General features: G+C 72.5%; 40 protein-coding genes and 1 other RNA gene (2 of these 41 only partly in view). 22 read left to right on the top strand and 19 right to left on the bottom strand.

Annotated elements, in window-relative coordinates; all coding sequences use genetic code 11:
• On the top strand, positions 1 to 1,828 hold the 3' portion of the coding sequence (gene secA, locus BKA18_RS14080; protein ID WP_366043447.1) for a preprotein translocase subunit SecA. It extends 998 nt beyond the left edge of the window; 1,828 of the gene's 2,826 nt are visible here — the last part of the coding sequence; the start codon falls outside the window, past its left edge; the stop codon is at positions 1,826 to 1,828.
• Between the two features lie 104 nt (positions 1,829 to 1,932).
• Here the strand turns inward: secA and BKA18_RS14075 are convergent, their stop codons facing one another.
• On the bottom strand, positions 1,933 to 2,655 hold the full coding sequence (locus BKA18_RS14075; RefSeq protein WP_366043446.1) for an Rv3235 family protein: 723 nt from the start codon (positions 2,653 to 2,655) through the stop codon (positions 1,933 to 1,935).
• Positions 2,656 to 2,951: 296 nt separating this feature from the next.
• On the opposite strand from BKA18_RS14075, the gene BKA18_RS14070 reads away from it, so the two are divergent.
• From BKA18_RS14070 to BKA18_RS14060, 3 genes are all read left to right on the top strand, one after another.
• Positions 2,952 to 3,458, top strand: a complete 507-nt coding sequence (locus BKA18_RS14070) for a DUF6912 family protein (RefSeq protein ID WP_096213751.1) — start codon at positions 2,952 to 2,954, stop codon at positions 3,456 to 3,458.
• A gap of 94 nt (positions 3,459 to 3,552) precedes the next feature.
• Positions 3,553 to 4,215 carry an HAD family hydrolase gene (locus tag BKA18_RS14065; RefSeq protein ID WP_366043445.1) on the top strand — a complete coding sequence of 221 codons (663 nt, stop codon included), beginning with the start codon at positions 3,553 to 3,555 and terminating at the stop codon, positions 4,213 to 4,215.
• Positions 4,216 to 4,696: 481 nt separating this feature from the next.
• Positions 4,697 to 9,658, top strand: coding sequence for an NAD-glutamate dehydrogenase (locus tag BKA18_RS14060; protein WP_366043443.1), 4,962 nt, complete (start codon positions 4,697 to 4,699; stop codon positions 9,656 to 9,658).
• Positions 9,659 to 9,750: 92 nt separating this feature from the next.
• On the opposite strand, the gene BKA18_RS14055 is transcribed toward BKA18_RS14060, so the two are convergent.
• Positions 9,751 to 10,548, bottom strand: coding sequence for an ABC transporter ATP-binding protein (locus BKA18_RS14055; protein WP_366043489.1), 798 nt, complete (start codon positions 10,546 to 10,548; stop codon positions 9,751 to 9,753).
• A 19-nt stretch (positions 10,549 to 10,567) separates the two neighbouring features.
• On the bottom strand, positions 10,568 to 11,503 hold the full coding sequence (locus tag BKA18_RS14050; protein ID WP_366043442.1) for an ABC transporter permease: 936 nt from the start codon (positions 11,501 to 11,503) through the stop codon (positions 10,568 to 10,570).
• A 137-nt stretch (positions 11,504 to 11,640) separates the two neighbouring features.
• Between BKA18_RS14050 and BKA18_RS14045 the strand changes: the two genes are divergently transcribed.
• Positions 11,641 to 12,264: a TetR/AcrR family transcriptional regulator gene (locus BKA18_RS14045; protein WP_093483496.1), complete on the top strand. Its 624-nt coding sequence runs from the start codon at positions 11,641 to 11,643 to the stop codon at positions 12,262 to 12,264.
• Between the two features lie 81 nt (positions 12,265 to 12,345).
• Here BKA18_RS14045 and BKA18_RS14040 read toward each other — a convergent pair whose 3' ends face one another.
• Entirely contained in the window at positions 12,346 to 14,745 is a 2,400-nt protein-coding gene (locus tag BKA18_RS14040) for a bifunctional glycosyltransferase/CDP-glycerol:glycerophosphate glycerophosphotransferase (RefSeq protein ID WP_366043441.1), read from the bottom strand.
• A gap of 213 nt (positions 14,746 to 14,958) precedes the next feature.
• Here BKA18_RS14040 and BKA18_RS14035 point away from each other — a divergent pair, with 213 nt between their 5' ends.
• Entirely contained in the window at positions 14,959 to 17,154 is a 2,196-nt protein-coding gene (locus tag BKA18_RS14035) for a PIG-L family deacetylase (protein WP_366043440.1), read from the top strand.
• Here BKA18_RS14035 and BKA18_RS14030 read toward each other — a convergent pair.
• From BKA18_RS14030 to BKA18_RS14020, 3 genes are read right to left on the bottom strand one after another with little or no spacing between them, the layout of a single operon-like run.
• Positions 17,112 to 17,540 (bottom strand): GtrA family protein, encoded by a 429-nt coding sequence (locus tag BKA18_RS14030; protein ID WP_366043438.1) that lies wholly within the window; start codon positions 17,538 to 17,540, stop codon positions 17,112 to 17,114. The genes BKA18_RS14035 and BKA18_RS14030 overlap by 43 nt on opposite strands.
• On the bottom strand, positions 17,540 to 18,514 hold the full coding sequence (locus BKA18_RS14025) for a glycosyltransferase family 2 protein (RefSeq protein ID WP_366043437.1): 975 nt from the start codon (positions 18,512 to 18,514) through the stop codon (positions 17,540 to 17,542). The genes BKA18_RS14030 and BKA18_RS14025 overlap by 1 nt, the downstream gene beginning before the upstream one ends.
• A 45-nt stretch (positions 18,515 to 18,559) precedes the next feature.
• Positions 18,560 to 21,208, bottom strand: a complete 2,649-nt coding sequence (locus BKA18_RS14020; protein WP_366043436.1) for a YfhO family protein — start codon at positions 21,206 to 21,208, stop codon at positions 18,560 to 18,562.
• 117 nt (positions 21,209 to 21,325) lie between these two features.
• On the opposite strand from BKA18_RS14020, the gene BKA18_RS14015 reads away from it, so the two are divergent.
• Both BKA18_RS14015 and BKA18_RS14010 read left to right on the top strand, forming a co-directional pair.
• Positions 21,326 to 23,278, top strand: a complete 1,953-nt coding sequence (locus BKA18_RS14015) for a glycosyltransferase family 2 protein (RefSeq protein WP_366043434.1) — start codon at positions 21,326 to 21,328, stop codon at positions 23,276 to 23,278.
• Between the two features lie 272 nt (positions 23,279 to 23,550).
• Positions 23,551 to 23,823: a DUF1876 domain-containing protein gene (locus BKA18_RS14010; RefSeq protein ID WP_366043433.1), complete on the top strand. Its 273-nt coding sequence runs from the start codon at positions 23,551 to 23,553 to the stop codon at positions 23,821 to 23,823.
• A 118-nt stretch (positions 23,824 to 23,941) separates the two neighbouring features.
• On the opposite strand, the gene galE is transcribed toward BKA18_RS14010, so the two are convergent.
• The 3 genes from galE to BKA18_RS13995 form a co-directional block, all read right to left on the bottom strand.
• Complete coding sequence (gene galE / locus BKA18_RS14005; RefSeq protein ID WP_366043431.1) at positions 23,942 to 24,919, bottom strand: UDP-glucose 4-epimerase GalE; 978 nt, start codon at positions 24,917 to 24,919, stop codon at positions 23,942 to 23,944.
• A gap of 53 nt (positions 24,920 to 24,972) precedes the next feature.
• On the bottom strand, positions 24,973 to 26,628 hold the full coding sequence (locus BKA18_RS14000) for a glycosyltransferase family 2 protein (protein WP_366043488.1): 1,656 nt from the start codon (positions 26,626 to 26,628) through the stop codon (positions 24,973 to 24,975).
• 272 nt (positions 26,629 to 26,900) lie between these two features.
• Positions 26,901 to 30,536 (bottom strand): bifunctional glycosyltransferase/CDP-glycerol:glycerophosphate glycerophosphotransferase, encoded by a 3,636-nt coding sequence (locus tag BKA18_RS13995; protein ID WP_366043430.1) that lies wholly within the window; start codon positions 30,534 to 30,536, stop codon positions 26,901 to 26,903.
• Positions 30,537 to 30,786: 250 nt separating this feature from the next.
• On the opposite strand from BKA18_RS13995, the gene BKA18_RS13990 reads away from it, so the two are divergent.
• Positions 30,787 to 31,473 carry a class I SAM-dependent methyltransferase gene (locus BKA18_RS13990; protein ID WP_366043429.1) on the top strand — a complete coding sequence of 229 codons (687 nt, stop codon included), beginning with the start codon at positions 30,787 to 30,789 and terminating at the stop codon, positions 31,471 to 31,473.
• A 45-nt stretch (positions 31,474 to 31,518) separates the two neighbouring features.
• Here the strand turns inward: BKA18_RS13990 and BKA18_RS13985 are convergent, their stop codons facing one another.
• The 5 genes from BKA18_RS13985 to BKA18_RS13965 all read right to left on the bottom strand — a co-directional run bounded on the left by BKA18_RS13985 (position 31,519) and on the right by BKA18_RS13965 (position 40,117).
• Complete coding sequence (locus BKA18_RS13985; protein ID WP_366043428.1) at positions 31,519 to 32,457, bottom strand: class I SAM-dependent methyltransferase; 939 nt, start codon at positions 32,455 to 32,457, stop codon at positions 31,519 to 31,521.
• A gap of 361 nt (positions 32,458 to 32,818) precedes the next feature.
• Positions 32,819 to 33,733: a carbohydrate ABC transporter permease gene (locus tag BKA18_RS13980; protein WP_366043427.1), complete on the bottom strand. Its 915-nt coding sequence runs from the start codon at positions 33,731 to 33,733 to the stop codon at positions 32,819 to 32,821.
• Positions 33,730 to 35,121, bottom strand: a complete 1,392-nt coding sequence (locus tag BKA18_RS13975; protein WP_366043426.1) for a carbohydrate ABC transporter permease — start codon at positions 35,119 to 35,121, stop codon at positions 33,730 to 33,732. The genes BKA18_RS13980 and BKA18_RS13975 overlap by 4 nt, the downstream gene beginning before the upstream one ends.
• Positions 35,122 to 35,158: 37 nt before the next feature.
• Positions 35,159 to 36,532, bottom strand: a complete 1,374-nt coding sequence (locus BKA18_RS13970; RefSeq protein ID WP_366043425.1) for an ABC transporter substrate-binding protein — start codon at positions 36,530 to 36,532, stop codon at positions 35,159 to 35,161.
• Between the two features lie 243 nt (positions 36,533 to 36,775).
• Entirely contained in the window at positions 36,776 to 40,117 is a 3,342-nt protein-coding gene (locus BKA18_RS13965) for an FHA domain-containing protein (RefSeq protein WP_366043487.1), read from the bottom strand.
• Between the two features lie 491 nt (positions 40,118 to 40,608).
• Between BKA18_RS13965 and BKA18_RS13960 the strand changes: the two genes are divergently transcribed.
• From BKA18_RS13960 to BKA18_RS13945, 4 genes are all read left to right on the top strand, one after another.
• A complete protein-coding gene (locus BKA18_RS13960) occupies positions 40,609 to 42,237 on the top strand; it encodes a serine/threonine-protein kinase (RefSeq protein WP_366043424.1) in 1,629 nt (542 codons plus the stop codon).
• 196 nt (positions 42,238 to 42,433) lie between these two features.
• Entirely contained in the window at positions 42,434 to 43,705 is a 1,272-nt protein-coding gene (locus BKA18_RS13955) for a serine/threonine-protein kinase (protein WP_366043423.1), read from the top strand.
• 145 nt (positions 43,706 to 43,850) lie between these two features.
• The gene (prfB, locus tag BKA18_RS13950) at positions 43,851 to 44,957 is read left to right on the top strand and encodes a peptide chain release factor 2 (protein ID WP_006605291.1); all 1,107 of its coding nucleotides are present in this window, start codon (positions 43,851 to 43,853) and stop codon (positions 44,955 to 44,957) included.
• A 324-nt stretch (positions 44,958 to 45,281) separates the two neighbouring features.
• A complete protein-coding gene (locus BKA18_RS13945; RefSeq protein ID WP_211823439.1) occupies positions 45,282 to 46,133 on the top strand; it encodes a hypothetical protein in 852 nt (283 codons plus the stop codon).
• Positions 46,134 to 46,259: 126 nt separating this feature from the next.
• On the opposite strand, the gene BKA18_RS13940 is transcribed toward BKA18_RS13945, so the two are convergent.
• Positions 46,260 to 46,454, bottom strand: coding sequence for a hypothetical protein (locus tag BKA18_RS13940; RefSeq protein WP_366043422.1), 195 nt, complete (start codon positions 46,452 to 46,454; stop codon positions 46,260 to 46,262).
• 250 nt (positions 46,455 to 46,704) lie between these two features.
• On the opposite strand from BKA18_RS13940, the gene ftsE reads away from it, so the two are divergent.
• From ftsE to ssrA, 5 genes are all read left to right on the top strand, one after another.
• On the top strand, positions 46,705 to 47,394 hold the full coding sequence (gene ftsE, locus BKA18_RS13935; protein WP_018091242.1) for a cell division ATP-binding protein FtsE: 690 nt from the start codon (positions 46,705 to 46,707) through the stop codon (positions 47,392 to 47,394).
• Between the two features lie 9 nt (positions 47,395 to 47,403).
• The gene (gene ftsX / locus BKA18_RS13930) at positions 47,404 to 48,315 is read left to right on the top strand and encodes a permease-like cell division protein FtsX (protein WP_006605295.1); all 912 of its coding nucleotides are present in this window, start codon (positions 47,404 to 47,406) and stop codon (positions 48,313 to 48,315) included.
• A gap of 68 nt (positions 48,316 to 48,383) precedes the next feature.
• On the top strand, positions 48,384 to 49,604 hold the full coding sequence (locus BKA18_RS13925; RefSeq protein WP_366043421.1) for a S41 family peptidase: 1,221 nt from the start codon (positions 48,384 to 48,386) through the stop codon (positions 49,602 to 49,604).
• Positions 49,605 to 49,622: 18 nt separating this feature from the next.
• Positions 49,623 to 50,120 carry an SsrA-binding protein SmpB gene (smpB, locus tag BKA18_RS13920; protein ID WP_006605297.1) on the top strand — a complete coding sequence of 166 codons (498 nt, stop codon included), beginning with the start codon at positions 49,623 to 49,625 and terminating at the stop codon, positions 50,118 to 50,120.
• A gap of 124 nt (positions 50,121 to 50,244) precedes the next feature.
• Positions 50,245 to 50,614: a transfer-messenger RNA gene (ssrA, locus tag BKA18_RS13915) on the top strand.
• Between the two features lie 81 nt (positions 50,615 to 50,695).
• Here ssrA and BKA18_RS13910 read toward each other — a convergent pair.
• Positions 50,696 to 51,970, bottom strand: coding sequence for an MFS transporter (locus BKA18_RS13910; RefSeq protein WP_366043420.1), 1,275 nt, complete (start codon positions 51,968 to 51,970; stop codon positions 50,696 to 50,698).
• A 127-nt stretch (positions 51,971 to 52,097) separates the two neighbouring features.
• Between BKA18_RS13910 and BKA18_RS13905 the strand changes: the two genes are divergently transcribed.
• Both BKA18_RS13905 and BKA18_RS13900 read left to right on the top strand, forming a co-directional pair.
• The gene (locus BKA18_RS13905) at positions 52,098 to 53,072 is read left to right on the top strand and encodes a LysR family transcriptional regulator (RefSeq protein ID WP_366043419.1); all 975 of its coding nucleotides are present in this window, start codon (positions 52,098 to 52,100) and stop codon (positions 53,070 to 53,072) included.
• An 89-nt stretch (positions 53,073 to 53,161) separates the two neighbouring features.
• Positions 53,162 to 53,725 (top strand): DUF4232 domain-containing protein, encoded by a 564-nt coding sequence (locus tag BKA18_RS13900; RefSeq protein WP_246593883.1) that lies wholly within the window; start codon positions 53,162 to 53,164, stop codon positions 53,723 to 53,725.
• 24 nt (positions 53,726 to 53,749) lie between these two features.
• Here BKA18_RS13900 and BKA18_RS13895 read toward each other — a convergent pair whose 3' ends face one another.
• Together BKA18_RS13895 and BKA18_RS13890 are read right to left on the bottom strand one after the other, a co-directional pair.
• On the bottom strand, positions 53,750 to 54,070 hold the full coding sequence (locus BKA18_RS13895) for a DUF397 domain-containing protein (protein ID WP_366043418.1): 321 nt from the start codon (positions 54,068 to 54,070) through the stop codon (positions 53,750 to 53,752).
• Positions 54,067 to 54,894: a helix-turn-helix domain-containing protein gene (locus tag BKA18_RS13890; protein ID WP_366043417.1), complete on the bottom strand. Its 828-nt coding sequence runs from the start codon at positions 54,892 to 54,894 to the stop codon at positions 54,067 to 54,069. Before BKA18_RS13890 ends, BKA18_RS13895 begins: the two co-directional genes overlap by 4 nt.
• 292 nt (positions 54,895 to 55,186) lie before the next feature.
• Here BKA18_RS13890 and BKA18_RS13885 point away from each other — a divergent pair, with 292 nt between their 5' ends.
• Positions 55,187 to 56,629, top strand: a complete 1,443-nt coding sequence (locus tag BKA18_RS13885; RefSeq protein ID WP_366043416.1) for a nitrate/nitrite transporter — start codon at positions 55,187 to 55,189, stop codon at positions 56,627 to 56,629.
• 192 nt (positions 56,630 to 56,821) lie between these two features.
• Positions 56,822 to 57,671 carry the 5' portion of a uroporphyrinogen-III synthase gene (locus tag BKA18_RS13880; RefSeq protein WP_366043415.1) on the top strand. Its footprint extends 335 nt past the window's final position, so the window shows 850 of its 1,185 coding nt (coding positions 1–850); its start codon is at positions 56,822 to 56,824; its stop codon lies off the right edge, out of view.

The following is a 57,671-nucleotide window of genomic DNA, read 5'->3' as shown; positions in this document are numbered from 1 at the left end:
CCGCATCCTCGCCGGCCGCCGCTACAACGAGGGCATGCACCAGGCCATCGAGGCGAAGGAAGGGGTGGAGATCAAGGACGAGAACCAGACGCTCGCCACGATCACCCTGCAGAACTTCTTCCGCCTCTACGACAAGCTCTCCGGCATGACCGGTACGGCCATGACCGAGGCCGCCGAGTTCCACCAGATCTACAAGCTCGGTGTCGTCCCGATCCCGACGAACCGCCCGATGGTCCGTATGGACCAGGCGGACCTGATCTACCGCACCGAGCCCGCGAAGTTCGACGCGGTGGTCGAGGACATCGTCGAGAAGCACGGCAAGGGCCAGCCGATCCTGGTCGGCACGACCTCCGTGGAGAAGTCCGAGTACCTCTCCCAGCAGCTGAACAAGCGCGGTGTGCCGCACGAGGTCCTCAACGCCAAGCAGCACGACCGGGAAGCGCCGATCATCGCCCAGGCGGGCCGCAAGGGTGCCGTCACGGTCGCCACGAACATGGCCGGCCGCGGTACGGACATCAAGCTCGGCGGCAACCCCGACGACCTCGCCGAGGCGGAGCTGCGGCAGCTGGGCCTGGACCCGGTCGAGCACGTCGAGGAGTGGGCGGCCGCGCTGCCCGCCGCCCTGGAGCGCGCCGAGGCCGCGGTCAAGGCGGAGTTCGAAGAGGTCAAGGAGCTCGGCGGGCTCTATGTGCTCGGCACCGAGCGGCACGAGTCGCGGCGGATCGACAACCAGCTCCGCGGCCGCTCCGGCCGTCAGGGCGACCCCGGTGAGTCGCGGTTCTACCTCTCCCTGGGCGATGACCTGATGCGGCTGTTCAAGGCGCAGATGGTCGAGCGGGTCATGGCGATGGCCAATGTCCCCGACGACGTCCCGATCGAGAACAAGATGGTGACCCGGGCGATCGCCTCCGCGCAGTCGCAGGTCGAGCAGCAGAACTTCGAGACGCGCAAGAACGTCCTGAAGTACGACGAGGTGCTCAACCGCCAGCGCGAGGTGATCTACGGCGAGCGCCGCCGCGTGCTGGAGGGCGAGGATCTGCAGGACCAGATCAAGCACTTCATGGACGACACCATCGACGCCTACATCCAGGCGGAGACGGTCGAGGGCTTCGCCGAGGAGTGGGATCTGGACCGGCTGTGGGGCGCCTTCAAGCAGCTCTACCCGGTCAAGGTGACGGTCGAGGAGCTGGAGGACGAGGCCGGCGACCGCGCGGGCATCACCGCCGAGTTCATCGCCGATGCCATCAAGGACGACATCCACGAGCAGTACGCCGCCCGTGAGGAGCAGCTCAGCTCGGACGTCATGCGGGAGCTGGAGCGCCGGGTCGTGCTGTCCGTCCTGGACCGCAAGTGGCGTGAGCACCTCTACGAGATGGACTACCTCCAGGAGGGCATCGGCCTGCGGGCGATGGCCCAGAAGGACCCGCTGGTCGAGTACCAGCGCGAGGGCTTCGACATGTTCACCGCGATGATGGAGGGCATCAAGGAGGAGTCCGTCGGCTACCTGTTCAACCTGGAGGTCCAGGTCGAGCAGCACGTCGAGGAGGTCCCGGTGGAGGAGGCGCAGACCTCGCTGGAGAAGGACCTGCAGGACGCCGTGCCCGCCGGCGCGGCGCGCCCGGAGATCCACGCCAAGGGCCTGGAGGCGCCGCAGCGCCCGGACCGGCTGCACTTCTCCGCTCCCAAGGTGGACGGCGACGGCAGCGTCATCGAGGGCGACTTCATCAGCGACGAGGAGGCCGGACCGGCCCGTTCCGAGGCGGACGGACTGACCCGCGCCGAGCGCCGCAAGGCCCAGAAGAGCGCAGGGCGTCGCCGTAAGAAGTGAGCGGTGAGCGGTGAGGTGGCCCGGGGGCGGGCCGCCCGGGCCGTGTAGCAGCGGGGCGCCCCGGCCGGAGACCGGCCGGGGCGCCTTTGTGTGCCGGCCGGGCATCAGACCGCGCCCGGGACGCCCGGGGCCGGGCCGACATCGAGGGCGGCGCAGCGCCACCGGGCGTCGGCGCCCAGCTCCAGCCGGAAGGCCAGCGCCCGCAGCCGTTCGCCCGCCGCGATCCGGGCGAAGGCCTCGATGACGCCGCGGCGGGGCCGGCACAGTCCGCAGTCGCGCACCGTGGGGTCGGGCCCGCGTACGCCGGGGACCGGGACCGGCCGCAGCGGTGCCTGCGGGGCGAGCTCCGCCAGCCGGTCGTACGCGGCCGGCAGCGCATGCCCCAGCAGGGCGTGCACGGGGCGCTGACCGCTGAGGGCGAGCAGCAGCTGCTGGGCGAACCAGTGATGCGGCCGGCTCTCGTGTGCCCGGCGCTGTGCCCCCGCCGTCGGCAGGGGGACGCCGGCCGCGGTGACCGGGGTGGTGGAGCCGCCGGGGGTGGCCCGGCGGCTCGCCGCGGCGACCAGGGCGGTGGGACGGCCGGGGCGGGGCGCGGTACGGGTGGGGCCGCGGCCGGCGGTGCCGGGGGCGCGCCCGCCGCCCGGACCGGAGCTGCGGCCGGTGGCGCCGGGGCCGCTGCCGGCCGGGCCGAGGGGCCGGCGGTCGGCGGGGGAGCGCCGCGGCCGGGGAACGGCCGGAGTGGGCGGTGGGGTGTGCCCTGCGTCGGGCGCGGTGCGTCCGGCGGTAGTGGGTGGGGTGTGCGCCGCGGTGCTGTTGGTGCCGGTCATGCTGGTGATCGCCCCCGGGGTGCCGGGCCCGTGAATTACCGGGCGGTAGCTTTTGTGGTGAGGATCTTCTATCGACGCGACCGGGGCGGCAGCAAGGCGCGGAGGGGGCCGGGCGGGCGGCGCGCAGAGATCACCCGTCCGTGGCGCGGCCTTGTCGTGAGGCCTCGGGAGCGGGGTGGTGGGTGGTCTCCGGGTGGGCGGCACGAGGGCTGTGGGGGCGGCACGATGGGGGACTCGCGCCCGTATGCTGGCGGGACCATCGTGAGAGTCGAGCGAATCGAGCGGAAGCGGCTGCCATGCGCGTCTATGTCCCCCTGACCCTTTCCGGTCTCGCAGAGGCGCACAAGAACGGTGAGCTGGACCCCGGCTCCCTGGGCGCGTACGCGGTCACGCCCGCGCTGCGCGAGTGGTACGTCTCGGACGACATCGAGGAGCTGGAGTACGCGGCGCTCAACCGGGCCGCGCAGGCGTCGCTGCGGATGCTGGCCGGACACCCGGAGATCGCCCGGCGCCGGGTGGTGGTGGCCGTGGACGTGCCGGACGGCGCGGCCGTGGCGGATCCGGACCGGGGGCTCGATCAGTCGTCGCTGGGTGAGGTGCGGGTCGCCGGGCCGGTGCCGCTCTCGAAGGCCGCGGCGGTGCATGTGGATGCCGCGGACGCGGAGGCGGACATCGCGGCGGCCGCGGCGGCGCTCGGCGCGGCGGACCAGGGCGATGACGATGCGCAGTTCACGGTCGACGGTGCCGAGGACCACGATCTGATGTGGTTCGGGGTGCAGGAGATTCCGCACCTGATCGGTTAGTGGCTCGATCGCCGCAGGTCCGGCCGCGTTGTCAGCGGGTGCGGGTACCTTTTTCTGCAAGGGGAAACGCACGGGTAACGACCTGGGGAATCGCATGGGGAAGCACGCGACGCACATCGTCTGGGACTGGAACGGGACCCTGTTCCATGACATCGAAGCGGTCATCGGGGCGACGAACTCCGCCTTCGCGGAGATCGGGCTGGAGCCGATCACCCTGGAGACGTACCGCGAGCTGTACTGCGTGCCCGTGCCGCGGTTCTACGAGCGGCTGATGGGGCGGCTGCCCACGGACACGGAGTGGCTGGTGATGGACGAAGCCTTCCACCGCCACTACAGCACCCACCGCCTGGGCTGTGAGCTCGCCGAGGGCGTGGATCTGCTCCTGGAGGGCTGGCAGACGGCCGGGCGCAGCCAGTCGATTCTGAGCATGTACGGGCACGACGACCTGATACCGATCGTCCGCGACTTCGGGATCGAGTCGCGGTTCGTACGGATCGACGGCAGGACCGGGCCGTCCGGCGGCACGAAGAGCGCCCACATGGTGCGGCATCTGGCGGCGATGGAGCAGGTCGAGCCGGCGCGTACGGTCGTGATCGGTGACGCCGTGGACGATGCGGTGGCGGCGCAGGACGCGGGTGCGCATGCGGTGCTCTACACGGGCGGATCGCACAGCCGCGGGAGCCTGGAGACCGCCGGGGTACCGGTGGTGGACACGCTCGCCGAGGCGGTCGAGCTGGCGGGAGCGCTCGTCCTCTAGGTCTTTCCCAGGATCTGCCCTGGGGCCCGTAGCCCCGCCCGGCCGCCTGGGCGGCGTTGCCCAGGCGCCGCTCCTGCGCGGGCCCGCCGGGAGTCCGGGCGCCAGGGCGGCACGCACACCCCACCCCGGCAGTGCGTTGTCCGGAAGGTCTAAGTTCACGCCAAGGTTTTGTACCTACAAGGCCCATGACGGCACCCGTGTGGGGAGCGATAGCCTTGCACCGTGATCAGCGCGATAATCCGCGGGGGCATCGAGGCCCCTGCCGTGCGCCCGGGGCACGACCGTGACCGGGCGATCGCTGGTCGTTGCGGCCAACTTTCCCTGTCGACTTTGTCAAAAACAGTCGATGGCGACCCGGCCCTCTCTCATCGCGGCATAGCGTCGACAGCGACAGAACACCTCGCGTCACGGCGGCGTTGTGCGGCTTCCATCACGTTCTTCCACAACGTCACGCAACGGCGCGCGACAGGAGCCAGAGGACATGCAGACCAAGCTGGACGAAGCCAAAACCGAGCTGCTCGCCAGGGCCGCCCGGGTCGTTGAAAGCAGCCCGGCCGGGAGCAAGCACCCGGTACGGGGTCTCGACCCGGACGCCCTGGCGGGATACCTCCAGCGCTACTACCTGCACACCGCCCCCGAGGACCTCACCGACCGCGATCCGGTGGACGTCTTCGGCGCCGCGCTCTCGCACTACCGCCTCGCGGAGATGCGTCCTCAGGGCACCGCGAACGTCCGGGTGCACACCCCGACCGTCGAGGAGAACGGCTGGACGTGCAGCCACTCCGTCGTCGAGGTGGTCACCGACGACATGCCGTTCCTGGTCGACTCGGTCACCAATGAGCTCTCCCGGCAGGGGCGCGGCATCCATGTCGTGATCCACCCGCAGGTGATCGTCCGCCGTGATGTCACCGGCAAGCTCATCGAGGTCTTCGACTCCAACTGCGACGCCCACGGCAGGACCGGCAAGGGCAAGGGCACCGAGCTGCCGCACGACGCGGTGATCGAGTCCTGGATCCATGTCGAGATGGACCGCGAGACCGACCGGGAGGACCTCAAGCAGATCACCGCGGATCTGCTGCGGGTGCTCTCCGATGTCCGCGAGGCCGTCGAGGACTGGGAGAAGATGCGCGGCGCCGCCGGCCGGCTCGCCGACGAGCTGGGCTCCGAGCCGACCGCCGACGATCTGCGCGACCAGGAGATCGAGGAGGCCCAGGAGCTGCTGCGGTGGCTGTCCGCCGACCACTTCACCTTCCTGGGATACCGCGAGTACGAGCTGACCTCCGTGCCCGGTGAGGGCGGCGGCGAGGAGGACGTGCTGGCCGCGGTGCCCGGTACCGGCCTGGGCATCCTGCGCGCCGACCCGCCGCACCGCGAGACCGCCGACGGCCACCCCGTCTCGCCGTCCTTCAACCGGCTGCCCGCCGACGCCCGCGCCAAGGCCCGTGAGCACAAGCTGCTCGTCCTGACCAAGGCCAACAGCCGCGCCACCGTCCACCGCCCCTCCTACCTCGACTACGTCGGCGTCAAGAAGTTCGACGCCAAGGGCAATGTCATCGGTGAGCGGCGCTTCCTGGGCCTGTTCTCCTCGGCCGCGTACACCGAGTCCGTGCGCCGGGTGCCGGTCATCCGCCGCAAGGTCGCCGAGGTGCTGGAGGGCGCGGGCTTCAGCCCGGACAGCCACGACGGCCGCGACCTGCTCCAGATCCTGGAGACCTACCCGCGCGACGAGCTGTTCCAGACCCCGGTCGACGAGCTGCGGTCCATCGCCACCAGCGTGCTCTACCTGCAAGAGCGCCGCCGGCTGCGGCTCTACCTCCGCCAGGACGAGTACGGCCGCTACTACTCCGCGCTGGTCTACCTCCCGCGCGACCGGTACACCACCGGGGTGCGGCTGCGCCTGATCGACATCCTCAAGGAGGAGCTGGGCGGCACCAGCGTCGACTTCACCGCCTGGAACACCGAGTCGATCCTTTCCCGGCTGCACTTCGTCATCCGTGTCGAGACCGGCGCCAGTCTGCCCGAGCTCACCGACGCCGATGTGGACCGTCTGGAGAGCCGGCTGGTGGAGGCCGCCCGCTCGTGGGCCGACGGCTTCGGCGAGGCGCTGACCGCCGAGGTCGGCGAGGAGCGCGCCGCCGAACTCCTGCGCCGCTACGGCCACGCCTTCCCCGAGGGCTACAAGGCCGACAACAGCCCGCGCAGCGCCGTCGCCGACCTCCAGCATCTGGAGAAGCTCACCGGTGAGCCGGGCAAGGACTTCTCGGTCAGCCTCTACGAGCCGGTCGACGCCGGTCCCGGTGAGCGCCGCTTCAAGATCTACCGCCGGGGCGAGCCGGTCTCGCTCTCCCGGGTGCTGCCGGGTCTGAACCGCCTGGGCGTCGAGGTCATCGACGAGCGTCCGCACGAGCTGCGCTGCGCCGACTCCACCGTCGCCTGGGTCTACGACTTCGGGCTGCGGATGCCGGAGCACGTCAAGGGCGACGACGCCCGCGAGCGCTTCCAGGACGCCTTCACGGCGGTGTGGACCGGCGCGGCCGAGAGCGACAACTTCAACACGCTGGTGCTGCGGGCCGGTCTCAACTGGCGCCAGGCGATGGTCCTGCGGGCCTACGCCAAGTACCTGCGGCAGGCCGGTTCGACCTTCAGCCAGACGTACATGGAGGACACCCTCTCCAACAACGTCCACACCACCCGGCTGCTGGTCTCCCTCTTCGAGGCGCGGATGTCCCCCGACCGGCAGCGGGCCGGCACGGAGCTGACGGACGGGCTGCTGGAGGAGCTGGACGGCGCGCTCGACCAGGTCGCCTCCCTGGACGAGGACCGGATCCTGCGGTCCTTCCTCACCGTCATCAAGGCGACGCTGCGCACCAACCACTACCAGAAGGACAGCCAGGGCCGGCCGCACGCCTACCTGTCCATGAAGCTGGACCCGCAGGCCATCCCCGACCTGCCGGCCCCCCGCCCGGCGTACGAGATCTGGGTGTACTCCCCGAAGGTCGAGGGCGTCCACCTGCGGTTCGGCAAGGTCGCGCGCGGCGGTCTGCGCTGGTCGGACCGTCGGGAGGACTTCCGTACGGAGATCCTCGGCCTGGTCAAGGCGCAGATGGTCAAGAACACCGTCATCGTGCCGGTCGGCGCCAAGGGCGGCTTCGTCGGCAAGCAGCTGCCGGACCCGTCGCAGGACCGCGACGCCTGGCTGGCCGAGGGCATCGCCAGCTACCGGACCTTCATCTCCGGTCTGCTGGACATCACCGACAACCTCGTCGGCGGCGAGGTCGTCCACCCGCAGAACGTCGTCCGGCACGACGAGGACGACACCTACCTGGTCGTCGCCGCCGACAAGGGCACCGCGACGTTCTCCGACATCGCCAACGAGGTCGCCGAGTCGTACGGCTTCTGGCTCGGGGACGCCTTCGCCTCGGGCGGCAGCGCCGGCTACGACCACAAGAAGATGGGCATCACCGCCCGCGGCGCCTGGGAGTCGGTCAAGCGGCACTTCCGCGAGCTGGGCCACGACACCCAGACCCAGGACTTCACCGTGGTCGGCGTCGGCGACATGTCCGGTGACGTCTTCGGCAACGGCATGCTGCTCAGCGAGCACATCCGGCTGGTCGCCGCCTTCGACCACCGGCACATCTTCATCGACCCCTCGCCCGACGCGGCCACCTCGTACGCCGAGCGCCGCCGGCTCTTCGAGCTGCCCCGCTCGTCCTGGGCGGACTACAACACCGAGCTGCTCTCGCAGGGCGGCGGCATCCACCCGCGCGCGGCCAAGTCCATCCCGATCAACGCGCAGGTGCGGGCCGCCCTCGGCATCGAGGCCGGCATCAAGAAGATGACGCCCGCCGATCTGATGCAGGCCATCCTCAAGGCGCCGGTCGACCTGCTGTGGAACGGCGGCATCGGCACGTATGTGAAGTCCTCGGCGGAGTCCAACGCCGATGTGGGCGACAAGTCCAACGACGCCATCCGGGTCAACGGCGAGGACCTGCGGGTCAAGGTCGTCGGCGAGGGCGGCAACCTGGGCCTGACCCAGCTGGGCCGGATCGAGTTCGCCGCGTCCGGCGGGAAGATCAACACCGATGCGATCGACAACAGCGCCGGTGTGGACACCTCCGACCACGAGGTGAACATCAAGATCCTGCTCAACTCCGTCGTCTCGGACGGCGATATGACGGTCAAGCAGCGCAACAAGCTGCTGGCCGAGATGACCGACGAGGTCGGCGCGCTGGTGCTGCGCAACAACTACGCGCAGAACACCGCGCTGGCACTGGCCCTCGCCCAGTCCTCCAGCATGCTCAACGCCCAGCAGCGCTTCATGCGCCGGCTGGTGCGCGACGGCGATCTCGACCGGGCGCTGGAGTTCCTGCCCACCGACCGGCAGATCCGTGAGCGGCTGAACGCCGGGCGCGGGCTGACCCAGCCGGAGACCGCGGTGCTCCTGGCGTACACCAAGATCACGGTCGCCGAGGCGCTGATCCGGACCGGGCTGCCGGACGACGCGTATCTGGAGCGGCTGCTGCACGCCTACTTCCCCTCGGCGCTGCACGACCGGTTCCCCGAGCAGGTCGACGGGCATGCGCTGCGCCGCGAGATCGTCACGACGGTGCTGGTCAACGACACCGTCAACACCGGTGGTACGAGCTTCCTGCACCGGATGCGGGAGGAGACCGGGGCCTCCCTCGAAGAGGTCGTGCGTGCGCACACCGCGGCCCGGGCGATCTTCCGGCTGGGCCAGGTCTGGGACGACGTCGAGGCGCTCGACAATGTCGTCGCCGCCGATGTCCAGACCCGGATCCGGCTGCACTCGCGCCGGCTGGTCGAGCGCGGCACCCGCTGGCTGCTCAACAACCGCCCGCAGCCGCTGGAGCTGTCGCAGACCATCGACTTCTTCGCGGAGCGGGTCGCCGAGGTCTGGGGCGAGCTGCCGAAGCTGCTGCAGGGCACCGACCAGGAGTGGTACCAGACGATCCTGGACGAGCTGACCGGTGCGGGCGTGCCCGAGCCGCTGGCCGTCCAGGTGTCCGGGTTCTCCTCGGTCTTCCCCGCGCTGGACATCGTCGCCATCGCCGACCGCACGGGCAAGCAGCCGCTGGATGTCGCCGAGGTCTACTACGACCTGGGCGAGCGGCTGCGGATCAACCAGCTCCTCGACCGCATCCTGGAGCTGCCGCGCAACGACCGCTGGCAGTCGATGGCCCGCGCCTCGATCCGCGAGGACCTCTTCGCGGCCCATGCGGCGCTGACCGCCGATGTGCTGGCGGAGGGCAACGGCTCCTCGACGCCGGAGCAGCGGTTCAAGGCCTGGGAGCAGGCCAATGCGGCGATCCTCAGCCGCGCCCGGGCGACGCTGGAGGAGATCCACGGGTCGGAGGGCTTCGACCTGGCGAACCTGTCCGTGGCCATGCGGACGATGCGTACGCTGCTGCGCGCGCACAGCTGACCGGTCGCCGCCCCGCGCGGCCGACCGTGTGCGGGCATGCATGAAGGGGCGCACCCCTCGCGGGTGCGCCCCTTCGGCATGGGCGGAGGCGGTTACCGGTGGGCCTCGTACGCCTTGATGACCTCGTCGGTGGGGCCGTCCATCAGCAGCTCGCCGCGTTCCAGCCACAGCACCCGGTCGCAGGTGTCGCGGATGGAATTGTTGTTGTGGCTGACGAGGAAGACCGTGCCGGCCTCCTTGCGCAGCTCGCGGATGCGGGCCTCGGAGCGCTTCTGGAAGCTGCGGTCGCCGGTGGCCAGCGCCTCGTCGATCATCAGCACGTCGTGGTCTTTGGCCGCGGCGATGGAGAACCGCAGCCGGGCCGCCATGCCGGATGAATAGGTGCGCATCGGCAGCGAGATGAAGTCGCCCTTCTCGTTGATGCCGGAGAAGTCGACGATGCCGTCGTAGCGCTCGCGGACCTGCTCGCGGGACATGCCCATCGCCAGGCCGCCGAGGACGACGTTCTTCTCGCCGGTCAGGTCGTTCATCAGCGCCGCGTTCACGCCCAGCAGGGAGGGCTGGCCGTGGGTGTAGACCTTGCCGCGCTCCGCCGGCAGCAGGCCGGCGACCGCCTTGAGCAGCGTCGACTTGCCCGAACCGTTGGAACCGATCAGGCCGATCGACTCACCGCGGTAGGCGGTGAAGGACACGCCCTTGACCGCATGCACCTCACGCACGCCCGTGGAGGGCTTACGGCGGACGATGCGGTTCAGCGCCGCGGTGGCACTGCCCCTGCCGGCTCCCGTGCCGTAGACGCGGTAGACGATGTGCAGATCGTCCGCGATCACGGTCGGGATGCGGGCCTGGGCGGCCTCGGTCGGCTCGATGCCGTTGGTCTGCTCGGTCATGTCCGTACCGTTCGTCAGTTCAGCCACGTCCGTACCGCTCCTCGGCCTTCCAGAAGTACACATAGCCGACGACACTGGCCAGCAGGGCCCAGCCGGTCGCGAACGCCCAGACGTGCGGGGGCAGTTGCTTGTGCGTGAAGCTGTCGATCAGGGCGAAGCGCATCAGGTCGATGTAGACCGCGGCGGGGTTGCCGTTCAGCAGCACCACCACGAACTGCGGGAGGTGCTTGCCCTGGAGGATCAGGCTGATGCTGAACATCACGCCGGACGCGTACATCCAGGTCCGCATGATGAAGGGCATCAGCTGCGCCAGGTCCGGGGTCTTCGACCCCAGCCGCGCCATGGCCATCGCCAGACCGGTGTTGAAGATGAACTGCAGCGTCAGCGCCGGGATGACGAGCAGCCACGACCAGGTCGGGACCTGCCCGAAGCACAGCAGGATGACCACGAGCACGCCCATGGAGTACAGCAGTTGCTGCAGCTGCGTCAGGCAGAACGAGATCGGCAGACACGCCCGCGGGAAGTGCAGCGCCCGCACCAGGCCCAGGTTGCCGGAGATCGCCCGCGTTCCGGCCATCACCGAATTCTGCAGGAAGGTGAAGACGAAGACGCCGGTCACCAGGAACGGAACGTAGTCCGGGACGCCCTTCCGGGTGCCGATCAGCACGCCGAAGATCAAGTAGTAGACGGCCGCGTTGAGCAGCGGGGTCAGGACCTGCCACAGCTGCCCGAGCTTGGCGGTGGTGAACTGCGCGGTCAGCTTGGCGCTGGCGAACGAGGTGATGAAGTGCCGCCGGTGCCACAGCTGGCGGGTGTACTCCGACAGTGAGGGGCGGGCGCCGCTCACCGTGAGGCCATGGCGTTCGGCCAGCGCGCGCAGCTCGGGGTCGGGGGCGGTGCCGGGCGCAGGCGCCTGGGTGGGCGTCGGGGCCGGGGGCGCGAGGGTCTGGGGCATGGAGGAGGCCGCTTTCGTTTGCGTACAGGGGCCGCACACGGGGCGACGATGGGACGGGTCCGTATCGTCGCGACGTCGAGACTAGAGGGAGCCCGCGTCGAAACGCAACCGTAGCGTCGTGACGTTATGCTCAAGCCATGGCAAACGACGGCAGCGGAAGCGAGACCGCGGCGGCGCGCCGGAGCCCGGCAGGCGCCGCCGTACTGCGCGAGGACAAGACCGAGGCGATCCGTGCCGCGGTCTTCGAGGAGCTGGCCGCGGTGGGCTTCGCCCGGATGTCGATCGAGGGCATCGCGCGGCGGGCCGGCGTGGGCAAGACCGCCGTCTACCGGCGGTGGCGCTCCAAGCTGCACCTCGTCCTCGACGTGGTCTCCGCGGTGGCCGCGGCGGGCATGCCGACGCCGGACACCGGGTCGCTGTCCGGCGATGTACGGGTGCTGCTGGAGGTCGCGGCCCGTGCGCTGCGGCACCCGATGGCCTCGCAGATCATCCCGGACCTGCTGGCGGAGGCGGCCCGCAGCCCCGAACTGGCGGCCGCGCTGAAGGCCGCGCTGCACGACAGCCAGGAGGGCGTGGCCACGGCGATGGTGGCGCGCGCCGTCGAGCGCGGCGAGATCCCGGCCGGTGCGGACGGCCGGCTGGCCCTGGACCTGCTGACCGGGCCGCTGTACTGGCGGCTGCTGGTGGTCCGCGACGAGGTGCCGGCCGGCTATCTCGACGAGCTGACGGCGGCCGTGGTCAGCGCGCTCGGCGGACGCTGAGACGACCGGCCGGCTCCGGAACGGAAAGGGTGCCGCGGCGGGGATTCCGCCGCGGCACCCCGCAGTGGGTGTGCGGGCGGTTCAGCCCGCGAGCCCGATGTCCGTCGCCTCGGCGGACGGCGCCTCCTCCGGCGCCGCGTCCTCGGACGTCGCCTTGTCGGACGGGCTGCCGTCCCGCTGGGCGGGCAGCCGAGTCCCCTGGAGTGGCAGCAGGCCGGATCCGGCGGCCGCGGCGCGGGGGGACGGGGCGACGGTGCGCTCGGCCGGCGGCAGCGGGGCCGGGGCCGCCTCCTGGCCCAGGAAGACCCGGCGGACCACCCGCTCGGCGGCGTGCCCGTCGTCCCACTGGCAGAACCGCGCACGGAACGCGGCGCGCAGCTCGGTGGCCCGCTCGTCGTCCCAGCGGCCGCTGCGGAACGCCTCGATCAGCTCGTCCTCGCTGGTGGCGAGGGTGCCCGGGGTGTCGCCCGGCCGGCCCGAGAGCAGGTCGAAGGTGACCCCGCGGGAGCGGACGTAGGTGTCCCAGTCGTCGGCGTACGTGATGATCGGCCGGTCGAGGTTGGCGTAGTCGAACATGATCGACGAATAGTCGGTGACCAGGGCGTCGGCGGCCAGGCACAGCTCCTCGACGACCGGGTGGCCGGAGACGTCGATCAGCGCGCCGCGCTCCTGGAGCGCCTGGAGGCGGGGGTCCTGGTCGTAGAAGTAGTGGGTGCGCACCAGCAGGACGAAGTCCTCGCCCAGCTCGCGGGAGAGCTTCTCCAGGTCGAGCCGGGGGACATAGCCGACCTGGTAGTCGCGCATGGTCGGGGCGTAGAGGACCGCGGTCCGGCCGGGCGCGATGCCCAGCCGGGCGCGGATGTCCAGGACGTCCTGGGCGGTGGCCCGGTAGTAGACGTCGTTCCGGGGGTAGCCCGCGTTCAGCGACTCGAAGTCGCAGGGGTAGACCCGCTCCCACTGCTCGGTGGTGTGCTGGTTGGCGGAGAGCGAGAAGTCCCAGCGGTCGGCGCGGGCCAGCAGCTTGCGGAAGCTCATGCCCTTGGCCGCGGCCGGGTAGCGCTTCTGGTCGGTGCCCATCGACTTCAGCGGGGTGCCGTGGTGGGTCTGCAGATGGATCTGGCCCTCGCGCTTGACCACGCCGTCCGCGAAGTTGACGTTGTTGACGAGGTACTTGGCGCGGGCCATCACCTCCCAGTAGCGCGGCGAGTTCAGCACGACGTGGTCGATACCGGCCGGGATCTCGCCGGACTCGGCGAGCTGCTTCTTGACGACCCAGACGCCGTGGATCCCGGGCGCCAGCTCCTTGGCCTTCTCGTAGACCGCCAGCGGGTTGCAGGCCGGACGCCGGTTCCAGTACGCGGAGTAGACCGCGAGGTTCTCGTCCAGCGGCTGCCGCAGCAGCGCCTGGTAGCGCAGGTCCATCGCCTTGCGCTTGGCCTGCCGGACCCGCTTGCCGGCGTGCTTGCGCACCGTGCGCTGCACCTTGCCGACGGCCTTGAGGCCGGCCAGCGCCGGATAGGCGTCCTTGGCGAGCAGCGTGTATTTGCCGCCGGCCATGCCGGCGGGACGGACGAAGCCGGCCGGTATCCGCAGGCGGTAGTCGCGGGCGGCGCGGTGGAAGAACTCGGCGGTGGCGTTCCGCGGCAGCCGGCCGGGCTTGTCCAGGACGGTCAGATAGTGGTCGACCATCTTGCGGAACATGTGCGGGCGCCAGCGCGACAGCTCGGGGTGCGCGTCCAGGTAGGCGAAGACCCGGGCGTACTGGTCGAAGACGTCGAAGTGCTTGCGGCTGGTGGTGCGCAGGATGTTGCCGCCCTGCCGGCGCTGGCGGTAGTGCAGGGCGACCCGGTCCAGGACCGCGATCCGCCGGGCGGTGATCAGGGTGCAGAAGGTCCAGGGGGCGTCCTCGTAGTAGCCCGGGGGGAAGGTGAAACCGTGCTCCTCGATGAAGTCGCGGCGGTAGGCCTTGTTCCAGACGATCTGCAGCAGATCGAGCAGCTGGGGGCGCTCGGCCAGCGAAAAGGCGGGCGCACCGGACTCGTCGAGCAGTCCGGAGAGGGCGTTGCGCCGGGTGGAGCCGTCCCAGTAGGTCCGGGCGTAGTCGAAGATCAGGATCTCGGGGTCCCCGGTGGCGGCCAGCCGGTCCGCGAGGGCGCCGAGCGCGCCGGGTACGAGGGCGTCGTCGCTGTCGAGGAAGAGGACGTAGTCGCCGCGGACCTTCTCCAGGCCGGCGTTGCGGGCCGGGCCCAGGCCGGCGTTCTCCGGGAGGTGGAGCACCTGGACGCGGTCGTCGCGGGCGGCGTACTCGTCCAGGATGGCGCCGCTGTGGTCGGGTGAGCAGTCGTCGACGGCGATGAGCTCGAAGTCCGTGAACTCCTGGGCCAGCACCGAGTCCATGCAGGCGCGCAGGAAGCCCTGCACTCTGAACACGGGGACGATGATGCTGAACCGGGGTACGGCGTCAAGGCCTGTCTCGGACATGCGGTGCTACTCCTCGTAATGAGCTGAGTACAGAACGCAGAAATCTCCCCAAAGGGGTCTCTTGCATTGTCAGCCGTACGACTCGTGTTCACCCAAAAAGGTTGTTCTTCGTCACCTGAATGTTCTGTGGGCCCCGTCACGTACCTGCAAAAGTGGCGAATTATCGGGCAGGCAGGAACTCCCCGGTGACCGAATACTGAGGGTGTGTCACCCGTGCCTTCGCCCCTGCTGTCCCGCCGCCGGCTGCTTCAGCTCACCGGCGGCGGGCTGTTCGCCGCGACGGCGGGCGCCGCCGTCTGGGCCCGGCTGTCGGACGAGGCCTCCCGTACGGCCGGACCGGCGGGCCCCGGGCACTCCCTGGTGGACCCGGCCGACCAGTCCTTCGTGCACATCGTCGCGCACGCCGACGACGGCCTGTACTTCATGAACCCCGACCTGGAGCAGTCCCTGCGCAGCGGGGCGCGCTCGGTCACGGTCTGCCTCACGGGCGGCGAGGCCGACGGCCACAACGTCAGCCTGCGTACCCCCGACCCCGAGCGGGTCCCGGTGGACCGGGCCGCCTTTGCCCGCGCACGGGCCAACGGACTGCGGGCCGCGTACGCCGCGATGGTCACCGGCAACCCGGCCGCCCGCTGGGACGTCGCGGCGCTCTCCCTGCTCCCCGGCTTCGAGGCGGAGCTCCAGACGCTGCACGACGCCCCGCAGCACCAGCTGATCTTCCTGGAGCTGGTGGAGTCGCGGGCCGTCTGGCAGGCCCGCACGGTCAGCCTGCGCGGCCTGTGGCTCGGGGCCGCCGCCACCCTCCCCACGCTGCGCCCCGACCGCACCCCCGTGCGGCGGCAGTACCACTACACCCGCGACCAGGTCATCCGGACCCTGGTGGCGGTGCTCGACCGGGTCCGGCCCACGGTCGTACGGACCCTGGACCCGAACGCGGTGCATTCGCGGAAGCGGCCGCCGGCCACCTCGGACCACGATCCCCGGCTGGCCGGGCTGCGCTACTACGACCATCAGGACCACACCGCTTCCGCCTACTTCGCGCAGGCCGCGCTGGCGGCGTACGCCGACCGCGGGCGGCCCCCGATCGTGGAGCACTACCTCGGCTACGAGGCCGGCGTGCTGCCCCACGACATCGACCTGGCCACCGCCCGCCGCAAGGCCGCGCTGCTGTCGGTCTACGGCTGGGCCGACCACCGCGCCTGCGGCGACCCGGCCGGCTGCGGCGACCGCAAGGTGGGCGGCGCGGCGCTCAGCGGCGTCTCGCGCAACTGGACCCGCAGCACCCGGCTGCGGGCGCCCGGCTCCAACGCCTGGATCCGCCCGGCACAGGACGGCCGGCTCGCCGCCTTCGCGGTCCTGGGCGGCCGGGCCTACTGCTGGGCCGAGACCCGGCCGGGCAGCGGCAGCTTCGGCGCGCCGGTGCCGGTCGGCGGTGCGCTGCTGCAGGGGCAGATCCATGTGGTGCGCCGCCCGGACGGCACACTCCAGCTGTTCGCCTCCCGCACCGTGCTGCCGGGCCGGCACACCGACCACCACCGGGAGCTGCTGACCGCACCGCAGACCGGCACCGGCCCGGAGGGGGCGCCCGCCTTCGCGCGCTGGGAGTCGCTGGGGTCCCCGGACGCGGACCCGGTCAGATCGCTGGAGATCGGCTTCCCGGCGGCGGTGGCCACCCCGGACGGCACGGTGCACGTCTTCGTACGGACCTGGGACGGCAACATCGCCCACCGCAGTGGCCGGCCGGGCCGGGGCTTCTCGCCGTGGCAGCGGCTGGAGGGCACGGTCAGCACGTTGCTGGCGTCCCCGCGGATCATCGACGGGCTGGATGCCTGTGTGGACTCCGCCGGGCTGATCCATCTGGCCGCGCCGAGCATCGGGACCGTGGCGCACTGGGTGTCCAAGGAGGCCGGCGGGCCGCCGCGGCCGGCCGCGGCCACCGGACTGCCGCAGCCGGCCGGCCCGGTCAGCCTCGTCCCGCTGGCCGGCGGCGTGGTGCGGGCCGTCTTCCGCCGGTCGGCCACCGCCCAGGTGCTGATCGCCGAGCGGCCGCGGATGATCGGCGGCTGGCGGGTGTCGGCACGGTGCCCGGCGGTCGGCGGGTACGGGCGGGTGGCGGCGGCGCCGGTCGGCGGTGCCGGCCGGATGGTGCTCGCGGCCCGCGACGACGCCGGCGAGGTGCGGATGGCGATGGCGCAGGACGCCCCCGGGCCCTGGCAGCGGGGCAGGGTGGCGCATTCGGCGGCGGCCGGTGTCGCCCAGGACGCCGCCGGGCGGGCCGTGGTGGTCGCGCTGGGCACCGACGGCCGGCTGTACACGGCCCGTCAGACCTCGGTGGGGCAGCGTGCGCTGTTCGGGGGCTGGCGGGCTCAGACGGGTTCGCCGGAGCGAGCCGATGGCGGACCGTTCTGAGCGGGCGGGCGCAGGATGCGCCGGGAGACCAGAAAGGTGAACGGGAGGGCGGTCAGCGCCGCCGCCAGCGGGGCCACCGCGGTGTTCAGCCCGCACCAGCTCACCAGCAGCACCAGCCCCACGCTCTGCGCCGCATAGTTGGTGACCTGCGTCAGCGGGAAGAGCAGGAACTTCTTCCAGGTCGGCCGGGTGCGGTAGGTGAAGTAGGTGTTCAGGAGGAACGAGCAGACCATGCTCAGCGCGAAGGCGCCGGTGTAGGCCGCGAAGTACGGCAGCATCCGCCGCAGCGGCAGGTAACAGGCGTAGAACGTCAGGGTGTTGATCCCGCCGACGGTGGCGAAGCGCACGAGCTGGCCCCAGGGGGCGGGCGTCGGCAGACCGCGCATCAGCCGGCCCGGGAGCCGGCCGGGGCGGCATCCGCGGACGCGGGCGCGGGGACGGTGGTGTTGCTCTCCTTGACCAGGAAGTGCGGCCGCCGCTTGGCCTCGTAGTAGATCCGTCCGATGTACTCGCCGATCAGCCCGAGCATCACCATCTGCAGCCCGCCCAGGCCGACGATGATGGCCACCAGCGTCACATAGCCCGGCGCGGTGACCCCGCCGACGAGGGCCGCGCCGATGATCCACAGGGTGTAGAGGGCGGCGAGCGACGCCAGTCCGAGCCCGGCGTAGATGGCCAGCCGCAGCGGGCGGGAGTTGAAGGACAGCATGCCGTCGATGCCGTAGTTGACCAGCGAGCCGACGTGCCACTTGGTCTCGCCCGCCTCCCGGGCGGCATTGCGGTAGTCGAAGGTGACCGTGTCGAAACCGATCCAGGAGAACAGGCCCTTGGAGAAGCGGTTGTACTCCGGCAGCGAGAGCAGCGCGTCCACGGCCGTACGGGACAGCAGCCGGAAGTCGCCCACGCCATCGGTGAGTTCGACATCCACCCATCTGTTGACGGCGCGGTAGTAGAGCCTGCTCAGTGCGGTCCGCACCGGCCGGTCGCCGTGCCGGGTGCGCTTGGCGACGACCTGGTCGTGGCCGAGCTGGTAGAGGTCGAGCATCTTCTCGATGAGCTCGGGCGGATGCTGCAGATCGGCGTCCATGAGGATCACCGCGTCGCCGTCGGCCGCCTGCAGGCCGGCCAGTATGGCGGGCTCCTTGCCGAAGTTACGGCTGAAGGAGAGGTAGCGGGTGGTGCCGCGGTGCTGCTGGGCGAGGCTGCGCAGCCGGGCCAGGGTGCCGTCGGCGCTGCCGTCGTCGACGTAACAGAGTTCGTACTCGACGGCGAGACCGGCGAGGACCGCGCGGAGCGTGTCGTCGAAGCGGCTCAGGACGGCCTCTTCGTTGTAGCAGGGGACGACGATGGAGAGCTTCATGAGCAGGCCTTTTCGCCGGGGGCGGGGGGGCGGCGCGGACGGGGTCTACGGATCCGGTGGAATGTCACGAGGTGAACGGCGCGGTGGTGTGACGCGTCGACGGCCGCGGACCGCCCCGGCCGTGGCCACCGCGGCGAGGGCCAGCGCCGCCGCGGCGCTCGCCGCCAGCCCCGTCCCCAGGCCCGGCGGCCGGTAGGAGCACGACAGCCGGGAGGCCCCGGAGCCGAGCGGGACGGCCAGCAGACCGGCGAACGAGCGCGGGGCGCGGCGGGGTCCGCCGTCCACCGCACAGCCCCATCCCTCGACCGCCGGCATCGCCAGCACCGCGCTGCCCCTGCTGCCCGGCCGCAGCCGGGCCGTCAGTCCGTGGCCGCCGGCGGCCAGTTCCGCCGGGCCCCTGGCGCGCAGCGCGTCCACCGCCGCCGTCAGCCTGCGCGGGGACAGACAGCCGAGGGCGTGCCCGGGGACGCGCTGCGGGCCCCGGCCGGTGAAGCGCACCGACACCGTGCCGTCCGCGGGCACCCGGCCCAGCTCCCGCACCGGATTGGCGGTGACATCGGCGCGGCCGATCGCCTTGCTGTGCCCGCCCAGCCCGGTGACCCACCCGGAGAACCACGGCGCCGACCACACGGCGGTGCTGCCCGGGGCGCAGTGTGCCGTGAAGGTGGTCCCCGGGCCGTTCGGGTCCGCCGCCGGCTGCCCGGCGGCGGGCGGCCGTGCCGGGCGCAGCAGCCAGCCGCCACGGTCGGGCACCGGGGGCGCGCCCGCGGTGGGCCGCAGAGCCGGCACCTCGTAGACGGCCGCGCCCAGCACCCGCTCCTGACGGGCGAACACGGTCTCTCCGGCGCGCGGTCGGGGGAGCGTGCTCCGTACGGTCAACAGCGGGGCCGGGTGCGCGCGGTGCGGGATGTAGCGGGTGCGGCTCTCCCACACCGGCGACAGCGAGCTGCTCACGCCCATGATCGCCTGGCCCGCCGGGTCCTCGAAGCTGAGCGTGTGGCGGCCCCTGATGTACCACCCGGCGCCCAGGCGTTGCAGGGTCCGGGCGGTGGCCGTGGGGACGTAGCTGCTGTAGTACGCGCCGCCCTCGCCGCCGAGCAACAACGGGTCGTTGTTGGCGAATTCGTGCGGACCTGGATCGGTGCGGGAGCGGGGCCAGTCGGTGCGCGCCGCCAGTTCGTCCCGGGCCGCCAGCGAGGGCCCGGACAGCGTGATCTTGGGCCGGAACCAGGCGATCCTGTCCCGCGCCGCGGTCACGGAGCACGCCGTGTACGCCGAGCCGAGCAGGACGGTGCCGGTCAGCGCGGCGGTGGCCGCGGCCCGGGTGCGGCCGCCGCGCAGCGCGCCGCGCGCGGTCAGCGCCAGGAGGGTCACGGTGCCGCCGCCGGCCACCAGGATCCAGGTGGCGGTGCCGACCGCGGCCTGGTCCCGGCAGAGCCAGGCCAGCGCGGCGACCAGCCCGGCGCCCGCGGCGAGTTCGCCGGGCCGCGGGCGGTGCGCCAGCGCGAGCCAGGAGATCATCACGAGGATGCCGCTGAGCACGAAGGCGGCACGGTAGGGGCTGCCGTTGGGCAGCGCGAAGCCGTGCCACAGCAGGATCGTCGGCTCCTGGACGAACGAGAAGGCGACGCCCGCCGCCAGCGCGTACCAGCCCAGGCGCACCCGCAGCGGCACCGCGCGCACGAACGGGAAGGCCGCCACCAGCAGCAGCCCGGGGACCCCGATGAAGAGGTTCGGTGCCGGTGTCGCGTCGTGGCCGCCGGGCAGCAGCTGCGACAGCTGGTGGAGCAGGGGCGGCCCGCCGGCGTAGGAGACCTCGGGGGCGGGCTGGGCGGCGTGGCTGGCCCGGAAGGTGACGGTCAGGACCGGTGCGGTGAGCAGGATGCCGGTCAGTGCCATCGAGACGGCGCGGCCCGCCGCCCGCAGGCGGTCGCGGCGCGGCATCCCGGTGGCCGTCAGCAGCCGCAGGCCCAGGACCAGCGCCGTCGCCAGGGTGGCCATCGCCGCCGTGTAGAAGTTGCCCGCCCAGGCGAGGGCGACCAGCAGGGTGCCGGCCACCCAGCGGGTGCGGCGCAGGCACCAGTCCGCGGCGATACCGGTCAGCGGCAGTGCCACCAGGCCCCACATCCACATGGGGTCGGCGAAGCCGTCGTTCAGCACCCAGGCGCACAGCCCGTAGCCCACCGACAGCAGCGCCCGCAGCGCGCCGGAGCCCGGCTGGAGCCGGCCGAGGAGGACGGTCATCAGCGCGGCGCCCAGGCCGATGCTGAGCAGGGTGACCAGGAAGACCGGGAGGTCGGCCAGCGCACGGGGGAAGAGTCCGACGAGCCAGGAGAACGGGTTCATCAGATAGGTGAAGAAGTCGGCGAGGAACGGGACGCCGTAGCCGCTGCCCCAGTTGAAGAACAGATCGCCGCTGGTGGTGCCGTGCATCAGGTCCCACAGCCGGGCGTGGAACGGCACGAACTGATTGCCCAGGTCGTTGACGGCGCGGGAGTGCGGGCCGAAGGGGTAGCTGCCGTAAAGGGCGAGCCCGAGGCAGTACGCGCCCATGGACAGGGCCGCCGCGAGCCCGGGTGCCGTCAGCCGCCCGAGGGTCCCGCGCGCCGCGGCCGGGCGTTCACTTCCGGGAAGGGGACGGGCAACCTCCAGGGGCCGGACCGCCTCTTGTGGGGTGGCGGGCGTCGGAGCCACCGGCTCTCCTCCACGATCGGCGAACGTTCACCCCACGTTATATGTCTAAATAGTCCCTTTTGCCCGGCTGCGGCGCCGGGTCTTTCGGGGGATTGCGGAAATGAACGGAGGGCACGGGTGCCCGTCTCAGACGACCTCGCGGCCGCGGTCCCCACCGGGCCGGACGCCGCGGCGCCGACCGTCTCCGTGATCATGCCGGTGCACAACACCCGGCGTTACCTCGAACGCAGCCTCGGCTCCGTCTTCGCCCAGACGCTGGACCAGCGGCAGATAGAGGTGATCGCGGTCGACGACGGCTCCACCGACGGCAGCGCGGAGTGGCTGACCGAGCAGGTCCGCAGCCACCCCAACCTGACGGTGCTGCGCCAGGAGGCCTCCGGTGGCGCCGGCCGGCCGCGCAATGCCGGACTGGACCACGCCACCGGCGACTACGTCTTCTTCCTCGACTCCGACGACCGCCTCGACACCGAGGCGCTGTTCTGGCTCACCCGCACGGCCCAGAAGAACGGCTCGGACGTCGTCTACGGCCGGATAGCCGGCGCCGAAGGCCGCGGGGCCCCCGTCGACCTGCGCACCACCAGCGCGGCGGTCTCCGTCTTCGACTCCCCGGTCTACTGGTCGCTGGCCGCCTACAAGCTCTTCCGCCGCGCCTTCCTCGAACAGCACCGCCTGCGCTTCGTCGAGGGCCGGCTGCTGGCCGAGGACCTCCCCTTCGGCATCACCGCGCTGCTGCGCGCCGAGGTCGTCTCCGTCTTCGCCGAGCGCACCTGCTACTACCTGCACGGACGCGACGACGACAGCAATGCCACCCGCCAGGACATCGACTGGTGCGAGTACCTCGCCTACATCGGCACCGTCCTCGACCGGGTCGCGGCCGAGGTCCCGCCCGGTGAGAACCGCGACAAGCTGATGGTCCGGCACTTCCACGGCGAGATACTCATGCCCTTCGGGGCCCCCTACCTCCGCCGCGACGAGGCCGGCCGGCGGGCGATGGCCGCCGCCGCCCGCCCCCTCGTCGAGCGCTACCTCACCGACCGGGTGCTGGCCGCCCTGCCGCCCGCCCTCCGGCTGCGCGCCCACTGTCTGCGCGCCGGGCTCGACGACGAGCTGACCGGCGTCGTCCGGGCCGACACCGGCTCCCGGCCGGGCCCGCCGCACCTCGACGACGACGGGCGGGTCTACGCCGGCTACCCGTACTTCCGCGATCCGCAGCGCGCCCTCCCCGACGCCTGCTACGACCTCACCGACCGGGTGGCGCTGCGCCAGCGGCTGGTCCACCTGCACTGGGTGGGCGGCGTCCTGCACCTGCGCGGCACCGCAGACCTCCCCCCGCTGGGCGGCGACACCGTCGAGATCCTCCTGCGCCGCGGCGGCACCGTCCACCGCGTCCCGGCCCGCTACGAGGACGGCGCCTGGCGGGCCGCCGTCGACCCGGCGACCGCCGCGGACGGCGGCCCGCTGCCCGGCGGCACCTGGGGCTTCAAGATCGCCCTCACCGCGCACGGCCCGGGCGGCGCCGCCGGGCCCTCGCTGTGCCGCGAGGCCTGGCTGGTCCCGGAGCACCCGGAGGACGAGACGGGCCACCCGGACTTTGCCCCGCGGATCGTCGGCCGGGGCGCCGCGGGCCCCGCCGTCGCCGCGCTCTTCCTCTCCCGGCCGCACGGCCATCTGAACCTCGACCTGGACGCAACGACCCGGCCGCTCGGCGCGGACCTGCGGGGCACCGCGGACTGCACCCGCTCCGGGCGCGCCATCCTCACCGCGCACCTCACCCTGCCCGGCTGCCCCACCGACGCCGAGCTCCAGCTGATCCTCCGCGACGCGACCCGCACGGTGGCGCTGCGCACCACGGCCACCCGCAACGCCGGCGACCACTACACCGTGCGCTCCCTGCTCCGCACCGGCCCCCCGGGCACCTGGCGGGTCGCCCTCCGGGTGACCGCGGGCCCCCTCCGCCGCGAACTACCGGTCCGCCCCGCCGACGCCCCGCCCGACGGCCCGATACCGCTGACCCTCAACGTGCCCGACACCAGCCTCCGGGCCCGGCTCGCGCGCAGGCGCCGCGGCTGAACGTGGCTCACCCGCGCACGTCCCCCACGGCGGACGGGTGCCCTCGAAAGGCGTCTTCTTCCTGCGGCTCCCAGGGCGCCCGGAGTGGCCGGTGGCGCGGCCGGACGGGCTGACGGTGTCGCGCACCAGGACGCAGCGGCTCGCGGACGGGGACTTCGGATGACCTGCCCGCCGTGCGGTGCGCGGGAGGCGGCACTCGCCGGCACCGGCACGCCGTGCATACGCCGAGCGGCAGGCGCACGCTGGAAACAGCGGTTCCGGAGGTGATCGTGATGCTGCAGACCGCTGTCGGATGGCATGTCGAGCTGGAATTCGACGAGGACGCCCACCGCACCCGCGCCGCGGCCCTCGTCCGGCTCCCCGACGGGAGCGAGGTGCGGGCCCATGGCTATACCAGCCGCCACCCCGCCGATTCGAATCAGCCGAGGGTGGGCGAGGAGGTCGCGGGGGCCAGAGCACTCAACGAGCTGGCGATGAAGCTGCTGACCAAGGCGCACGACGAGATCGACGAGGCGTCGGGCCGGACCTCGCACCCGCTGCACTGAGGCGGACGGACGGGCCGGGCCCCTGCCTGGCGGTGCGCTCTGAAGGGGCCCGCCCGTGCGCGGCCGCGCCCCGCCGTGCCCATACGGGCGTGGCGGGGCGTCGGTGGCCGGGCCTCGGTCAGGCCTGCGGGTGGTGGTGCTGCCAGCCCGCCCAGGCCGAGGTGATCATGTCGCGTACGTCGTGGTGGGCCTTCCAGCCCAGCTCGGCGGTGATCCGGTCGGCGGCCGCGACCACCCGGGCCGGGTCGCCCGCCCGGCGGGGGGTGACCTCGGCGGTGACGTCGGCGTGGCCGGTGATCTCGGTGATCAGGTCGATCATCTCGCGCACCGAGACGCCCTCGCCGCGGCCGATGTTGAGCGTCAGATCGCGCACCGGGCCCGGTTCGGCGAGCTTGCGGGCGGCCGCCACATGGGCCTCGGCGAGATCGGCGACATGGATGTAGTCGCGGATGCAGGTGCCGTCGGGGGTGTCGTAGTCATCGCCGAAGATGCGCGGCGCGGTGCCCTCGGTGAGCCGCTCGAAGACCATCGGGACGATGTTGAAGACCCCCGTGTCGGCCAGCTCGGGGGTGGCCGCGCCGGCCACATTGAAGTAGCGCAGGCAGGCGGTGCTGATGCCGTGCGCGGCGCCCACCGCGCGGGCCATCCACTCGCCGACGAGCTTGGTCTCGCCGTACGGGTTGATCGGCAGGCAGGGGGTGTCCTCGGTGACCAGGTCGACATCGGGCATGCCGTAGACCGCGGCCGAGGAGGAGAAGACGAAGCGGCCGACGCCGCCCGCGGCCATCGCCTCCAGCAGCGTCTGCAGACCGTGGACGTTCTCGCGGTAGTAGAGCAGCGGCATCTCGACGGACTCGCCGACCTGCTTCTTGGCGGCCAGATGCACGACATCGGTGATGCCGTGCCCGGCGATCGTCTCGTCGAGCAGCGCGCGGTCGAGGGTGGAGCCCACGACCAGCGGGACGCCCTGAGGGACCCGGGCGGCCACGCCCGTCGTCAGGTCGTCGAGCACGACGACCGACTCGCCCGCCTGGCGCAGGGCCCGTACGACATGGGAGCCGATGTATCCGGCACCACCCGTGATCAAGTAAGACATGGCGTCAATCCTAGGCTCGGGGTCGGACAGTGAAGAGGAGCGGGCCGCGGCGGTCAGCGGCGCAGCCGCCGGGCGGCGATCCGCCATACGCTGCGTACACCCGAGGCGACCCGGAGCGACAGCGCCCCTCCGGTCGTCGCATACGGCTGCACCAGCAGGACGAGATGCCGCCGGCTGGGCAGCACCCGGCGGCGCAGCCCCGGGCCCTGGGCCCGCAGCGAGGCCCGGAAACCGGCCCCGTTCGCGCAGCTGACCTGCGCCATCAGGTCCCAGGGCTCGGGGTCGGCACCCTGCCCGTCCGGCTCGACCAGCGCGCCGAGGTCCAGCGCGACCTCGGCGGTCCAGCTGGCCGTGGAGCCGGGGGCGGTCGGGGCGGCGCGGGTGAGCGAGGCGGTGTGGACCGGGCCGCGCTTCTCGTCGCGGCGCCGGTGCAGCTCGATGTCGATGCTCTGCGGTTCGGACGCGGCCAGCCGCCCGTACAGATCGTGTATGCGCAGCCGCAGTACACCGCGGCCGGTGACGGAGGGTTCCGCGTCGATGGTCACCGGCAGCCGGTGCGTCGGCTTGGTGCCGATCGCGTCCAGCTCGACGTCGGGCAGGTCCGGGGACCACACCGGACGGCCGTCGGCCTCCGCGTACGGCGGCAGCAGCCGGCCGGGGCGGGCCGCCAGCTGGGTCAGCCGGTCCAGGTCCCGCGGGGCGGGGGAGGCCAGCACGACGCGGGCCAGCCAGCGGGCCGGGGCGCGGGCCGCGCGCAGATCGACCTCGTCGAAATTGGCCAGATAGTCGCGGGCCAGGCTCCACCACTCGGCGCGGTAGTCGGCGCCGCGGGTGTGCAGCTCGCGGACGTACATCCGCAGATCGTGGTCGAGGAACTTGGTGTGCGCGGCGTGCGCCAGCGCCTTGAGGCCGGCGTCCTTGAAGATCTGCACGCTGGCGCGGTGGGCCGCGATCCGGGCCTGCCAGTTGGCCACGTCGTTGCGGTCCAGCGAGATCGACTGCTTGGCGGCCGAGCGGCGCACGTGCCAGATGTAGACACTGTCGGGGATGGTCACGATCCGCGGGTCGGCGGCCAGCACCCGCGCGGTGAAGACGAAGTCCTCGTAGGTGAAGCGGCCCTCGGGGAAGGTGATGGCGTGCTCGTCCAGGAACGCCCGCGCGTAGAGCTTGTTGACGCACAGCGTGTCGCGGACCAGCTGGGGGCTGGTTTCGGCCGAGTCGTGCACGGCCGGCTCGCGGTAGAGGGCGGGCTGCCAGGGGATGTCGCGGTGGGCGGGCAGCTCACGGCGTACGCAGGCGCCGGCCGCGACCGGCGCGTCGTGCTCCAGTGCGGCGGCCAGCAGCGCCCGGGCCGCACCCGGGGGCAGCACATCGTCGCTGTCCAGGAACATCACGAAGCGCCCGGTGGCGGCGCGCAGCCCGTCGTTGCGCGGGGTGCCGCAGCCGCCGCTGTTCCGCTCGCGGTGCAGGACGCGGAGCCGTGGTTCGTCACGGGCGAGGGCGTCCAGGGCGGCGCCGGTGCCGTCGGTGGAGGCGTCGTTCACCGCGATCACTTCGGTGACCGTTTCGCCAGGATTCCCCTGCGCGAGTGCAGAGCGGACCGCGTCGCAGACGTGGCCGACATCGTTGAAGGCGATGACGACGATGCTGACCTGCGCGGCTGGCGTGATGGTGGGCCCTGCCGGCAGTGGCTCAAGGGCTTCTTTCACAGTCACTGAATCTACATTTCGTGTCGACAGCATCTCTTGGCGCGAGCGGGGTCCGAACCCATTTACGATGGTTCAGAGGCCGAATCCCGTCGAGCGGTTGCACCCGCCGCTCCTCTTTTCCCGCCCTCTTGCCGTCTTCTTACTTCTTACCCGGCGGGAGTCGGGGCTTGGGTGTGCACGGCTCCCGTAAGAGCACCTGCACATGCTGTAACGACGCGAGCGCCGCGGGATGCCGATCCGGCCGCCACCAGCTTGCGGCGGACCGGCCCGCGTCACCGCTCCATCAGATCCGCGACCCGGCCCGCCGCCCCGCCGTCGTCCCGGTGGCAGAACGTCTCCCGGAAATCCGCGTACGCCTCCGCGCCCGCCGCGGCGATCGCCTCCAAGTCGCCCAGCGCGTCGATCAGTTCACCGGTAGAGGTGAGCAGCGGACCCGGTACCCGCGCCTCGAAGTCGAGGGTGAAGCCGCGCAGGGTGTCGCGGTAGTGCGGCAGATCGGGGGTGAGGAAGAGCATCGGGCGGCCGGTGTTGGCGAAGTCGGCGGCCAGCGAGGAGTAGTCGGTGACCAGCACGTCCGCGGCCAGCAGCAGCTCGGTGGCGTCGGGGTGGGCGGAGACGTCGAGGGCGAAGGGCGCGTGGTGGGCGGGCAGCCGGTCGGCGACCAGCGGATGGCTGCGGACCAGCAGGACGTGGTCGTCCGCCAGCTCCTGCCGGGCCAGCTCCAGGTCGAGCGGCAGATGCAGCCGGTGGTGGCCCGCGTCGTAGGCCAGGTCGTCGCGCGGGGTCGGCGCGTACAGCACGACCTTTCGTCCGGGCTCGATGCCCAGCCGCTCGCGCACCGCGGCCGCGATCCGGTCGCGGTCGGCGGCGAAGAAGGCGTCGGTACGCGGCAGCCCGGTCTCCAGCAGCCGGCCGGAGTAGCCGAGCGCGGCGCGCAGCACCGGGGTGCTGTGGGCGTTGGGCGACAGCAGCACGCTCCACTGCCGGCTCACCCGCGGCCGCGGCGCCAGATGGGCCAGGCCCGCGCACAGGGTCCCGGTCAGGTCGGCGCCGATCCGCTTGAGCGGGGTGCCGTGCCAGGTCTGGATGATGCGCTGGCCGCCGCGCCGGGTGAACCACCGGGGCAGATGGGTGTTGGTGACCACCCAGCGGCTGTGCGCCAGCGCGCCGTGCCACTCGGCGCTGCCCACGATCACCGCCCGGGCCGTCTTCGGCACCGCGGTCTGGGCATCGCGCACCGCCCACAGATGCTCCACATCCATGTCCCGGCGGACCAGCTCCTCGTGCACCGCGCGCGGTGAGTCCCCGTACGTGCGGCCGCCGAAGCTGCTGTAGAGGACGGTGTCGCGCAGCGGACGGGAGCGGTGCAGCGCGTAGTGCTGTTCGCGCAGCATCCGGCGGCGGTAGGGGCCGCGGTCGGGGGCGGGCAGCGCGGGGCCCGCCGTGATCAGGGCCTCGTCGTGCCGGTGCCGGTCGAGGACGAGCGGCTTGCCGCGGACCGTACGGGCGGCCGGCAGCCCGTCCAGGACGGTCGGCGCGCAGCGGACCGGGACGTCCAGCGGGGAGCCGGGCGCGCCCTGTTCGCGCAGGTGCAGCGTCCAGCGGCCCTCGCGCAGCGGCACCGTCCCGGCGAGCGAGGGCAGGGCGCCCAGCGGCAGCGCGCAGTGGAAGCGGCCGTCGTCGTGGGTGGTGGGGAAGGCCAGCTCGGCGGCGTGCGCCCCGTGTTTGAGGACCAGTTCGGTGGTGTGCGGCGCGGCGTCCGGCAGCCGGCCTGCCACCAGCAGGGTGCCGTCCGGGCGCCACAGCGCCCGGTCCAGGTACGGCTGCGGGATGCGGTCGTGCAGGACGAGGTCGCCGGCCGGGGTGGCCGCGACGATCAGCTCGCGGCCGTGCGGGAGCGGACAGGCGAGGGGCGCGAGCCAGGGGTCGCAGGCGATCGGGTCGGTGCCGCCGCCGGCCAGGACCAGTTCGGGCAGCCAGCTCTCGGTGTGTGCCGGCGGGATGGCCCGGGGCGCCCCGTCCCGGGTGGGGCGCGCGGCGACCAGGGCGTCGAGACGGATACGGAAGGTCAGCCGGGGGCTGGGGGCGCGGCGCGCGGCGCCGGACGCGGGGGGCGCCGCCTCCGCCTCCCCGGGACCCGGCTCGCCCGGCGGCTCCGTCTCCACCGGGAACGACACCACCGTGCCGGTCCCCTGGTGGGTCACCCGCAGCGCGGCGGGCGGCCGGCCGGGCGCGGTGACGGTCAGGTCCAGGGTGCCGGCCGCGGCCGCGTGCCGGCCGGCCAGCCACCGGGTACGACGGGCCACCGACAGCCGCAGCCGCCCGTCCACGTACCGGGGCGTGAGCCGTACGGCGCCGTCCGCGCCGTCGCCGGCCACGTCATGGGTGCACGGGGCGGCGCCGGAGCCGGTCTCGGGTGCGCCCAGCGGCGCGGTCCGCAGCACGCCGGCCGACGCCAGCAGCACCCCGACCGTCCACTCGCCCTCCTCCCAGCGCCCGCCGCTGCGCAGCCGGGCCGGATCGAGCCGTACCTCGAAGCCCGACCAGTCGTAACAGTGCAGCTCCTGACCGGACTCGGCGGTCGCCTCCGGCATCAGGACCGGCCGCAGCGGCAGCAGCACCCGTCGCCGCCCGCACGACAGCACCACGGTCCTGAGGTAGCTGTGCCGGGCCGCGGCGTCCAGATTGCGGATATGGGCGTAGCCGCGCAGCACCAGCGTGCCGTCCTGCCACGTCGCCGACGTGAGCCGGGCGCGTACCGGGAAGTCGGCGCCCGCCAGGCGGGTCACGCCCGGCGGCAGCTCCAGCGGCGGCGTCAGCGGCAGCACCGCCCGCTTGCGCAGCGGCGGTCCGGCGACGGTGAACCCGCCCGGGTTGCGGGCCTCATGGGTGAGCAGGGCGAGCAGATCGGTCAGCCGTCCGGTGCGGATCAGATACCAGCGCATCCGCAGCTCCACGGGGAGCGTGGGGAACAGCCGCGGGTCGACGCCGGAGAGGAAGTCGCGGGCGCAGTCCAGGAATGCGGTGCGGTACTCGGGCGTGGCCGCGGGCAGCGCGTCGACCAGGTCGAGCAGCCCGTCGGTGAGCTGTGCGCGGTCGTAGTCCCGCCGGTGGGCGCCGAGCCGGGGGCGGGTCGGGTCGCCGAGGAAGCGCCGGATGCCGGCCACCACCGCGAACCGGTCCCGCACGCCCCGGGCATCGGGCCGCCGGTGGCGGTCGGGCCCTTCCGGCAGCCGCCAGTAACAGACGTGCTCGTGCAGCACATCGACCGCCTCGGCGAGGAAGTGCGCGGGCAGGGTCGCCGCCGCGTCATGGCAGAACTCCCCCTCGGGGAAGGCGAGTTCATGGGCGTCCCAGAAGGCGCGGCGGAAGACCTTGTTGCGGGCGAAGTGGTCGGACAGCAGCGTGAGGTCCTCGCTGATGTGGGTGCGCAGGACGGTCTCGCGGCCGGCCGGATGGTGTGCGGACTGGCTGCGGCCGGCCGCGCCGAGCCGGTAGACGTTGCCGGTCGCCAGGTCCGCACCGGACTTGTCCAGCAGGCCGGTGAGGTCCTCGTACGCGCGCGGCAGCAGCACGTCGTCGGCGTCGAGAAACGCCAGGTATTCGGTGTGCGGATAGGCGTGCCGGGCACCGGTGTTGCGGACCGCGCCACAGCCGGGGGCCGGGTCGCTGCCGGGGTGGTGGACGATCCGGAACCGCGGGTCCCGCTCGGCGAAGCGGCGGGCGAGGGCCGCGGGCGTGTCCGGTGCGGCGGCGTCCTCGCCGCTGTGTGCCGGCGGACCGTCCACCATCACCACATCCAGCGCGGTCAGCGTCTGCGCCGCGACCGACTCCAGGCACTCCTCCAGATTCCGCTCGGATCCCTCGGTGCGATGGACCGGGATGACGACGGTGAGCCGAGGCTTCATACGTGGACCGAGCCTTTCCGGACGGGCGATGCACAAGACCGGTCCGTTCAACTCGCGCGCGGCGGCACGGTCACCGGATCTGCGCTGAAAGGGTGAGAGTCCTCGTCGGCGGTGCGTGTTGCCTGGATGACGTTCCGTGCGCAAAGGTCGGCGCGCCGTAGTGCCGGGCTGCGTTCGATGCCGTAGACCCGTTCACAGCTTGCCGGCGCCCCGTGCGCCCCGATTCCTCAGGGAAGGTGACCGCGTCCTGATGCCCGGCCGAACCGACAGCTCCGCCGCCACCGACAGCCTCGACACCGAGCCGCCCGGCGGTGACACCCGGCACCCGCGCCCCGCCCGCCCCGCGGGGACCGCGCCGTCCGCCTCCACCGCGCGGCTGCCGGCCGACCGGGGGCGCGGCGGCCCGGCGCGGCTGCTGCCCGCCCGGTCCCCGTTCCGCAGCCAGCTGCGGCGGATCGGCACCGGTCGGGTGCTGGAGATCGGCTGCGGGGAGGGCGACACCCTCGCCGACTGCGCGCCCGGCAGCGTCGGGGTGGACCACGACCCGCAGTCCGTGGAGCACTGCCGGGCCCGCGGGCTGACCGCCTATACGGCCGAGACGTTCCTGGCCAGCGCGCACGCCAGGCCCGGCGCCTTCGACGCGCTGCTGATCGCGCACGTCCTGGAGCATCTGGACGACGAGCAGGTCGAGAGCCTGCTGCGGGCCTACGTCCGCTACGTACGGCCGGGCGGCGGGGTGCTGCTGATCACCGCACAGGAGGCCGGGCACCGCGCCGGCCCCACCCCGGTGCGCTTCACCGACTTCGCGCTGCTGCGGGCGTTCGCCGCCTCCGCGGGCCTGGCGGTGCGGCGGACGTACTCCCATCCGCTGCCGCGCCCGGCCGGGATGCTGCTGCGGTCCAATGTGTTCGTGCTGGTGGGGCAGGTGCCGCGGTAGCGCGGACCGGAGCGGGGTGCCCCGGTCCGGTCCGCGACCGGCGCCTCAGTGTCCGCGGGCCCGCTTGCGGGCCTTCACCAGGGCGCGGGTGACGATCGGCGGCAGGACGTCCAGGGCCACCCGCCGCACCGCGCTGCGCGTCGGGAGGTGCGGGCCCGGGCGGGCCGCGGAGGCCGCCGGGGACTGTGCCGGCTGCGGGACGGAGGCGCCCGCGGAGCGGTGCCGCGAGGCCGGCTGGGCGGGTTCCCGGGCGCCCTTGGCGCTCAGCCGGATCAGCGGGGCGTCGTTGACGAACTGCACCTCGTGCCAGATGTCGCCGCGGGCCGCTATCCACTCCAGCAGCGCCTTCTGCAGCGGCTCGGGGTCGCCCCAGGTCCCGTAGAACTTGGTGCCGGTGATGCAGATGGGGCGCAGCCCCTCGTTCGCGACGGCCTGCCAGGTGGCGGCGGCCACCCCGGGGCAGTGCTCGGCGCGGTAGTCGTCCATCACCACGACGCCGTGCGCGGTGAGCAGCGAGCGCACCGCGAGGATGTCGCCGTGCACATGCTCGTAGAGATGGGAGGCGTCGATATGGGCGAAGCGCACCGAGCCCTCGTCGACATGGTCGGTGACGACCGAGCTGAGGCCCTGGACGATGGTGGGCAACTCCTCATGGAACGCACGGTAGTTCGCCTCGAAGGCCCGCCGCGTCAGGGTCGCGTAGGACTTCTTCATCTCCTTGGAGTTGGAGGCGTCCTCGGCGGGGGAGTCGAAGAGATCGCAGACCGTGAAGCGCTCGCCGGCGCGCAGCCGGGCACCGAGGAAGATCGCGCTCTTGCCCATGTACGCGCCCAGTTCGAGCAGATCCCCCGGCTCGGATTCCTCCTGCTGGTGTGCCAGGAACCAGTCGAACATCAGCTGGTCGGCGGTGAAGAACCAGCCCTTGACCTCGGACAGCCGGGTGGGGCGCGGCAGTGCGGCACTCTCTGCGATGGGGGCAGTCATGTGCGGTCCGTCTCCAGACGGTCGGGAACGTAGGACGAATGACGACGCGTAGGTGAGGGGGATTGTGGCGATATGTTCCGGCGCTGTCCGCCGTGGATATGCGGGTGCTGCTCGGTGCTGCCTGTTGTTGTCGGTGTCTCCGCGGTCCGGGTCGCACCCGGTGTCGCGGCCGCTGCGCACGGGCGCGGCCAGGCCGGGCCCGGGGGCGCCACTGCTCGGTTCGAGAGTCGTTTCGAGCGCCGCTCCGGCAGTCTCCATGACGAAGCCGGGTCGCACCATGCGTTTCACGGGACCCGCATCGTAGGGGGAGAAAAATGAACGGAAGATGGCGTGCGGCGTCGTGCCCCGTATGCCCGCGGTCTCACTTCACCGCGCCGGCCATCACTCCGGAGACGAACTGGCGCTGGAAGGCGAAGAAGACGATCAGCGGCACCACCATCGACAGGAACGCACCGGGCGCCAGCACATCGATGTTGTTCCCGAACTGCCGCACCTCCTGTTGCAGGGCGACGGTGATCGGCGGATGGCTGCTGTCCGCGAAGATCAGCGCGACCAGCATGTCGTTCCACACCCACAGGAACTGGAAGATCCCCAGCGAGGCGATCGCCGGACCGCCCAGCGGCAGCACGACGCGGGTGAACAGCCGCAGCTCGCCCGCCCCGTCCAGCCGGGCCGCCTCCAGCAGCTCGCGCGGGATCTCGGCGAAGAAGTTCCGCAGCAGGAACACCGCGAACGGCAGCCCGAAGGCCGTATGGAAGAGGATCACCCCGGCCGTCGTCTCGAAGAGCCCCACCGCGCCGAACAGCTTGGCCACCGGGATCAGCGCCACCTGCACCGGCACCACCAGCAGCCCGACGACCACCAGGAACCAGCCGTCGCGGCCGGGGAAGTCCAGCCAGGCGAAGGCGTAGCCGGCCAGCGAGCCGATGACGACGACCAGCAGCGTCGCCGGCACGGTGATCGCCGCCGTGGTCAGCAGCGAGCCCATCACCTTGCCGTTGGACAGCAGCTGGCTGTAGTTGTCCCAGGTGAGCTGGGCCGGCTGGGCCAGGACCCGCCACCAGCCGGACTCGGCGATCTGCTGCGGGCTGCGCAGCGAGGACAGCAGCAGCCCCACGGAGGGCATCAGCCAGAACAGTGCGACCAGGATCAGGAAGATCCGCAGCGCACCGCCGCCGGCCCGGGCCGCGATCCGGGCCGGGAGCGGCTGCCGGGCGCGTACGGGACCGGCCGGCCGGGGCCGCTCGGCCGGTACGACTCGGTCCACGGTCGTCATCGGCGACGCTCCTTCCGTATGCGCCGGAGGTTGACGTACATCACCGGCAGCACGAGCAGCAGCAGGAAGACGGCGATCGCGCTGCCCAGCCCCTCGTCGACATCCGTGCCGAACGACGACTGGAAGAGCTGGAGCGCCAGCACGTTGGCGGACCGGATGCTGGAGCCCGGCGCGATGATGTAGACCAGGTCGAAGATCTTCAGCACATTGATCATGAGGGTGACCAGCACGACCACCAGGACCGGGGCCAGCAGCGGCACGGTGATCCGGCGGAAGACCTGCCACTCCCCGGCGCCGTCCACCCGGGCCGCCTCCAGCAGCTCCCGCGGGACGCCCGCCAGCCCCGCCGCGATCAGCACCATCGCGAAACCGGCCCACATCCAGACGTAGGAGCCGATGATGGCCGGGGTGACCAGCGCCGGGCCCAGCCAGTCGACGCCGCGGTAGGCCTCGGCGAAGTTGGCCGCGGGCAGCCGGAGCCGGGCGCCTGAGGCCCGGTCGCCGGGCAGCGTGAAGGTGCCGTCGGCCGCCGTCGTCGCCGAGGCGACCACCCGGCCGCCCTTGACCGCCTCGATCGTCAGCCCGGCCAGCGCCTTCTCGTTGCCGTCGAGGACGTTCGGGCGGCCGCCGCCCCCGCGGGTGAAGTCCAGCCATACGGTGCCGGTGACTGCTCCCGGGCGGGGGCGGGCGGCGGCCGCGGGCCGGGCGCCGCGCAGATCGCCCGGCTGGACGGCGACCAGCGGCAGCCGCACCGAAGACCCCGCACGGACGGCCGCGCGCGTGGTGTACCCGCCGGCGCCGGACGGCGCGAGGCCGGACCTGGGCCGCGGTTTGGCGCCCGGGAACGGCGCCGGGTCGGCGAACGTGTCATGGAGGCCGACCCACACCGCGTTGGCGACACCGCGCTCGGGGTCCTGGTCGTAGACCAGCCGGAAGATGATGCCGGCCGCCAGCATCGAGATCGCCATCGGCATGAACACGATCAGCTTGAAGGCGGTGCCCCAGCGGATCCGCTCGGTCAGCACCGCGAAGATCAGCCCCAGCGCCGTCGAGACCGTCGGCGCCACCACGACCCACAGGACGTTGTTCTTCAGCGCCGTACGGATGCCGTCGTCCGCGAACATCGCGCCGTAGTTGCCCAGCCCCACAAAGCCCTTGCCGGAGGCGTCGAACAGGCTGCGGTAGACGGAGAAGGCGATGGGGTAGACGACCAGCGCCCCGAGCAGCAGCAGCGCCGGCAGCAGGAACCCCGCGGCGATCCACGGCCGGGTGCCCGGCACGCGCAGCCGCACCCGGCCGCCGCCGCTGGGCCGTCCCTCGCGGAGCCGCCCGCCGCTGGGCCGTCCGCCGTGTCCGCTGCTGACCTTGCTGACCTCTGCGTCGCTCATCGTGACGGTCCCCCGGTCCCGGTCGAGGCGGTCGGCGTCAGTGCCCGAACGACCGGGCGGCGTCCTTCTCCAGCCGGCTCTGGATGCCCGCGACGTCCTTGGGGTTCTTCAGGAAGTCCTGCAGGTCCTTCCACTCGCCCTGGCCCGGCTTGCCGCCGAAGGAGGCGGGCGCCTGGTCGGACATGTCGAAGCGGAAGTCGTCGCCCGCCGCGATCAGCGCCCTGGCGATCGTGCGCATGACGTCGTTGGCGTACGCCGCCTGGTCGAGCGCCTTGTTGGGCGAGAGGAACCCGCCGGCCTGCGCCCAGATCTTGGCGGCGTCCGTCGACGCCAGGAACGTCAGCAGCGCCTGCGAGGCCTTGGTGTCCTTGAGGGCCACCGCCACATCGCCGCCGGTCACCACCGGGGACTTCGCGCCCACCGCGGGGAACGGGAAGACCTTGGCGTCCGTGCCGACCTTGGCCTTGGTCTGGCTGATGTTGGCGGCGGCGAAGTCGGCCGAGGAGACCATCGCGGCCTTGGGGGCACCGCCGCCGCTGAAGGTCTGGGTCACCGACGTCGGGAAGTCCGTCTGCAGGGCACCGGAGTTACCGCCGGCGAGCAGATCCTTGTGCCCGAAGAGCCCACCGAGCGTGGTCAGCGCCTGCGTGACGGACGGGTCGGTCCACTTGAGCTTGTGCTGCGCAAGTTGGTCGTACTTCTGTGGCCCCGCCTGGGAGAGGTAGATGTTCTCGAACCAGTCGGTCAGCGTCCAGCCGTCCGCACCGCCCACCGAGACCGGCGGGGCGCCCGAGTCGGCGAGCGTCCGCGCCGTGGTGAGGAACTCCCGCCAGGTCTTCGGCTCCTTGACGCCGGCGTTGTCGAACGCCTGGGCGTTGTACCAGACCAACGACTTGTTGCTGGCCTTGAAGTAGACGCCGTACGGCGTGCCCTTGTGGGCGCCGAGGTCCTGCCAGCCCTTGGTGTAGTTCTTGGTGAGCTGCGCCCTGGCGTCCGCGCCGAGCGGCTTGAGCCAGCCCTTCTGCGCGAACTCGTGGAGCACACCGACCTGTTGGAGCATCGCGACGTCCGGCGGCCCGCCACCGGCGATCTTGGAGCCGACGAAACCGGCCATGTCGTCCCCGCTGGGCACGAAGTCGACGGTGGCCCCGGTGCGTTGTTCGAACTCGTCCAGCACCTTGACGAAGTTGGCCCGCTCCGGCCCCGTCCAGACCGCGGTCACCTGCAGCTTCTGGCCGCTGAGGTGGGGGAGCCGGACGGTGGGGGCGGTGCCGCCGCCCTTGCTGCCGCCGTCCGCGTGGTCCTTGCCGCCGCCGCTGCCGCCGCAGGCGGTCAGCGCCAGGGCGAGCACCGCGGTCGCCGCCACTGCGGTCGTGGTGCCGAGCGCCGTGCGGTCGAGTCGTCTGCGCATCCCCGTAGCCCCTTATCGCTGCGCCTGCCGTGCCGGGTGCGAAGGGAGAGCCGTGTCACGTCGTGCCGCGGCGTCCCTGCGGTGCCGTTCGCGTCGTGCCGAGCGGTGGTGCGGTGTGTCGCGCTGCGCCTCGTCGTGCGGGTCGGTGTGCGACAGTCCTACGCCCGGGCCGCGGGGTCCGCAATACCGCGTTCCGCGTCAACTGACCTTTCGTGATGGGGCTGTTACGGACCCCCTAGGGGTTCACAGCAGGGGTGGGGCGGCTGCGGCGCCTGAGGACTGTGCGGCCCGCTGGAGCGCACTGGCCAGCAGCGCCAGGTCCGTCGGACCGTTGCCCAGCTCGCGCAGCGGCCGCCGGGCCGGCGGGTCGCCCATCCGCGCCCACTCCAGGGGCACGACCGTCGGCCGGAGGGTGGACGTCCGGGGTATCCGCCCGGTCACCCGGCCCGCCTGGAACGGCGTCGAGGAGCCGTCCGCCGCGCGGTGCAGCCGTCCGCGGCCGGGGGGCACCGGCTCGGACGCCTCGTCGGCGGCGCCCAACTGCACCCGCAGACCGGCCCGTTCACTCGTCGCCGTCTCGGCCGTACGGTCCGGATGGCCGGTCGCGGCTATCAGATGGACCCCGACCGCCGCCCCGTCCCGGGCCACCGCCTCCAGGGCCCGCACCACGGAACCGGCGGCCGGCCGGCCCATGCTGCCCAGTGCCGGCGCCACCAGCGCATCGAAGTCGTCGACCAGCACGAACAGCCGCGGCATCGGCACCGCCGCCTCCCCGCCGTCCGCTGCGGGGGCCCCGCTGCGCGCCCGCAGCCGCAGCGTCCCGGTCGTCGACGGGTCCGCATCACCGGCCGCCGACCCGCTGGTGCCCTCGGTCGTCCGCCGCGGGGCGACGATCCGCGGCGCCGGCAGATGCCGGCTGCGCCACTCGGCGAACGGGGTGCCGCCGAGTATCTCCGTGCGCCGCTTCAGCTCGGAGGACAGCGCCTGGGCGAACTCCCGCATCCGGACCGGCTCCGAGGCCGCGAGGTACGTCGTGACGTGCGGCAGGTCCGTACACACCCGCAGCCCCTCACCCCGCTCGCTGCCCCCGCCGTCCACCAGCACCAGCGACAGCAGATCCGGGCGGTCGGCGGCCGCCAGCGAGGCGGCCAGCGCCCGCAGCAGCTCGGTCTTGCCGGTGGCCGCCGCGCCTTCCACGAGCAGATGCGAGCCGTCGGCGGCGAGATCGGCGCCCAGCGGGCCGTGCGGACCGGCGCCGAGCACCGCGACGGCGCCCGCCCGGTCGGTGTCCAGGGCGGCGGCCCAACGGGCCATCAGGGACGCCGGGGTGGCGCGAGCCAGCCCCAGCTCGTCCAGCAGCCGCGCCGCATCCGGCAGCGGGACGGCCGCACGGGGCACCGCGGCACCCCCGGCCGGCGCATCGGCCTCGCGCAGCGGCGCCAGCGCCCGGGCGAACCGCTCGGCCCAGGCACCGGAGACCGCGTCCACCGTCGCGACCGTGCCATGGGGGCCGGAGCCCGGCTGGACGACGCGCAGCGCCGTGGCGACATCGCCGCTGAGCACCGCGACCGCCCCGCACTCCCCGAAGGCGGGCGACGCCGCCCGGGCCGCCTCGTACGTCGCGGCCAGCGGGAAGGCGGGGGAGGAGGCCGGGGTCTCGGCCAGGCACAGCAGGTGGATACCGGCCGCCGGGCCGCACGCCGCGAGCCGGGCGGTGGTCTCGCGCAGCGCGGCGGAGCCGGGGTCGCCGTCCACGATCACCACGGTGAACGGGCCCTGGTGGCGGGCCGCGACGGCGGCGGTCTCCGCTCGCGCGGCGTCGGCCCAGCCGGGACCCAGCGGGCCGTCCTCGATCCGCCGCACCAGCTCGGACGTACGGGCCGCGGCCTGCTCCTTGTCGTACGCCAGCAGCAGCCGGCAGTCCTGGCCATGGGCCGGGCGGACCTGCGGCAGCCAGCCGAGCCAGGACCATTCGGCCACCCGCTCCTCGGTGGGGCGCGCCCGGTCCGCGCTGATCAGCACGATGTCGAGGGTGCCGGGGGAGTGCAGCGCGGCGAGCTGGGCGAGGGCGCAGCGGGCCAGCCCGGTCAGCCGGGCCCGCGGTCCGGCCAGACCCAGCGAGCCGGCCCGGCGCAGCCCGACGGTCACCGGCGCCGCGGCCCGGCCGCCGCTGCGGGCGGCCGTCCCCAGCCGGACGGTCAGCGCGTCGGGATGGTCCGGGCCGCGCTCCCAGAGCCGGGGGCCCGGGCCCAGGGCGGTGAGCAGGATCGCGGCGGCGTCCGGCCATCGCTCGTCCGCGGCGGGCCCGGACACCGCCTCGGCCGCCCAGGTCTCCCCGGAGGCGTCCGCGGGGGCCGGCGCCGGGCCGCCGGCGGGCGGGTACGCCACCGGGAGGGTCTCGGGCCGCTCCACGGCGGGCCGGCCGCCGGCCAGCCGCCGCGCCCAGGCGCCGATACCGCCCCGCCGCCCGCCCTTACGGGAGGACTCCTCGGCCGGCGCGAGCGCCTGCTGCCCGCCGTGCGTGCGGTCCTGCGCTCCGCCGGGGAAGCCGTCGGCGCGCTCCGGGGCCCCGGCGGCGTCGGTCCGGGCGCCGTCGTCGGTGCGGTCGTAGACATGGCCGCCGGAGAGATCCGGGAAGGCGGCCGCGGGGGCATGCCAGGTGGCCGGGCCGGCGTCCGGCGCGCCCTGCCACGGCTGGTCGCCGCCGGTCGGGGTGCCGCGCAGCGGGGTGTCCCGCCGCCGGGCCTCCGCTGCCGGGCGGGACGGCGGTACGGGAGCGGAGGCGGCCGCCGGGCGGCCGTACCCGGCTCCCGCATACGCCCCGCCGGCCGCGGCGGTGGCCCCCTGCGGACCCGGTGCCGCTCCGTGGCCGGCACCTCCCCCGCCCGCCGCCCGCCCCGCCGGGGAAGCGCCTGCCGCCCCCGGGGTGATCCGCAGCTGTCCCTCGCCGTCGGGGGCGGTCGCCAGCGCCGGGTCCGGGGCGCCGGGCGCGGACTGCAGGCGCAGCGCGGATTCGCCGATCCGCAGGAGCGCGCCGGGCCGCAGCGGCGCGGGCTGTTCGCCGAGGTCGGTGCCGTCCACGGCGGTGCCGTTCGTGGACCGCAGGTCGGCCACGGTCACCGCGCCGTCGGGACCGACCGTCACGGCGCAGTGCAGCCGGGAGACATCGGGGTCGTCGAGCGGGACATCGGCGTCGGCGGAGCGGCCGATGCGGATCTGGCCGCCGTGCAGCAGATGGACGCCGCCGGCGTCGGGGCCGGAGATGACGCGCAGCCGCGCCGAGCCGTGCGGCAGGCCGTGCGCCGGGGAGGGGCCGGGGCCCTGGAGGGAGAGCACCGCGCCGTCGATCAGCGGGGGCTCGCCGAGCGCCGCGCGCTGCGGATCGAGCCGGTCGGACCCGGCATACAGCACGACGGGGGCGCTGCTGCTGCCCGCGCCGACATCCGCGCCCGAGCCCGCCACGGAGGCGGCGAGCGAGCCGGCCACCGCCGCCAGTGCGGTCCCGGCGGGGGCCGTCACGAGCACGTCGCAGGCCCGAGTGGTGTGGCCGCTGCGCGGCCCGAGGACGGTCAGCCGGATCTGCATCGCCGTCAACGGTCCCTTCTGCCGGGATCCGCAGGGGGTCCGCTCATCCCCCCACCGCACCCGGGCACGTCGGCACGGACAAGTCCCAAGTGCACGGCGCGACAAAGACCGCTCCGCCCCCACCGCGTCGTGCTGGGTGCATCCTCGCACCTGGCACTGACAACACGCCCGCCGACCGCCGTTCAGTGATCTTGATTGGTCTTCTAAGGGCGAAAAAGTGCCTGCTTGCGTGCCGTGCCCGGCCGGAATTCGACCGCCGTGGTCAGCTCGGAACGGTTCCCGGCCCGGCCGTGCGGGCGGTGTGCACACCGGCCGGCCGCGGCGGGCAACCATCCGCCGCGAACACGCGTCTTTCCCACAAGCCTGTACCGGGCCGTCCGGACCGAAAAGATTGTGCGACGGCACTACAGTGGGTCGGACGGCCGTGCGGAGGCGAACCAGCCGACCGGCGGGCCAGGCAACGAGAACCACACCACCAGGGAGCGCATGACGTGCGGCCGGTAGGCAGCAAGTACCTGCTCGAGGAACCGCTGGGACGCGGTGCCACGGGCACCGTCTGGCGTGCCCGCCAGCGGGAGACGGCGGGCGCCGAGGCCGCCGTGGCAGGAGAGCCCGGTGAGACGGTCGCGATCAAGGTCCTCAAGGAGGAGCTGGCGCACGACGCGGATGTGGTGATGCGCTTCCTGCGGGAGCGCTCCGTCCTGCTGCGCCTGGCCCACCCCAACATCGTCCGCACCCGCGACCTCGTCGTCGAGGGCGATCTGCTGGCCCTGGTCATGGACCTGGTCGACGGCCCCGACCTGCACCGCTACCTCCGCGACAACGGCCCCTTCAGCCCGGTGGCCGCCGCCCTGCTCACCGCCCAGATCGCCGATGCGCTGGCCGCCAGCCACGCCGACGGTGTGGTGCACCGCGACCTCAAGCCCGCCAACGTCCTGCTCGCCGGGTCGGACGGCAGCGCCGAGATGCACCCGATGCTGACCGACTTCGGCATCGCCCGCCTCGCCGACTCCCCGGGCCTGACCCGCACTCATGAATTCGTCGGGACCCCCGCCTATGTGGCCCCGGAGTCCGCCGAGGGCCGCCCGCAGACCTCCGCCGTGGACGTCTACGGCGCCGGGATTCTGCTGTACGAACTCGTCACCGGACGGCCGCCGTTCGCCGGGGCGACCGCCCTGGAGGTGCTGCACCGTCACCTCAGCGAGGAGCCGCGCCGTCCCAGCACGCTCCCCGAGCCGCTGTGGACGGTGATAGAGCGCTGTCTGCGCAAGCGCCCCGAGGAGCGGCCCAGCGCCGAGAACCTCGCGCGGGCCCTGCGCGCCGTCGCGTCCGGCATCGGGGTGCACGCCTCCCCGGCGCAGGCCGAGGCCGCGCTGGGCGTGGCCGCGCTGCTCGCTCCCGACCCCGCGCCCGCGACCGTCCCCGGGACGGGCGGCGACGGCGGGGCCGGCGGAGGCGACGCCGACCCCACCCAGGTGCTCCCGTCCGGTGCCGGTTCCTACGACCCGGCCGCGGCGACCAGCGTGCTGCCGTCCACCGGCGGACAGGGCGGTCCCGGCGGCCAGGGCGACCCGACCCGTGCGATGCCGCCGATGCCCATGGGCGCACCGGCCGGCGGGCCGCAGAATCCCGACGGGCCCCATCCGTGGGAGTCCCAGATGCGGGCCGCCCGCGACCGCAACGAGCAGACCCAGGTGCAGTATCTGGATCCCACCGAGGACCCGCTGCGCCGTCGTCCGCAGCGCCAGGCGCCCCAGCAGCCGCCGCAGCGCCCGCAGCAGCCGCAGTACCGGCAGCAACCGCCGCCGTACGCCCAGCAGCAGGCCCCGCAGCGCCGCCAGGAGCCGCCGCCGCAGCGCTATGAACCGCAGCGGCCGCCCGCCCCGGAGCCCCGGCCCCGGCGCGAGCCCCGCCCGCGCAGCGCCAACCCGATGAAGATCCCCGGCCTGGGCTGTCTCAAGGGTTGTCTGTTCACGATCATCCTGCTGTTCGTGGCGGCATGGCTGATCTGGGAGCTCACCCCGCTCCAGGAGTGGATCGGCACGACCAGGGGTTTCTTCGCCCAGATCGGCCACGTCATCAACAGCGTGCAGCACTTCGTGCAGAAACTCGGCGGCTGACGCCGGCCGCCCGCGGGGGATGCCGCGGGCGGCACCGAACCCACTCAGTGGATTTGTCGACTTCTGACGGGCAATTTCGCCCGGAGAAGTGAAGGTTGCCGCCGTACGGGGCACGAACTCCCCTGGCATCCGCGTAGCTTTGACGCCAACCTCAGCCCTCGCAGGACGCTCGGGGGCCCGACACGTCGGAGCAGTCTTGGCACGGAAGATCGGCAGCCGGTACACCGCCCACCAGATCCTGGGGCGCGGCAGTGCCGGCACGGTATGGCTGGGCGAGGGTCCCGAAGGGGCCGTGGCCATCAAGCTGTTGCGTGAGGATCTCGCGGCCGACCAGGAGCTCGTCGGCCGCTTCGTCCAGGAGCGGGCGGCCCTGCTGGGCCTGGCGGACCCGCATGTCGTCGGCGTCCGCGACCTCGTCGTCGACGGCAACGACCTGGCGCTGGTCATGAATCTCGTACGGGGCACCGACCTGCGCACCCGGCTGGAGCGCGAACGCCGGCTGGCCCCCGCGGCGGCCGTCGCGATCGCCGCCGATGTCGCCGACGGGCTCGCCGCCGCGCACGCCGCGCGGATCGTGCACCGCGACGTCAAGCCCGAGAACGTCCTGCTGGACATGCAGGGCCCGCTCGGCCCCGGCGGCGCGCACCCCGCGCTGCTCACCGACTTCGGCATCGCCCGGCTCGTCGACTCCCCGCGCCGGACCAGGGCCACCAAGGTCATCGGCACTCCCGACTACCTCGCCCCGGAGATCATCGAGGGCCTGCCGCCCCGCGCCTCCGTGGACGTCTACGCCCTGGCGACCGTCCTGTACGAGCTGCTCGCCGGGTTCACGCCGTTCGGCGGCGGCCACCCCGGGGCCGTACTGCGCCGCCATGTGACCGAGAGCGTGGCGCCGCTGCCCGGTATCCCCGACGAGCTGTGGCAGCTGCTGCTGCAGTGTCTGGCCAAGGCGCCGGCGTCCCGGCTGCGCGCCCCCGAGCTCGCCGCCCGGCTGCGCGAGCTGCTGCCCTCGCTGGCCGGCATGCCGCCGCTGGACATCGACGAGCCGGAGGACGAGCAGCCGGAGGACGACCCGGAGAGCGCCGCCGGGCCCCGTGACGAGGCGTTCCACCCGTCGGCGGCACCGGGGGAGGCCACCCCGCCGCGTGGCGCCGTCCCGCTCGTCCAGGGCGCGGCCCCCGACTCCAACCGGGACACGCACACCAGCATGCGGGTCCCGGGCCCGGACGAGCTGGCGGGCGGCGCCCACGGCACCGCCCGCGCCCCGCGCGCCACCGGCGAGCGCCGGGCGGGCTCGGCCCGGCACCGCGCCTCGCAGGAGGCGGTGCGCCGCCGCCGGATCAAGCTCGGCGCGGCCGCCGCCGCGGTGATCGTGGCGGCCGGCCTGGGCGGCTGGCTCGCCTCGGGCGACGACGGGGCGGGCGACGCCACACCGGGCGTCCACCGCTCCGGACCCGACGCCCCGTGACGGCGCCGGGGGCGCGCCGGGCCCGGCGGTGAGCGGCGCGACGGACGGCGCGGCACCCTTCCCCGGCCCGGTGCGGGCGGCTCCCGGCAGGTTCCACTTGCCGGGGCCGGGTCACGCAGACGGTGGCAGCCGTTAGGCTGGGTGCGTGGCAGTCGTCGATGTATCCGAAGAGCTGAAGTCCCTCTCCTCGACCATGGGGTCGATCGAGGCCGTCCTGGACCTCGACAAGATGAGGGCCGATGTCGCCGTGCTCGAGGAGCAGGCCGCGGCGCCGTCCCTGTGGGACGACCCGGAGAGTGCCCAGAAGGTCACCAGTCGGCTGTCCTACCTCCAGGGCCAGGTGCGCCGGGCCGAGCAGCTGCGCAGCCGCGTCGACGATCTCGAAGTGCTCTTCGAGCTCGCCGAGGCCGAGGACGACGAGGACGCCCGCGCCGAGGCCGAGAGCGAGCTGACGGACGTCCGCAAGGCCGTGGAGGAGCTGGAGGTCCGCACCCTCCTGTCCGGCGAGTACGACTCCCGCGAGGCGGTCGTCAACATCCGCGCCGAGGCCGGTGGCGTGGACGCCGCCGACTTCGCCGAGAAGCTCCAGCGGATGTATCTGCGCTGGGCCGAGCGGCACGGCTACAAGACCGAGCTCTACGAGACCTCGTACGCGGAAGAGGCCGGCATCAAGTCGACCACCTTCTCCGTGCAGGTGCCGTACGCCTACGGCACGCTCTCCGTCGAGCAGGGCACGCACCGCCTGGTGCGGATCTCGCCGTTCGACAACCAGGGCCGCCGCCAGACGTCGTTCGCCGGTGTCGAGGTGCTGCCCGTCGTCGAGAAGACCGACCACATCGAGATCGACGAGTCCGAGCTGCGGGTGGATGTCTACCGCTCCTCCGGCCCCGGCGGCCAGGGCGTCAACACCACCGACTCCGCGGTCCGGCTGACGCACATCCCCACCGGCATCGTCGTCTCCTGCCAGAACGAGCGCTCGCAGATCCAGAACAAGGCGACCGCGATGAACGTCCTCCAGGCCAAGCTCCTCGAGCGCCGCCGCCAGGAGGAGCAGGCGAAGATGGACGCGCTCAAGGGCGACGGCGGCAACTCCTGGGGCAACCAGATGCGTTCGTACGTCCTGCACCCGTACCAGATGGTCAAGGACCTGAGGACGGAGTTCGAGGTCGGCAACCCCACCGCGGTGCTCGACGGCGACATCGACGGCTTCCTGGAGGCCGGGATCCGCTGGCGCAAGCAGCAGGAGAAGTGACGGGCCCGGCCCGGATCTGAGCATCAGACAACTGTCTCCCTCGGGGAGGCAGTTGTTTTTGCTGTGGCGGTTTGGTCACAGTCGTATGTTCATGTACCGCCCACTTCTTGCCAATTCGGACGCCGAGCCTTTATTCGGCCTTGACGATAATGGCCGAACTGGGAAGGGTGAGCGCGGCATGCGTATGTCATGGGGCGCGTGGAGCAACGGGGAGATGAGGGGCCGGCAGCTGTGCTCGGCCGTGACTCGCGTACCCCCATCGGCTCGTCGCCCCGTACACAGCGGTGCTCCAATGACGAGTTCAGCTACTGGGGGTAGCAGTACATGACGAAGAAGACGCGGCTGCGCGTAGCGCGCATTGCGGCCGGTGCGGTGATCGCGGCCGGTGCGTCGCTCACCGCGGCCGGCGCGGCCTCCGCGGCCAGCCCGGGTGAGACCCCGGGTCAGGACGGCGGCATCATCGGCGGCATCATCGGCGGCGTCATCGGCGGGGGCGACTCCGGCGGCGACAGCAGCGGTGGTGACACGACCGGTGGCGACACGACCACCGGCGGTGAGATCGGTGGCGACAACACCGGCGGCGAGATCGGCGGTGACGCCACCGGCGGTGAGATCGGCGGTGACACGACCACCACCGGTGGCCAGACGACCGGTGGCGAGACCACGGGTTCCACCACGGGCGACACCACCACCGGTGGCCAGACGTCCGGCGGCGAGACCACGGGTTCCACCACGGGCGACACCACCACCGGTGGCCAGACGTCCGGCGGTGACACCACGGGTTCCACCACGGGTGGCCACAGCACGGGCGGCCAGACGACCGGCGGTGACACCACGGGTGGCCACGGCACGGGCGGCCAGACCACCGGCGGCGACAGCACCGGCGGTCACGGCAACAGCGGTGGCGGCAACGGCGGTGGCGGCGACTCCACCGGCACCGGCACCGACAACGAGGGCTCCAAGCCGATCGAGCAGCCCGGCCAGGGCAAGGAGCAGATCGCTGACACGCCCGGCCAGGCCAAGCAGCAGGCCAAGGGCGGGGAGCTGGCGGAGACCGGTTCCTCCGGCACGACCGTCCTGCTCATCGGTGCAGCGACGATGATCGCGGGCGGTGTGGGCTTCCGTATGCTGCCCCGCCTGATCAACAAGAACGGCGGCGGTGCCGCGGCGGCCTGAGGCCGGCGCGTCACAGCTGGAGGGGCCCGGGACGCAGCAGCGTCCCGGGCCCCTCGGCGTTCGTGGTCCCGCTGCCACCTGGGCAGTCGTCCGGGGGACTGCCGGCCCGGCAGCCCGTCACCGGTCTCAGGTGAGCTGGTGGAGCAGCACGCTCAGCGCGATCAGCAGGATCATCAGCGCCACCAGCACCGCGGGGCTGAGCTGGGCGAAGATGCCGCCCGCCTGCTGCTGGAGCCGTTCTCTGCTCGCCCGGCACACGGGGCAGCGGCCCTCGCTCACAGGGGCCGCGCAGTTGGCGCACACCAGTCGGTCGTACGTCATGCGACCTCCTTCTCCACTGCACCAACGCACCGGAAGGCGCATTGGTTCCCTCTTCCACTGTGCCAGCTCGTCGACGGAACGGCGCGGCCCGCGGGATTGTGCGTCTTTTGTCCTGTAGGTGCCGTGAGGAAGTGCACCAACCCTCCACGCCGACTGCACCACCCCGCGAGGTTCGCGTATGGTCACGCACACCGACGGGAGCCGCAACTCGGCAACCCGTGCCGCTATCCAGGTCGACCGTGGTGCATCAGTGATCCGATTCGACAACGTCTCCAAGACCTACCCGAAGCAGAACCGCCCTGCACTCAGGGATGTCTCGCTCGAAATCGAGCGCGGCGAATTCGTCTTCCTGGTGGGCTCTTCCGGGTCCGGAAAGTCCACCTTTCTGCGGCTGCTGCTGCGCGAGGAGCGGGCCAGCCATGGCCACGTCCACGTGCTCGGCAAGGACCTCGGCAAGCTCTCCAACTGGAAGGTTCCGCAGATGCGGCGCCAGGTGGGGACGGTCTTCCAGGACTTCCGGCTGCTCCCCAACAAGACCGTCGGGGAAAATGTCGCCTTCGCCCTCGAGGTCATCGGCAAGCCGCGCGGCCAGATCCGCAAGACGGTGCCCGAGGTCCTCGAACTGGTCGGCCTCGGCGGCAAAGAGGACCGTATGCCGGGCGAGCTCTCCGGTGGTGAGCAGCAGCGCGTCGCCATCGCACGGGCCTTCGTCAACCGTCCGATGCTCCTCATCGCGGACGAGCCCACCGGCAACCTCGACCCGCAGACCTCGGTCGGCATCATGAAGCTGCTGGACCGGATCAACCGGACCGGTACGACGGTGGTCATGGCCACCCACGACCAGCAGATCGTCGACCAGATGCGTAAGCGGGTCATGGAACTCGAGAAGGGCCGGCTCGTACGCGACCAGTCGCGCGGCGTGTACGGCTACCAGCACTGAAAGGACGCCATGCGCGCCCAGTTCGTCCTGTCGGAGATCGGCGTCGGTCTCCGCCGAAACCTCACGATGACCTTCGCCGTCATCGTCTCCGTAGCCCTGTCACTGGGCCTGTTCGGCGCCTCGCTGCTGATGCGCGACCAGGTCAGCACGATGAAGGGCTACTGGTACGACAAGGTCAACGTCTCGATCTTCTTCTGCAACAAGAACGACGCCGACTCGGGTGCCAACTGCGCCAAGGGCGCGGCCACCCAGCAGCAGAAGAACGACATCAAGGCGGAGCTGGACCGGCTGCCGCTCGTGCAGAACGTGCAGTACGAGTCCAGTGACCAGGCCTACAAGCACTACAAGGAGCAGTTCGGGGACACCCCCGTCGCCGGACTGGTGACGCCCGACCAGCTGCCGGAGTCCTTCCGGGTCAAGCTCAAGGACCCGACGAAGTTCGCGGTCATCAAGTCGGCGTTCTCCGAGCGGCCCGGCGTCCAGGAGGTCCAGGACCAACGGGACACCGTCGAACCGCTCTTCAACCTCCTCAACGGCATGAACATCGCCGCCCTCGTCGTGATGGGGCTGATGCTGGTCGTTGCGCTGATGCTGATCGTCAACACCGTACGGGTGTCGGCGTTCAGCCGTCGGCGGGAGACCGGGATCATGCGATTGGTGGGAGCGTCCAGCTTCTATATCCAGATGCCGTTCATCCTGGAGGCCGCCATTGCGGGGCTGCTGGGCGCGGCCTTCGCCTGTGTGCTGATCGTCGGCGGCAAGTACGTCCTGATCAACAACTGGCTGGCGAAGAAGATCCAGGTGATCAACTTCATCGGCTGGGACTCGGTGGCCGCGGTCCTCCCGCTGGTCCTGCTGATCGGGCTGCTGATGCCCGCGCTCGCCGCGTTCTTCGCGTTGCGCAAGTACCTCAAGGTGTGAGCTTTGCCAAGGGGCGCCGTACGGTCAACTCACCGTACGGCGCCCTTTTGTCCCTTAGACTCACCGGCATGTCGGGCCCGTGTTCGTACGACCGGCCCCGCCGCATTCGCCGCGGGGCGGCCCTGACGTTGTTCCTCGCCGGTGTGCTGGCCACCGGTGCCGTGACCGGCACCTGGAGCGAGGAGGCGGCCGGCGCCGCGGGGCGGATCGCCCCGGACGGCAGGGCTTCCCAGGCGCATGCCCCGGCCTCCGCCTTCGCGGACCGCAAGGCCGTCGAACGCGCCGCCTCCGAGGCCGTCGAGGACGGCAAGTCCGGTGCCCAGGCCGCCGCCGATGTCGTCAGCCGCAGCGGCGACCGCTGGTCGACGATCTACACACCGGGCCAGTTCGAGGACTTCCAGGAGCAGTTGGGCGGCGCCTATGTCGGCGTCGGGCTCTGGGTGCGGCAGGCGGACGGCGGGCGGATCGAGGTGTCCCGGGTCCAGCCCGGCTCGCCCGCCGCACGGGCCGGTATCGCCCGCGGCGACCTGCTGCGCGCCGTCGACGGGCACCCCACCCTGGACACCCCGGTCACCGAGGTCGTCAGCCGGCTGCGCGGCGTGGCCCCCGACGGTTCCCGCGCCTCCGCCGCCGCTGCCGGCACCCCCGTCGCGCTGGACCTCCAGCGCGGCGCCCGACACTGGACCGCGACCCTCCACCGCACCCGGCTCAGATCCCGCAACGTGGTCACCGACCACCCCGACGGGGTCCACGGCCCGACCCGCGTCAAGGTCGCCGCGTTCGCCAAGGGCACCGGCAAGGCGGTCCGCCGTGCGGTGCGCGACGCCTCCCCCCGGCACGGTCTGCTGCTCGATCTGCGCGGCAACACCGGCGGTCTGGTCACCGAGGCCGTCACCACCGCCTCCGCCTTCCTCGACGGCGGCCTGGTCGCGACCTACGACGTGCGCGGCAGCCAGCGGGCCCTGTACGCCGAGCGCGGCGGCAACACCCGGGTGCCGCTGGTCGTCCTCGTCGACGGCGGCACGATGAGCGCCGCCGAGCTGCTGGCCGGCGCGCTCCAGGACCGCGGACGGGCGGTCGTGATCGGTTCCCCGACCTTCGGCAAGGGCTCGGTGCAGATGCCCAGCACGCTGCCGGACGGCTCGGTCGCCGAGCTGACCGTCGGCCACTACCGCACCCCGGCCGGCCGGACCGTCGACGATGCGGGGATCACCCCCGACCTGGTCGTCGGGCACGGCGCCGAGAAACGGGCCCGCACGGTATTGAGTGGCCTCGGGGGCGGTGCATAGTGCGAAAATGGCCGCACTATGGCTAAGGACAAGGGCAAGGACAAGACTCCCGGGCGCAAGCTCGTGGCGCAGCACAAGAAGGCGCGGCACGACTACCACATTCTGGACACCTATGAGTGTGGCCTGGTGCTGACCGGCACCGAGGTGAAGTCGCTGCGGCAGGGCCGGGCCTCGCTGGTGGACGGATTCGTCCAGATCGACGGCAATGAGGCCTGGCTGCACAACGTACATATCCCCGAATACACCCAGGGCACCTGGACGAACCACGCGGCCCGGCGCAAGCGGAAGCTGCTGATGCACCGCGCCGAGATCGACAAGCTGGAGTCCAAGAGCCAGGAGTCGGGGCACACCATCGTGCCGCTGGCCCTCTATTTCAAGGACGGCCGGGCGAAGGTCGAGATCGCGCTGGCCAAGGGCAAGAAGGAGTACGACAAGCGGCAGACGCTCCGCGAGCAGCAGGATCGCCGGGAGACGGACCGGGCGATCTCGGCGGCGCGGCGGCGGCAGCGGGCCTGAGGAGCCCCTGCGGGTCCGGCCCCGTCGCCGCTGCCACGGAATACGCTGGCAACGGCACGCGTTGTTCACGTACGATGGCTCCGCACCCCACGAGGGGTGTGGCACCACCTTGATAAATCAACATGGGGATGATCGGTTTCGACAGCGGATGTCGAAGCAGGGGAAGCGAGTCGAGGAAGCGGCAATGATCTCGTTAACCATATGTCGCAACCAATAATCGCCAACACCAAGCGCGATTCCTTCGCCCTCGCTGCCTAAGTAGCGACTTGCGAAGTGTCAGCCCGGGGATGTTCCCGACCCGGATCCTGGCATCAGCTAGGGAACTAAACTTCTAGACCCGGTCACGGGGTGTAGAAGGAAATCAAACAGTGACTGGGCCCGTCGGAGACTTGTTCGCGTGATCTCCGGGGCCGAGAAAATCGCAGCGAACTGCACTCGGAGAAGCCCTGATTCTGCACCGTTGGACGCGGGTTCGATTCCCGCCATCTCCACTCATCCCATGTAAAGCAGCGGCCCGCGAGATTCTCGCGGGCCGCTGCTTTGTGTGCAGCCGCTCACGCCGGGTGCCGACCCGCTCACGCCCGGTGCCAAAGCGAGGTGGCCAGCGCCAGGGCGGCGGCCGCAGCCGGGACCGCATACCCGAGGCCGGGCTCGCTGAGCTGCTCCACGGCCCAGCCGCCGGTGGCGGAGCCGGCCGCGATGCCGGCCAGCAGGGCCGTCACGGCGAGCGTCATCCCCTCGTTCAGCCGGCCCGCGGGGGTGTGGGACTGGACCAGCCCCATGCCGGTGACCATGGCCGGCGCGGTGGCCATCCCCGCCGCCGTCAGCGCGACGGCCAGCGCCGCCGGGCCGCCGGTCATGGCGGCGAGCAGCGGCAGCAGCATCAGGGCGGTCATCGCGCCGACGCAGCCGCGGAAGCGGCGGGTGCCCCGGCCGGTGGGGCGCAGCAGGCCGTAGAGCAGCCCGGCGGCGGCGGACCCGGCGGCCTGGAGGGCCAGCAGGGCGCCGGCGGCGGAACGGATGCCGTGCGCGTCGGCGTAGGCCAGGGTGACCACCTCCATCGAGCCGAAGATCGCGCCGGTGCAGACGAAGGTGAGCAGCAGCGGCGGGAGGCCGGGCAGCCGCAGCGGCGAGCGGGCGCGGGCCGCGGGCCGGGCGGCCGCCGGGGGTTCGGTGCCGCGCTGGGCCGCGAAGAGCAGCATCCCGGTCAGCAGCAGGGCCGCGCCCACCGCCGTGCCCGCCTCCGGGAAGAGGGTGGTGCACAGCAGCGTGGCGAGCACCGGCCCGAGCAGGAAACACAGCTCGTCCGCGGCCTGTTCGAAGGAGTTGGCGGTGTGCCGGGCGGCCGGGTCGTCGCGCAGGAGATGGGCCCAGCGGGCACGGGAGAGCCCGCCGGTGTTGGGGGTGGTGGCGGTCGCGGCGTACGAGGCGAAGAGCGTCCAGTCGGGCGCGCCGTAGTGGACGCAGAGCAGCAGCGAGAGCGAGCCGAGGACGGCGAGTGCGGTGGCCGGGACGGCGGCACGGGCCTGGCCATGCCGGTCGATCAGCCGCGCGGTCCACGGGCCGGCCAGCGCCGTTGCCGCCAGCCCGGTCGCGGTGACCGCCCCGGCCAGCGCATACGAGCCGCGCGAGCCCGCGATCATCAGCACCGCGCTGACGCTGAGCATGCCCATGGGCAGCCGGGCCAGGAGGTTGGCAGCCGTGAAGGCGCGGGTGCCGGGGTGGGCGAAGATCCGGTGGTAGGGCGCCAGGAGGCGGCGTCCGCGGCGCCGCGGGGCCGGGCGTACGGGCCGCGGGGCCGGGCGTACGGGCGGGGCGGTCACCGGCCGGGCGGCGAGGAAGAGGATCATGCCTCTACGGTCGCGGCCGCGCCCGCGGCCCGTCCAACACCTGATCAGCGCCCATTGACGCACCTGAGTTGTCAATGGGCGAGGGGGAGGTGGGGGAGGCACCCGGCGGCACTGCCAGGATGGCCCGATGCCGTACGACATCGATCCGCGTCTGCTCCGCGCGTTCACCGCCGTCGCCGAGGAGCTGCACTTCACCCGTGCCGCCGCCGGGCTGCACGTCGCCCAGCAGGCGCTCAGCCGCGATATCCGGCGGCTGGAGCGGGAGGTGGGCGCCACGCTGTTCGTCCGGAGCACCCGGCAGGTCGCGCTGACTCCGGACGGGCAGTGGCTGTTGCCGTACGCGCGACGGGTGCTGAGTGCGCACGACGAGCTGGCCGCGGCGTTCCGGCCGGCCCCCGAGCGGCCGCTGCTGGTGGACGTGCGGGCCCCGGTCGGCACCGCACACCGGGTGCTGGCGGCGGCCCGGGAGCGGGTGGCGGACAGCGTGGAGCTGGTCGCCCGTTTCCACAGCGGGCTGGCGGGGGCGGCGGCCGAGGTGGCGGACGGCCGGCTCGATGTCTCCTTCGGCCGGATCGCCGCGCTGCCGGCCGCGGTCCGGGCGCAGCTGAGCCATCAGCCGGTCCGGCTGGAGCGGATGGCGGTGCTGCTGCCCGAGGAGCACCCGCTGGCCGCCCGGCCGGCGGTCCCGCTCGCTCAGCTGGCCGGCGAGACGCTCTACGCGGGTGCCGGCAATCCGCGCACCGCCGAGTGGACGGAGCTGGCCGCGCGGCTCTTCGAGGGACGCGGTATCGCGATGGCCGCGCCGTTCCCGGAGATCGAGGGCTCGCAGGAATTCGTCCGGGTGGTGCGCAAGCGGGGCTGGTCGGTGCTGGCGAGCGAGGAGTTCATCGAGGTGCCGGGGATGGTGCTGCGGCCGCTCGTGGAGCCGGTACCGCTGTCGCCCGTCTCGATGGTGTGGCGGCGGGGGCTGCGGCATCCGGGGCTGGACGCCCTGCGGGCGGCCGCCCGCGAACGGGCCGCGCGGCACGGCTGGCTCACGCCGCCCGACGACGCATGGTGGCTCCCCGAGGCGGACGCGCAGACGATGGGCACAGCTGCCTGACGCTACGTCAGATTCAGCGGTACCGAAAACCTACGGCGGCCCAGGCAACCCCGGGCGCCCGGAAGCTTTCCTTAACGACAAGGAAGTGTGTGAGCAACGAACAGGGGAAATCCGTGCAACGGCGTTCACTTCTTGCGACAGTGGCGGCCGCGCTGATCTTGAGTGTCACGGCCGGCCTGGCCCTGACGGGCTGCGGCTCGCCGCGGATGGCGGCCCTGCACGCCAACTGTTCCACCAAGGGCCTGCGGTGGAAGCTGACGGTCCTGAAGAAGAAGCCGCACACCCCGCACCGCGACGCCCGGCTGTCCGTCGTCAACACGGGCGACAAGCCCTGTGTGTTCCGCGGGTTCCCGGCCTTCGAGGTCCACCTCGGCAAGGGGCCGGAGTCCGATGCCCGCGGGCACGGCCGGATCATGCCGATAGACCTGCGACGCGGCGGCAGGGTGGTGACCAGCCTGCGCTACAAGGACTGCCGCCAGGGCGCCGCGTCGGACCCCTTCATGGTCAGCAACGATGTCGCCGTGGTGTCCGCACCGCGCGACTACCCGGGCCGGCGCGCGGTCGAGGTCCGTGACGAGGCGGGCAAGCGCCAGGCGATGAACGTCTGCGCGGACTCGATATGGATGGGCGCGCCGTACGAAGCGGCCGAGTAGCCCCGGGTGGCCGAGTAGCCGCGGTTACGGGGCCGTTTCCGCAAGGGCGGAACGCGCGGCGAACGAGGCGAACGCGGCCCAGGCACCCGGCGGGAAGTCGAGGTGCGGGCCCTGGGGGTCCTTGGAGTCGCGGACGTGGACGGTGGTGGGGTGGGCGGCGATCTCTACGCAGGCGCCGCCTTCGTCGCTGCTGTGGCTGGATTTGTGCCAGTCGTAGGCGACTTCGAGGCAGTTGCCGCCCTCATCGCTGCTGTAGCTGGACTTGCGCCAGTTGTATGCCACTTCGAGGCAGTTGCCGCCTTGTTCGCTGCTGTAGCTGGACTTGAACCACGTCAGATGGGTCATCGCTCTCCTAGCAGCCGGTCCAGCAGACCCATGGACTCTTCGGCGTTGAGGGCCTGCATTCGCAGCATTCCATATTTCTGGGTGAGGATGCTGACCTCGTCGGGGTCCGATGTCAGCTCGCTGCTGCGTTGCGCCTCGGTATAGGCGAAGTGCTGATGGTCGGCGGTTTCCAGCAGGACGAACGGACCGGCGAGACCGGCGTGGTGCTCGCGGTTCAGCGGCAGGATCTGCAGAGATACGCCGGTGAGTTCCGCGCACTCCCGCAGGTGGATGAGCTGGGCCCGCATGACCTCACGGCCCCCGAGGTTGCTCCGCACGATGGCTTCGGAGAAGACGAAGCTGGCGGTGACGGCGTTATTGCTGTGCAGGATCTGCTGGCGTTCCAGGCGTGCGGTGACGCGTTCCTGGACTGCCTCTTCGTCGAGATCCGGGATATTGCTGCGGAACGTGGCGTGAGAGTAGCCCTCGGTTTGGAGCAGGCCGGGGATGACACCGTTCTCGTACCCACAGAGCGAGATGGCCTCCTGCTCAAGGGCGATGAAGTCCTCCGCCCAGATCGGATACTTCTCCTTCCGCGGCAGCTTTGCCACCCCCGCCGCCAGCGCCCCGCCCGTCTTCAGGAGTTGGTCGAATTCGGCGGCGAGGTGCGGCATCAGCGCACGCCTGCCCTGTTCGACGGAGGCGATGGTCTCCTCGGAGGCGGTGGTCAGTTCCGCGAGGCCGCGCTGGGTGAGGCCGGCATTGATGCGGAACAGCGCCAGTTGTGCGCCGATGATTTCCATGGCTGCCGAGTGCCGGTTCCTGGGCTTCATTCGCGGTTTCATGGCCTTCCACTCCCCGTGGTCGGACGTCTGTGACCGTGTGTGCACCCCTACTCACGAGGAGTACGGGGTCGCTTGGGGAGGCAGCGTAGTTACGCAGCGCGACGGTCGCCGCGGGAATGCGGGGATCCCCCTCGTTGGGGGACACCCGCCGTCTGGTCGTCCGGTCGTCGGCCCCTCACCACCCCCCGCCCCACCACGTGAGTGCAAGGTTTCGTCCGCGTCACCGGGCGGCACCGTACGGAAATCCGCCGTCCCTAGCGTCAAGGAGAAGACCTGACTCCTGGGAGGCGCGATGACGGCCGAGGCCGCGGAGACCCGTACTGACAGCCCCGATGGCAACCCCGCCGACAGTCGTGGCGACGGCCGCGTGCGGCGGCGCGGCGGGCGGTGGATCGAGCGCTGGGACCCCGAGGACGAAACCTTCTGGGCGGAGAAGGGGGAGCGGATCGCCCGGCGGAACCTGGCGTTCTCCGTGCTCTGTGAGCACATCGGGTTCTCCGTCTGGAGCCTGTGGTCGGTGATGGTGCTGTTCATGGGGCCGGAGTACGGGATCGACCCGGCCGGGAAGTTCTTCCTGGTGGCGATGCCGACGATGGTGGGCGCGGTGCTGCGGGTGCCGTACACCTTCGCGGTGGCGCGGTTCGGCGGGCGCAACTGGACGGTGATGAGTGCGCTGCTGCTGCTGGTGCCGGCCTCGGTGGCCGCGCTGGTGATCGAACCGGGCACCTCGTACAGCACGTTTCTGCTGGTCGCGGCGCTCGCGGGGGTCGGCGGCGGGAACTTCGCCTCGTCCATGACGAACATCAACTCCTTCTTCCCGCTGCGGAAGAAGGGGTACGCGCTGGGGCTCAACGCCGGTGGCGGCAACATCGGGGTGCCGGTGATCCAGCTGCTGGGGCTGCTGGTGATCGGGACGGCGGGGGCCGCGCAGCCACGGCTGGTGCTGGCCGTCTACGTGCCGCTGATCGTGCTCGCGGCGGTGCTCGCGGCGCTGTTCATGGACAACCTCGCGCCGGTGACGAACGACACCGGCGCGGCCGTCGACGCCGCCCGGGAACCGCACACCTGGGTGATGTCCCTGCTCTACATCGGCACCTTCGGGTCGTTCATCGGCTACAGCTTCGCCTTCGGGCTGGTGCTGCAGACCCAGTTCGCGCAGACGCCTCTCCAGGCGGCGTCGCTGACCTTCATCGGGCCGCTGCTGGGCTCGCTGATCCGGCCGGTCGGCGGGCGGCTGGCGGACCGGTTCGGCGGCGCCCGGATCACGCTGGGCACCTTCGCCGCGATGGCCCTGGCCACCGGGGTGGTGATCGGGGCGTCGGCGATGAAGTCGCTGCCGGTGTTCCTCGTCGGGTTCATCTCGCTGTTCGTGCTGTCGGGGCTCGGCAACGGCTCCACGTACAAGATGATCCCGGGGATCTTCCAGGCCCTGGCGGTGCGCCGCGGGCTGGCGGGGGAGGCGGCCGCGGCGTACGGGCGGCGGCTGTCGGGCGCGGCGATGGGGCTGATCGGGGCGGTGGGCGCGGTCGGCGGGCTGGCCATCAACCTCGCCTTCCGGCAGTCGTTCATGGCGACCGGCTCGGGCACGCCCGCGTTCGTGTCGTTCCTGGTCTGCTACGCGGTGTGCGGCGCGGTGACCTGGGCCGTATACCTGCGGCCCGCGGCGCGCGTACGGCGTACGGCGCAGGCACCGGCCGCGGAGGGGGAGGCGCGCCCGGCGTACGCAGAGGTGTGAGCGACGGTCATCGCGCGCGGGCGGCCGCATGGAGGGCCCCGCGGCCGCCCCCGCGCGACGCCCCGTAACCGCGGGGAAATACTGGAGGACCGGAGCTGTCACGTGCCGTTGGCACGCTGGGCACTCGGCACCGCGTGCCGCCCGAGCCGCGGCGGTACGGCAGTACACCACTCTGGGCGAAGCGGGACGACCATGTACGAGCAGCAGCAGGAACACGGTGAGCAGGAGGGGACGGCGCCGGCACCGGCCGTCCGGCCGCTGGACGGGTTCACCGTCGGCGTGACCGCGGCCCGGCGGGCGGAGGAACTGGGCGCGCTGCTGGAGCGGCGCGGCGCACAGGTGTTGCATGCGCCCGCGCTGCGCATCGTCCCGCTGCCGGACGACACCGAGCTGCTCGCGGTGACCCGGGACCTCATTGCCCATCCACCGGATGTCGTCGTGGCCACTACGGCCATCGGCTTCCGCGGCTGGGTGGAGGCCGCGGAGGGGTGGGGGCTGGGCGAGGCGCTGCTGGACCGGCTGACCGGGGTGGAGCTGCTGGCGCGCGGGCCCAAGGTGCGCGGCGCGATCCGGGCCGCCGGGCTGACCGAGAAGTGGTCCCCGGCCTCCGAGTCGATGGCCGAGGTGCTGGACCGGCTGCTGGCGGAGGGCGTCTCCGGCCGCCGGGTGGCCCTGCAGCTGCACGGGGAGCCGCTGCCGGGGTTCGTCGAGGCGCTGCGGGCCGGCGGGGCGGAGGTCATCGGCGTCCCCGTGTACCGCTGGATGCCGCCGGAGGACATCGGTCCGGTCGACCGGCTGCTGGACGCGGTGCTCGCGCGCGGCCTGGACGCGGTGACCTTCACCAGTGCGCCGGCCGCCGCGTCGCTGCTGCGCCGCGCGGGGGAGCGCGGCATCCGCGAGGACGTGTTGGCCGCGCTGCGGCAGGACGTGCTGGTGGTGTGCGTGGGGCCGGTGACGGCGATGCCGCTCCATGAGGAGGAGATCCCCACCCTTCAGCCGGAGCGCTTCCGGCTCGGCCCGCTGGTGCAGCTGCTGTGCAAGG

This window comes from Streptomyces auratus, assembly GCF_050433025.1.
GTDB lineage: Bacteria > Actinomycetota > Actinomycetes > Streptomycetales > Streptomycetaceae > Streptomyces > Streptomyces sioyaensis.
Note: the sequence above shows the minus strand (reverse complement) of the source record. Positions and strands in the feature narration are given on the sequence as shown.

Excerpts from the sequence above, each read along its gene's own strand:
- BKA18_RS14040 (WP_366043441.1), bottom strand. The coding sequence starts at position 14,745 with ATGTCCGAGACAGGCCTTGACGCCGTACCCCGGTTCAGCATCATCGTC.
- BKA18_RS14050 (WP_366043442.1), bottom strand. The coding sequence starts at position 11,503 with ATGCCCCAGACCCTCGCGCCCCCGGCCCCGACGCCCACCCAGGCGCCT.
- BKA18_RS14025 (WP_366043437.1), bottom strand. The coding sequence starts at position 18,514 with ATGAAGCTCTCCATCGTCGTCCCCTGCTACAACGAAGAGGCCGTCCTG.
- BKA18_RS14075 (WP_366043446.1), bottom strand. The coding sequence starts at position 2,655 with ATGACCGGCACCAACAGCACCGCGGCGCACACCCCACCCACTACCGCC.
- smpB (WP_006605297.1), top strand. The coding sequence starts at position 49,623 with ATGGCTAAGGACAAGGGCAAGGACAAGACTCCCGGGCGCAAGCTCGTG.
- BKA18_RS13945 (WP_211823439.1), top strand. The coding sequence starts at position 45,282 with ATGACGAAGAAGACGCGGCTGCGCGTAGCGCGCATTGCGGCCGGTGCG.
- BKA18_RS13890 (WP_366043417.1), bottom strand. The coding sequence starts at position 54,894 with ATGAAACCGCGAATGAAGCCCAGGAACCGGCACTCGGCAGCCATGGAA.
- BKA18_RS13910 (WP_366043420.1), bottom strand. The coding sequence starts at position 51,970 with ATGATCCTCTTCCTCGCCGCCCGGCCGGTGACCGCCCCGCCCGTACGC.
- BKA18_RS14045 (WP_093483496.1), top strand. The coding sequence starts at position 11,641 with ATGGCAAACGACGGCAGCGGAAGCGAGACCGCGGCGGCGCGCCGGAGC.
- BKA18_RS13995 (WP_366043430.1), bottom strand. The coding sequence starts at position 30,536 with ATGAAGCCTCGGCTCACCGTCGTCATCCCGGTCCATCGCACCGAGGGA.
- BKA18_RS14070 (WP_096213751.1), top strand. The coding sequence starts at position 2,952 with ATGCGCGTCTATGTCCCCCTGACCCTTTCCGGTCTCGCAGAGGCGCAC.
- BKA18_RS13965 (WP_366043487.1), bottom strand. The coding sequence starts at position 40,117 with ATGCAGATCCGGCTGACCGTCCTCGGGCCGCGCAGCGGCCACACCACT.
- BKA18_RS13885 (WP_366043416.1), top strand. The coding sequence starts at position 55,187 with ATGACGGCCGAGGCCGCGGAGACCCGTACTGACAGCCCCGATGGCAAC.
- galE (WP_366043431.1), bottom strand. The coding sequence starts at position 24,919 with ATGTCTTACTTGATCACGGGTGGTGCCGGATACATCGGCTCCCATGTC.
- BKA18_RS14065 (WP_366043445.1), top strand. The coding sequence starts at position 3,553 with ATGGGGAAGCACGCGACGCACATCGTCTGGGACTGGAACGGGACCCTG.
- ftsX (WP_006605295.1), top strand. The coding sequence starts at position 47,404 with ATGCGCGCCCAGTTCGTCCTGTCGGAGATCGGCGTCGGTCTCCGCCGA.
- BKA18_RS14060 (WP_366043443.1), top strand. The coding sequence starts at position 4,697 with ATGCAGACCAAGCTGGACGAAGCCAAAACCGAGCTGCTCGCCAGGGCC.
- BKA18_RS13895 (WP_366043418.1), bottom strand. The coding sequence starts at position 54,070 with ATGACCCATCTGACGTGGTTCAAGTCCAGCTACAGCAGCGAACAAGGC.
- BKA18_RS13925 (WP_366043421.1), top strand. The coding sequence starts at position 48,384 with ATGTCGGGCCCGTGTTCGTACGACCGGCCCCGCCGCATTCGCCGCGGG.
- BKA18_RS13940 (WP_366043422.1), bottom strand. The coding sequence starts at position 46,454 with ATGACGTACGACCGACTGGTGTGCGCCAACTGCGCGGCCCCTGTGAGC.
- BKA18_RS13990 (WP_366043429.1), top strand. The coding sequence starts at position 30,787 with ATGCCCGGCCGAACCGACAGCTCCGCCGCCACCGACAGCCTCGACACC.
- BKA18_RS13905 (WP_366043419.1), top strand. The coding sequence starts at position 52,098 with ATGCCGTACGACATCGATCCGCGTCTGCTCCGCGCGTTCACCGCCGTC.
- BKA18_RS13980 (WP_366043427.1), bottom strand. The coding sequence starts at position 33,733 with ATGACGACCGTGGACCGAGTCGTACCGGCCGAGCGGCCCCGGCCGGCC.
- BKA18_RS14010 (WP_366043433.1), top strand. The coding sequence starts at position 23,551 with ATGCTGCAGACCGCTGTCGGATGGCATGTCGAGCTGGAATTCGACGAG.
- BKA18_RS13970 (WP_366043425.1), bottom strand. The coding sequence starts at position 36,532 with ATGCGCAGACGACTCGACCGCACGGCGCTCGGCACCACGACCGCAGTG.
- BKA18_RS13985 (WP_366043428.1), bottom strand. The coding sequence starts at position 32,457 with ATGACTGCCCCCATCGCAGAGAGTGCCGCACTGCCGCGCCCCACCCGG.
- BKA18_RS13975 (WP_366043426.1), bottom strand. The coding sequence starts at position 35,121 with ATGAGCGACGCAGAGGTCAGCAAGGTCAGCAGCGGACACGGCGGACGG.
- BKA18_RS14030 (WP_366043438.1), bottom strand. The coding sequence starts at position 17,540 with ATGCGCGGTCTGCCGACGCCCGCCCCCTGGGGCCAGCTCGTGCGCTTC.
- BKA18_RS14055 (WP_366043489.1), bottom strand. The coding sequence starts at position 10,548 with ATGACCGAGCAGACCAACGGCATCGAGCCGACCGAGGCCGCCCAGGCC.